Source organism: Serratia aquatilis, assembly GCF_044865145.1.
GTDB lineage: Bacteria > Pseudomonadota > Gammaproteobacteria > Enterobacterales > Enterobacteriaceae > Chania > Chania aquatilis.
Genome location: NZ_CP173186.1, coordinates 2300862 through 2358532, shown reverse-complemented (window position 1 = coordinate 2358532; position 57671 = coordinate 2300862). Strand labels below are relative to the sequence as shown.

The 57671-nt window shown below is 47.7% G+C and carries 48 protein-coding genes and 5 pseudogenes (2 of these 53 cut by a window edge); 25 read left to right on the top strand and 28 right to left on the bottom strand.

All coding sequences use genetic code 11. The features are described 5' to 3' along the window. The 4 genes in view from SAQUA_RS10555 to yceD are tightly spaced (at most 16 nt apart) and all read right to left on the bottom strand, a layout consistent with a single transcriptional unit that may run on beyond the window. Nucleotides 1-814 carry the 5' portion of a beta-ketoacyl-ACP synthase III gene (locus SAQUA_RS10555; protein WP_380673309.1) on the bottom strand. It extends 140 nt beyond the left edge of the window, so 814 of the gene's 954 nt are visible here — the first part of the coding sequence; it begins with the start codon at nucleotides 812-814; its stop codon lies off the left edge, out of view. A gap of 6 nt (nucleotides 815-820) precedes the next feature. After that, nucleotides 821-1855: a phosphate acyltransferase PlsX gene (gene plsX, locus SAQUA_RS10550; RefSeq protein ID WP_380673307.1), complete on the bottom strand. Its 1035-nt coding sequence runs from the start codon at nucleotides 1853-1855 to the stop codon at nucleotides 821-823. Between the two features lie 12 nt (nucleotides 1856-1867). Further along, on the bottom strand, nucleotides 1868-2035 hold the full coding sequence (rpmF, locus tag SAQUA_RS10545; RefSeq protein ID WP_004943042.1) for a 50S ribosomal protein L32: 168 nt from the start codon (nucleotides 2033-2035) through the stop codon (nucleotides 1868-1870). A gap of 16 nt (nucleotides 2036-2051) precedes the next feature. Then, on the bottom strand, nucleotides 2052-2573 hold the full coding sequence (yceD, locus tag SAQUA_RS10540) for a 23S rRNA accumulation protein YceD (RefSeq protein ID WP_380673300.1): 522 nt from the start codon (nucleotides 2571-2573) through the stop codon (nucleotides 2052-2054). Between the two features lie 141 nt (nucleotides 2574-2714). Here yceD and SAQUA_RS10535 point away from each other — a divergent pair, with 141 nt between their 5' ends. Further along, the gene (locus SAQUA_RS10535) at nucleotides 2715-3296 is read left to right on the top strand and encodes a Maf family protein (protein ID WP_380673298.1); all 582 of its coding nucleotides are present in this window, start codon (nucleotides 2715-2717) and stop codon (nucleotides 3294-3296) included. 2 nt (nucleotides 3297-3298) lie between these two features. Here the strand turns inward: SAQUA_RS10535 and rluC are convergent, their stop codons facing one another. Continuing rightward, the gene (gene rluC / locus SAQUA_RS10530) at nucleotides 3299-4258 is read right to left on the bottom strand and encodes a 23S rRNA pseudouridine(955/2504/2580) synthase RluC (RefSeq protein ID WP_380673296.1); all 960 of its coding nucleotides are present in this window, start codon (nucleotides 4256-4258) and stop codon (nucleotides 3299-3301) included. A gap of 681 nt (nucleotides 4259-4939) precedes the next feature. Here rluC and rne point away from each other — a divergent pair. The 5 genes from rne to solA all read left to right on the top strand — a co-directional run bounded on the left by rne (nucleotide 4940) and on the right by solA (nucleotide 11691). Further along, a complete protein-coding gene (gene rne, locus SAQUA_RS10525) occupies nucleotides 4940-8191 on the top strand; it encodes a ribonuclease E (RefSeq protein WP_380673294.1) in 3252 nt (1083 codons plus the stop codon). Between the two features lie 205 nt (nucleotides 8192-8396). Continuing rightward, on the top strand, nucleotides 8397-9446 hold the full coding sequence (pyrC, locus tag SAQUA_RS10520; protein ID WP_380673292.1) for a dihydroorotase: 1050 nt from the start codon (nucleotides 8397-8399) through the stop codon (nucleotides 9444-9446). Between the two features lie 75 nt (nucleotides 9447-9521). Next, complete coding sequence (gene dinI / locus SAQUA_RS10515) at nucleotides 9522-9761, top strand: DNA damage-inducible protein I (RefSeq protein WP_380673290.1); 240 nt, start codon at nucleotides 9522-9524, stop codon at nucleotides 9759-9761. Between the two features lie 346 nt (nucleotides 9762-10107). After that, a complete protein-coding gene (bssS, locus tag SAQUA_RS10510) occupies nucleotides 10108-10362 on the top strand; it encodes a biofilm formation regulator BssS (protein WP_380673288.1) in 255 nt (84 codons plus the stop codon). 216 nt (nucleotides 10363-10578) lie between these two features. Further along, nucleotides 10579-11691 carry an N-methyl-L-tryptophan oxidase gene (gene solA, locus SAQUA_RS10505; RefSeq protein WP_380673286.1) on the top strand — a complete coding sequence of 371 codons (1113 nt, stop codon included), beginning with the start codon at nucleotides 10579-10581 and terminating at the stop codon, nucleotides 11689-11691. 60 nt (nucleotides 11692-11751) lie between these two features. Here the strand turns inward: solA and SAQUA_RS10500 are convergent, their stop codons facing one another. Then, complete coding sequence (locus SAQUA_RS10500) at nucleotides 11752-12810, bottom strand: AI-2E family transporter (RefSeq protein ID WP_380673284.1); 1059 nt, start codon at nucleotides 12808-12810, stop codon at nucleotides 11752-11754. A 517-nt stretch (nucleotides 12811-13327) separates the two neighbouring features. Between SAQUA_RS10500 and SAQUA_RS10495 the strand changes: the two genes are divergently transcribed. Then, nucleotides 13328-13882 carry a cytochrome b gene (locus SAQUA_RS10495; protein WP_380673282.1) on the top strand — a complete coding sequence of 185 codons (555 nt, stop codon included), beginning with the start codon at nucleotides 13328-13330 and terminating at the stop codon, nucleotides 13880-13882. Nucleotides 13883-13909: 27 nt separating this feature from the next. Continuing rightward, nucleotides 13910-14488, top strand: coding sequence for a YceI family protein (locus tag SAQUA_RS10490; protein WP_380673635.1), 579 nt, complete (start codon nucleotides 13910-13912; stop codon nucleotides 14486-14488). Between the two features lie 49 nt (nucleotides 14489-14537). Here SAQUA_RS10490 and SAQUA_RS10485 read toward each other — a convergent pair whose 3' ends face one another. Continuing rightward, entirely contained in the window at nucleotides 14538-15599 is a 1062-nt protein-coding gene (locus SAQUA_RS10485; protein ID WP_380673280.1) for a rhodanese-related sulfurtransferase, read from the bottom strand. Nucleotides 15600-16293: 694 nt separating this feature from the next. Between SAQUA_RS10485 and SAQUA_RS10480 the strand changes: the two genes are divergently transcribed. The 3 genes from SAQUA_RS10480 (at nucleotide 16294) to SAQUA_RS10470 (ending at nucleotide 19664) form a co-directional block, all read left to right on the top strand. Beyond that, nucleotides 16294-17214 (top strand): Kdo(2)-lipid IV(A) acyltransferase, encoded by a 921-nt coding sequence (locus SAQUA_RS10480; protein WP_380673278.1) that lies wholly within the window; start codon nucleotides 16294-16296, stop codon nucleotides 17212-17214. A 76-nt stretch (nucleotides 17215-17290) separates the two neighbouring features. Continuing rightward, nucleotides 17291-17575: a YciI family protein gene (locus SAQUA_RS10475; protein ID WP_380673276.1), complete on the top strand. Its 285-nt coding sequence runs from the start codon at nucleotides 17291-17293 to the stop codon at nucleotides 17573-17575. Nucleotides 17576-18110: 535 nt separating this feature from the next. Next, nucleotides 18111-19664 carry a peptide MFS transporter gene (locus SAQUA_RS10470; protein WP_380673274.1) on the top strand — a complete coding sequence of 518 codons (1554 nt, stop codon included), beginning with the start codon at nucleotides 18111-18113 and terminating at the stop codon, nucleotides 19662-19664. Between the two features lie 190 nt (nucleotides 19665-19854). On the opposite strand, the gene SAQUA_RS10465 is transcribed toward SAQUA_RS10470, so the two are convergent. Beyond that, nucleotides 19855-20253: a VOC family protein gene (locus SAQUA_RS10465; protein ID WP_380673272.1), complete on the bottom strand. Its 399-nt coding sequence runs from the start codon at nucleotides 20251-20253 to the stop codon at nucleotides 19855-19857. Between the two features lie 328 nt (nucleotides 20254-20581). Between SAQUA_RS10465 and SAQUA_RS10460 the strand changes: the two genes are divergently transcribed. Beyond that, entirely contained in the window at nucleotides 20582-20956 is a 375-nt protein-coding gene (locus SAQUA_RS10460) for a MysB family protein (protein ID WP_380673270.1), read from the top strand. 57 nt (nucleotides 20957-21013) lie between these two features. Here SAQUA_RS10460 and mdoH read toward each other — a convergent pair whose 3' ends face one another. Both mdoH and SAQUA_RS10450 read right to left on the bottom strand, forming a co-directional pair. Further along, complete coding sequence (mdoH, locus tag SAQUA_RS10455) at nucleotides 21014-23575, bottom strand: glucans biosynthesis glucosyltransferase MdoH (protein WP_380673268.1); 2562 nt, start codon at nucleotides 23573-23575, stop codon at nucleotides 21014-21016. Next, nucleotides 23568-25115: a glucan biosynthesis protein G gene (locus SAQUA_RS10450; protein ID WP_380673634.1), complete on the bottom strand. Its 1548-nt coding sequence runs from the start codon at nucleotides 25113-25115 to the stop codon at nucleotides 23568-23570. The genes mdoH and SAQUA_RS10450 overlap by 8 nt, the downstream gene beginning before the upstream one ends. A 631-nt stretch (nucleotides 25116-25746) precedes the next feature. Between SAQUA_RS10450 and SAQUA_RS10445 the strand changes: the two genes are divergently transcribed. Next, the gene (locus SAQUA_RS10445; RefSeq protein WP_380673266.1) at nucleotides 25747-25971 is read left to right on the top strand and encodes a hypothetical protein; all 225 of its coding nucleotides are present in this window, start codon (nucleotides 25747-25749) and stop codon (nucleotides 25969-25971) included. Nucleotides 25972-26255: 284 nt separating this feature from the next. Continuing rightward, nucleotides 26256-27977, top strand: coding sequence for a potassium/proton antiporter (locus SAQUA_RS10440; protein ID WP_380673264.1), 1722 nt, complete (start codon nucleotides 26256-26258; stop codon nucleotides 27975-27977). Between the two features lie 663 nt (nucleotides 27978-28640). Here the strand turns inward: SAQUA_RS10440 and SAQUA_RS10435 are convergent. From SAQUA_RS10435 to SAQUA_RS10425, 3 genes are all read right to left on the bottom strand, one after another. Next, on the bottom strand, nucleotides 28641-28772 hold the full coding sequence (locus SAQUA_RS10435) for a hypothetical protein (protein WP_380673262.1): 132 nt from the start codon (nucleotides 28770-28772) through the stop codon (nucleotides 28641-28643). Between the two features lie 26 nt (nucleotides 28773-28798). Beyond that, complete coding sequence (locus SAQUA_RS10430) at nucleotides 28799-29302, bottom strand: YlaC family protein (protein WP_380673260.1); 504 nt, start codon at nucleotides 29300-29302, stop codon at nucleotides 28799-28801. Between the two features lie 123 nt (nucleotides 29303-29425). Then, the gene (locus tag SAQUA_RS10425) at nucleotides 29426-29725 is read right to left on the bottom strand and encodes a hypothetical protein (RefSeq protein WP_380673258.1); all 300 of its coding nucleotides are present in this window, start codon (nucleotides 29723-29725) and stop codon (nucleotides 29426-29428) included. Nucleotides 29726-30215: 490 nt separating this feature from the next. Here SAQUA_RS10425 and proP point away from each other — a divergent pair, with 490 nt between their 5' ends. Beyond that, a complete protein-coding gene (gene proP, locus SAQUA_RS10420) occupies nucleotides 30216-31718 on the top strand; it encodes a glycine betaine/L-proline transporter ProP (RefSeq protein WP_380673256.1) in 1503 nt (500 codons plus the stop codon). Nucleotides 31719-31774: 56 nt separating this feature from the next. Here proP and fdhF read toward each other — a convergent pair whose 3' ends face one another. Genes fdhF through aegA form a run of 3 tightly spaced genes read right to left on the bottom strand, consistent with a single transcriptional unit; the run spans nucleotide 31775 to nucleotide 36504 of the window. Further along, on the bottom strand, nucleotides 31775-33922 hold the full coding sequence (gene fdhF, locus SAQUA_RS10415) for a formate dehydrogenase subunit alpha (protein WP_380673254.1): 2148 nt from the start codon (nucleotides 33920-33922) through the stop codon (nucleotides 31775-31777). 25 nt (nucleotides 33923-33947) lie between these two features. Then, nucleotides 33948-34478 carry a 4Fe-4S dicluster domain-containing protein gene (locus SAQUA_RS10410; RefSeq protein ID WP_380673252.1) on the bottom strand — a complete coding sequence of 177 codons (531 nt, stop codon included), beginning with the start codon at nucleotides 34476-34478 and terminating at the stop codon, nucleotides 33948-33950. 22 nt (nucleotides 34479-34500) lie between these two features. Continuing rightward, complete coding sequence (gene aegA, locus SAQUA_RS10405; protein WP_380673250.1) at nucleotides 34501-36504, bottom strand: formate-dependent uric acid utilization protein AegA; 2004 nt, start codon at nucleotides 36502-36504, stop codon at nucleotides 34501-34503. A 670-nt stretch (nucleotides 36505-37174) separates the two neighbouring features. Between aegA and SAQUA_RS10400 the strand changes: the two genes are divergently transcribed. Next, entirely contained in the window at nucleotides 37175-40099 is a 2925-nt protein-coding gene (locus tag SAQUA_RS10400) for an HD domain-containing phosphohydrolase (RefSeq protein WP_380673248.1), read from the top strand. 63 nt (nucleotides 40100-40162) lie between these two features. Here SAQUA_RS10400 and SAQUA_RS10395 read toward each other — a convergent pair. Both SAQUA_RS10395 and SAQUA_RS10390 read right to left on the bottom strand, forming a co-directional pair. After that, nucleotides 40163-40309 (bottom strand): annotated as a pseudogene (locus SAQUA_RS10395) (hypothetical protein); the annotation flags it as partial. Then, a pseudogene (locus SAQUA_RS10390) lies at nucleotides 40309-40443 on the bottom strand (substrate-binding domain-containing protein); the annotation flags it as partial. The pseudogenes SAQUA_RS10390 and SAQUA_RS10395, both read right to left, overlap by 1 nt. A 259-nt stretch (nucleotides 40444-40702) precedes the next feature. Between SAQUA_RS10390 and SAQUA_RS10385 the strand changes: the two are divergent. Continuing rightward, nucleotides 40703-41545: a class I fructose-bisphosphate aldolase gene (locus tag SAQUA_RS10385; protein ID WP_380673246.1), complete on the top strand. Its 843-nt coding sequence runs from the start codon at nucleotides 40703-40705 to the stop codon at nucleotides 41543-41545. A gap of 152 nt (nucleotides 41546-41697) precedes the next feature. Here the strand turns inward: SAQUA_RS10385 and uraH are convergent, their stop codons facing one another. Beyond that, complete coding sequence (gene uraH / locus SAQUA_RS10380; RefSeq protein ID WP_380673244.1) at nucleotides 41698-42102, bottom strand: hydroxyisourate hydrolase; 405 nt, start codon at nucleotides 42100-42102, stop codon at nucleotides 41698-41700. 460 nt (nucleotides 42103-42562) lie between these two features. Next, nucleotides 42563-42955 carry a hypothetical protein gene (locus tag SAQUA_RS10375; protein ID WP_380673242.1) on the bottom strand — a complete coding sequence of 131 codons (393 nt, stop codon included), beginning with the start codon at nucleotides 42953-42955 and terminating at the stop codon, nucleotides 42563-42565. An 839-nt stretch (nucleotides 42956-43794) separates the two neighbouring features. Between SAQUA_RS10375 and SAQUA_RS10370 the strand changes: the two are divergent. Beyond that, nucleotides 43795-43935 (top strand): annotated as a pseudogene (locus SAQUA_RS10370) (IS3 family transposase); the annotation flags it as partial. Between the two features lie 173 nt (nucleotides 43936-44108). Here the strand turns inward: SAQUA_RS10370 and SAQUA_RS10365 are convergent. From SAQUA_RS10365 to SAQUA_RS10355, 3 genes and pseudogenes are all read right to left on the bottom strand, one after another. Next, nucleotides 44109-44690 carry a hypothetical protein gene (locus SAQUA_RS10365; RefSeq protein WP_380673240.1) on the bottom strand — a complete coding sequence of 194 codons (582 nt, stop codon included), beginning with the start codon at nucleotides 44688-44690 and terminating at the stop codon, nucleotides 44109-44111. Between the two features lie 477 nt (nucleotides 44691-45167). Then, nucleotides 45168-45416: pseudogene (locus tag SAQUA_RS10360) on the bottom strand (phage tail protein); the annotation flags it as partial. 227 nt (nucleotides 45417-45643) lie between these two features. Beyond that, nucleotides 45644-46096, bottom strand: a complete 453-nt coding sequence (locus SAQUA_RS10355) for a hypothetical protein (RefSeq protein ID WP_380673238.1) — start codon at nucleotides 46094-46096, stop codon at nucleotides 45644-45646. Between the two features lie 538 nt (nucleotides 46097-46634). Here SAQUA_RS10355 and SAQUA_RS10350 point away from each other — a divergent pair. The 6 genes and pseudogenes from SAQUA_RS10350 to SAQUA_RS10325 all read left to right on the top strand — a co-directional run bounded on the left by SAQUA_RS10350 (nucleotide 46635) and on the right by SAQUA_RS10325 (nucleotide 50871). Then, nucleotides 46635-47093, top strand: coding sequence for a hypothetical protein (locus SAQUA_RS10350; RefSeq protein ID WP_380673236.1), 459 nt, complete (start codon nucleotides 46635-46637; stop codon nucleotides 47091-47093). Nucleotides 47094-47095: 2 nt separating this feature from the next. Further along, entirely contained in the window at nucleotides 47096-47275 is a 180-nt protein-coding gene (locus tag SAQUA_RS10345; protein WP_380673234.1) for a hypothetical protein, read from the top strand. 137 nt (nucleotides 47276-47412) lie between these two features. After that, on the top strand, nucleotides 47413-47475 hold the full coding sequence (locus tag SAQUA_RS10340; RefSeq protein ID WP_380673633.1) for a hypothetical protein: 63 nt from the start codon (nucleotides 47413-47415) through the stop codon (nucleotides 47473-47475). Between the two features lie 122 nt (nucleotides 47476-47597). Then, nucleotides 47598-48670: pseudogene (locus SAQUA_RS10335) on the top strand (tyrosine-type recombinase/integrase). A gap of 648 nt (nucleotides 48671-49318) precedes the next feature. Then, the gene (locus SAQUA_RS10330) at nucleotides 49319-50107 is read left to right on the top strand and encodes a hypothetical protein (protein WP_380673232.1); all 789 of its coding nucleotides are present in this window, start codon (nucleotides 49319-49321) and stop codon (nucleotides 50105-50107) included. A 485-nt stretch (nucleotides 50108-50592) separates the two neighbouring features. After that, the gene (locus tag SAQUA_RS10325) at nucleotides 50593-50871 is read left to right on the top strand and encodes a hypothetical protein (protein WP_380673230.1); all 279 of its coding nucleotides are present in this window, start codon (nucleotides 50593-50595) and stop codon (nucleotides 50869-50871) included. A 267-nt stretch (nucleotides 50872-51138) separates the two neighbouring features. On the opposite strand, the gene SAQUA_RS10320 is transcribed toward SAQUA_RS10325, so the two are convergent. After that, nucleotides 51139-52251, bottom strand: a complete 1113-nt coding sequence (locus SAQUA_RS10320; RefSeq protein WP_380673228.1) for a prophage tail fiber N-terminal domain-containing protein — start codon at nucleotides 52249-52251, stop codon at nucleotides 51139-51141. Nucleotides 52252-52312: 61 nt separating this feature from the next. Continuing rightward, the gene (locus SAQUA_RS10315; RefSeq protein ID WP_380673226.1) at nucleotides 52313-55669 is read right to left on the bottom strand and encodes a DUF1983 domain-containing protein; all 3357 of its coding nucleotides are present in this window, start codon (nucleotides 55667-55669) and stop codon (nucleotides 52313-52315) included. A 259-nt stretch (nucleotides 55670-55928) separates the two neighbouring features. On the opposite strand from SAQUA_RS10315, the gene SAQUA_RS10310 reads away from it, so the two are divergent. Beyond that, nucleotides 55929-56318, top strand: a complete 390-nt coding sequence (locus tag SAQUA_RS10310; protein ID WP_380673224.1) for a hypothetical protein — start codon at nucleotides 55929-55931, stop codon at nucleotides 56316-56318. Here the strand turns inward: SAQUA_RS10310 and SAQUA_RS10305 are convergent, their stop codons facing one another. The 3 genes in view from SAQUA_RS10305 to SAQUA_RS10295 are tightly spaced (at most 1 nt apart) and all read right to left on the bottom strand, a layout consistent with a single transcriptional unit that may run on beyond the window. Then, complete coding sequence (locus SAQUA_RS10305) at nucleotides 56319-56939, bottom strand: tail assembly protein (RefSeq protein ID WP_380673222.1); 621 nt, start codon at nucleotides 56937-56939, stop codon at nucleotides 56319-56321. Continuing rightward, complete coding sequence (locus SAQUA_RS10300; RefSeq protein ID WP_380673220.1) at nucleotides 56936-57649, bottom strand: C40 family peptidase; 714 nt, start codon at nucleotides 57647-57649, stop codon at nucleotides 56936-56938. The genes SAQUA_RS10305 and SAQUA_RS10300 overlap by 4 nt, the downstream gene beginning before the upstream one ends. Nucleotide 57650: 1 nt before the next feature. Beyond that, a protein-coding gene (locus SAQUA_RS10295) for a phage minor tail protein L (RefSeq protein WP_380673218.1) crosses the window boundary here: on the bottom strand, nucleotides 57651-57671 show its 3' end. 735 nt of this gene lie beyond the right edge of the window; only the last 21 of its 756 coding nucleotides appear in the window; its start codon lies beyond the right edge, outside the window; its stop codon occupies nucleotides 57651-57653.

Here is a 57671-nt window from a genome sequence, read left to right as displayed (position 1 = left end):
GACGATCAAGGGTCACAACCACTTTATCCATGCCCATGCCCAGTTTTTTTGCTGTTGCGTTGATGATCCGCAGATTAGCCTGGTGCGGAACCAGCCAATCCAACTCACCACGGTCAAAATCATTGGCCTTCAGCGTTTCATCAACGATATGTGCCAGTTCAGTGACCGCCACTTTAAATACTTCGTTGCCCGCCATTGTGACATAAGCAGGTTGTTCGGGATGTAGACGATCGGCATTAGGTAAAGCCAGAAGGTTACCGTAGCGGCCATCCGCGTGCAGATGCGTAGAAATGATGCCCGGATCCTCAGATGCACCCAACACCACTGCACCCGCACCATCACCAAACAGGATGACCGTACCGCGATCCTTGGGATCAAGCGTACGAGACAGTATGTCTGCTCCGAGGACCAGTGCATATTTAACCGCACCGTTTTTCACATATTGATCTGCAACGCTCAAGGCATAAGTAAAGCCGGCACAGGCAGCAGCAATATCAAAAGCCGCACAATCCTGGATACCCAGCATCTGCTGCAACTGGCAGGCAGAGCTTGGGAATGCATGGCTCGAAGTGGTTGTCGCCACAACGATCAAACCGATATCCTCCTTGGCAATACCTGCCATTTCCAGTGCCAGAGAGGCAGCTTGGAAACCCATGGTAGCCACGGTTTCATCAGCAGCGGCGATACGGCGCTCGCGGATACCCGTACGAGTTACGATCCACTCATCGGAGGTATCAACCATTTTTTCCAAGTCAGCGTTGGTGCGCACTTGTACGGGTAAATAACTCCCCGTACCGAGAATCTTTGTATACATGTACGATCAGTCACTCTTGGGTAATACAGCTTCAAGGCGCGCGGCAATCCTATCAGGAACTTGCCGCTGCACCGCCTGCACAGCCTGTTCGATAGCGACTGCAAACGCATTTTGGTTCGCAGCGCCGTGGCTCTTGATTACGGTGCCACGCAATCCTAACAGACATGCACCATTATACTGGTCGGGGTTCAGGTGACCGAAGCGTTTTGCCACCTTCTTCTGCAACCATCGACCCAATAATTTTAACCACCATGCCTGCTTCCCCCCTTCAGGGGATGACTTGAGTAGTGACAAAAACATTCTTATCACACCTTCCATGGTTTTCAGGGTAACGTTACCCACAAAGCCATCGCAGACCATAACATCAGTTTTACCGGTGAGCAGGTCGTTTCCTTCCAGATATCCAATATAGTTGATTGCTGGTGTATTTTTTAGTACAAGTGCCGCTTCGCGGATATTATTCAGGCCTTTGGTTTCTTCTTCTCCAATATTAAGCAGCGCGACGCGTGGTTGCGCAATACCTAATACCTCCTCAGCCATTACTGCACCCATTACGGCAAACTGCACTAGCATAGTGCTGTCGCACTCCACATTGGCACCCAGATCCAACACCACAGTTTTACTGCGACGCTGGTTGGGGATTACCGTCATCAGCGCCGGACGCTCAATGCCATAGAGTGGCTTGATCAGGAGTTTGGCCAACCCCATCAGCGCCCCCGTGTTACCCGCACTGACACAGGCCTGGGCTTCACCACTTTTGATTAACTCCAGAGCAATACGCATAGAAGTGCCACGGCTGGCACGAATCGCTTGTGAAGGCTTGGCATCACCCGCAATAACCACTTTCGCAGGCACAACTTGTAGACGCGCCAGCAGTTGCGGAGCGGCTTTTACGAGTAAAGGAGAGATGACGTCGGGATCGCCGACCAACAGGAGGTGGAGCTGTAAATTAGAGGCCAGTGCCTGCAATGAAGCAGGCACTGTGACGCAGGGACCGAAATCCCCGCCCATTGCATCTAACGCCAGGGTTAGACGAGTCAAAGTATCGCTAACTTAGCCGATAACCTTGCGACCGCGGTAGAAACCGTCGGCAGTGATGTGGTGACGACGATGAGTTTCACCTGAAGTCGCATCTACAGACAAGGTGGTGGTGGTCAGCGCATCATGTGAACGACGCATGCCACGTTTGGAACGGGTTGGTTTATTTTGTTGTACGGCCATGGACCTTACTCCTCGATTACTTACGCTTTAAACTGGCTAATACGGCAAATGGATTAGGTTTCTCCGCCTCTGCAGGCAGTTTGCCAAATACCATGTCCGCTTCGGACACTTCACAGTGTTCAGATTCATGTACCGGAACGACAGGCAAAGAAAGAATAATTTCGTCTTCAATCATAGCCAACAGATCGACTTCGCCAAACTCGTCAACTTCGATCGGTTCGTACGCTTCCGGTAATGCCTCAGCCTGCTCATCATTGACGACCGGGCTAAAACAATATGTTGTGTGGACCTGATGTGCAAACGGAACACCACAGCGTTGACACATCAGCGTTACCGCGACGTCCGAATGCCCTGTTATCACCGCGAGGCGTTGGTTATCAATATCGAACGACAACTCAACCTCAACATCACTGTCCACACTGACTACGGATTCGGCAACACGTGTAACCTGCTCAGGCGCATAGATACCAATATAATCCAGGCGTTTCTGAGCGGTTCGTACCGCATCAATGGTCAAGGGTAATTTTACCTTTTGCATAGGGCGCGCATATTAACTTTGTAACGACTTAGAGTCAAAGAAAAAGGCCGTAAAACGGCACCTTTCACCAATATTCGCTTCCACAGCGGCGCACAGTTTAAGATGGCCTGGATATTTACGCTATGGTTTGTGGAAAAAATTATGCAGAGAATCTTACTAGCTTCAACATCGAACTACCGTCAACAGTTGTTGAAAAAATTAAACTTGCCTTTTATTTGCGCAGCGCCGCAGATCGATGAAACACCACTTTCTGGCGAAAGTGCGGAGGCACTGGTGCTACGCCTGGCAGTAGCCAAAGCCCGGGCATTATCTATCGCTTATCCAGACTATCTGATTATCGGCTCCGATCAGGTGTGTGTCATCGATAATGAAATCACTGGCAAACCCCATACCGAGGAGAATGCCTTCCAACAGTTGAAGAAGGCCAGCGGCCAAAAGGTCACATTCTATACCGGCCTGGCCCTATATAATTGCCACAGCTTGCATCTGCAGGCTGTGTGTGAACAGTTCCATGTCCATTTCCGACAATTAACCGATAGCGAAATCGACTCTTATATTCGCCAGGAACAGCCCTTGAACTGTGCGGGCAGTTTTATGAGCGAAGGGCTAGGAATTGCGCTATTTGAAAAACTGGAGGGGCGTGACCCAAACACATTGATTGGGCTACCATTGATCGCACTACTTGAAATGTTGCGGGTCGAAGGCATCAACCCGCTGATATGAGGTTATTTGGCAGCTTGTTTGCGCAATACCTGCAAACAATGACGCAGCTCATCATCCATGGGGGCTTCAACGCGCATTGTTTCGCCAGTGGCTGGGTGCTCAAAGCGCAGCGCAGCAGCATGTAGGAACAGGCGTTTTAACCCGCTCCCCGCCAACTGGCGATCAAATTCCTGGTCGCCATAACGGTCGTCAAAGGCAATCGGATGCCCGGCATGTAGGGCGTGCACACGGATTTGGTGAGTACGCCCGGTGATCGGGCTTGCCTTTACCAAGGTGGCGTGCTCAAAGCGTTCCTCTACCTTGAAGCGGGTTTCTGAAGGTTTACCTTCGCTGCTGACTCGCACAATACGCTCCCCACTCTGCAGAATATTCTTCAGCAACGGGGCCTGAATCGCTTTGCAGTGAGATTGCCACTGGCCCCGTACAAGGGCTAAATAGTCCTTCTGCATCCCCTTGAGCCGCAGTTGCTCATGCAGCGAGCGCAATGCTGAACGCTTCTTGGCAACCATCAGGACACCAGAGGTGTCTCGATCAAGACGATGAACCAATTCCAGGAAGCGAGCCTCCGGACGTAGCGCACGTAACCCCTCGATCACCCCGAAACTCAATCCACTCCCACCATGCACAGCCGTACCTGACGGTTTGTTCAGCAACAAGAGATGATCGTCCTCAAAAAGGATGCAATTGGCTAAAGCAGCAACTTTACCCAATTTAGCGGAAACCGGCGCTTCATCACGCTCGGCTACTCGCACCGGGGGGATACGTACTACGTCACCCGCTGCAAGTTTGTATTCTGCCTTGATACGGCCTTTATTTACCCGCACCTCGCCCTTACGCACGATGCGATAGATCATACTCTTGGGCACGCCTTTCAGACGGGCAAGCAAGAAATTATCGATTCTCTGACCTGCTTCATCGTCAGAGATTGTGACTGATTGTACTGAGGGATTGTTCGTTTTCATGGTGCGGGATTCTAAAGAGAGCGAGTAAATAGCGCCACCTCTTTTTATGTGCTTAACTATCTGTTTGGTGTTAACAGAAACTACAGCAAGTAATCAGGCAGTATGCCAGTTTTAGTGCGTGCGATTTCTTGTTGTAATCCTTCATATTTCAAGCTTTAGCCAGATAACAGGAGGTCAATTTCCCGCAACTTGCGTATATCTAGTGGCCGGTGGCGCACATCCAATTGGCAACGCTGCGGCTTGAGAAGCAACGGATAGACAGTGAGTTAAAGAAAAGTCACCTTGCTATAACGGTATCAGCAATGGAATAATGAAGTGGCTTTCCGCGCCGATCCCGTTAAAACAGGGATAATTGCGGAATTATACAGTTTGTCTGGTAGCACATAAACGCAGCAATGGCGTAAGACGTAATGTGAAATCAAACAATTAGCGGGCTGCGGGTTGCAGCTTGGCCGGCAAATGGAATCAGATCTGTCAACATAAATCACAGGCTATTCCCTAAGTCAAAAGCGCTGTTTTCACAAAGAAATACAGGCTTACCGAGATAATGCGCCCCTATGCAAGCGACAACCGTGAGGTTGACGACTTTGCGAGAAGACACGGGGTTTTCGGTTTTAACCCGGCCATGAGGTTATTTGCCCGCAGCTTTGTCGATAATGTAAAAATAACGAGTAAGTTAAGATGAAAAGAATGTTGATTAACGCAACTCAGCAAGAAGAGTTGCGTGTTGCCCTTGTAGATGGACAGCGGCTGTACGACCTGGATATTGAAAGCCCTGGCCATGAGCAGAAAAAAGCGAACATTTACAAAGGCAAAATCACCCGTATTGAACCAAGTCTTGAAGCAGCGTTTGTAGATTACGGCGCAGAACGGCATGGTTTCCTCCCTCTGAAAGAAATCGCTCGCGAATACTTCCCAAGCAATTACTCCTCCCATGGACGTCCAAACATCAAAGATGTCCTGCGTGAAGGTCAAGAAGTCATTGTCCAGGTTGATAAAGAAGAACGTGGTAATAAAGGCGCAGCCCTGACCACTTTCATCAGCTTGGCGGGCAGCTATCTGGTACTGATGCCAAACAATCCGCGTGCCGGTGGTATTTCACGCCGTATCGAAGGTGATGATCGTACCGAACTTAAAGAAGCGCTCTCTTCTCTGCAATTGCCGGATGGCATGGGCCTGATTGTCCGCACTGCTGGCGTGGGTAAATCCGCTGACGCTTTGCAATGGGACCTTTCCTTCCGCCTCAAACACTGGGAAGCCATTAAAAAAGCCGCTGAAGGCCGCTCGGCTCCTTTCCTGATCCATCAGGAAAGTAACGTCATCGTGCGCGCTTTTCGCGACTACCTGCGCCCAGATATCGGTGAGATCCTGATAGACAACCCTAAAGTTCTCGAACTGGCTAAAGAGCACATCGCTGCACTGGGCCGTCCGGATTTCACCAGTAAAATCAAACCATATAGTGGCGAAATCCCGCTGTTCAGCCACTACCAGATTGAATCTCAGATAGAATCTGCATTCCAACGTGAAGTTCGGCTGCCTTCTGGTGGTTCCATCGTTATTGATACCACCGAAGCCTTAACCGCCATTGACATCAACTCCGCGCGTGCAACTCGCGGTGGCGATATTGAAGAAACAGCGTTCAATACCAACCTGGAAGCCGCTGATGAGATTGCGCGACAATTGCGTCTGCGTGACCTTGGCGGACTGATCGTTATCGATTTCATTGATATGACCCCCGTGCGTCATCAGCGTGAAGTGGAAAACCGTCTGCGCGATGCCGTCCGTCAAGATCGTGCCCGTATTCAGATTGGCCGTATCTCTCGTTTTGGCCTGTTGGAAATGTCTCGCCAACGTCTCAGCCCTTCACTCGGCGAGTCTAGCCATCACGTCTGCCCACGCTGTAGCGGTACGGGTACCATCCGTGATAATGAGTCGCTGGCGCTGTCTATTCTTCGTTTGATTGAAGAAGAGGCGCTGAAAGAAAACACCAAAGAAGTCCATGCTATCGTACCAGTGCAGGTCGCCTCTTATCTGCTTAACGAGAAGCGTGAATCTGTCAGTGCAATCGAAAAGCGTCAGGGTGGCGTGAAAGCGATCATCGTGCCAAACGATCAGATGCAAACACCACACTATTCAGTATTGCGCGTGCGTAAGGGTGAAGAAACCCCAACTTTGAGCTATTTGCTACCAAAGCTGCATGAAGAAGAAATGGCGCAACCGTTGGAAGATGCGCCAATGGAGCGCAAGCGTCCAGAACAACCGGCCTTGGCCCCCTTCTCCCTTGGTGCAGACGCCCCACCGCCTGACGAAGAACCTGTCATCACCCAATCTGTTGCTGTGGCAAAACCGGTCGAAACTGTTGCCGTTGAAACTAAGCCAGGTCTGCTTAGCCGCCTGTTTGGAGGTATTAAGTCCCTCTTCGCGAGTGATGAAGCCCCTGCAGTTGAAGCTGAACCGATCCAAACGGTAAAAACAGAAGACAACGACAATCGCCGCCAGGATCGTCGCGGGCAGCGTCGCCAAGGAACTAGCCGCAAAGGTGAGCGCAGCGAACGTAAAGACCGCAGTGAATCAAGCGACAACCGCGAACCACGTGAAAACCGTGACGCTCGTGAGCCGCGCGAAAATCGCGATGATCAACGTCGCAACAACCGTCGTAATGCGCAGCAGAATACGGCTGTAGCCGCAACCGATGTTGTTCAGACTGATGAAGCAGCCAAGGCGCAGCGCGATGAGCAGCAACAGCGTCGTGAGCAGCGTGCCGAGCGTCAGCGCCGTCGCCAGGAAGAAAAACGTCAGGCAGCACCGCAGGAAGTCAAAGCGCTGGATAACGTTGGTAGCGCGACTGCAAGTGAAGAAGATCAGGAAGAGCGCCATCAGCAGCCAGCACAACGCCGCCAGCGTCGTCCTCTGTCGCAGAAAGTTCGTGTGTTGTCAGCGGAAGAAGAACTGCATCGCGCTGCCGAAGAACTGTTAGCACCAAAAGTAGCGCCTGTTGCCCAAGTGGCAATAAGCCAGGCTCCAGTGCTGGAAGAGAGTGTGAAACTGCTACCGCAAGCTGTAGTTGCTGTTCAGTCCGCTGAAGAGGCCCATACTGATAGCCGTAATAACGGTGAAAACGGTATGCCGCGTCGCTCTCGTCGTTCTCCTCGTCATCTGCGCGTCAGCGGTCAACGCCGCCGTCGTTATCGTGATGAGCGTTATCCTAACCATTCGCCAATGCCGCTGGCTGGTGCTTTCGCATCTCCAGAGATGGCTTCCGGCAAGGTTTGGGTACGTTACCCTGTAACGCATATATCGCATGAAGTTCAACAGGCTGAACTTCCAGCACACGTTGCAGAAATCTCGACGGGAGACCTGGTCGTGGCAACCGCCGCTATAACGCAGTCAGTTGAAACTGTGCCAGTGCAACAACCAGTAGCAGAACTCAGTAACGTTCAAGATACATTCGTGCAGATTACTGAAGTTGCACAGGTTGCTCTGGAGGAAATCTCTACAGAAACTACCGAAGCGGTTCAGGTAGAGGAAGTAACAGCGGAAGTCTTCGTTACCACTGAACCGGCTGACGGGATTGTTGAAGTTACTTCTTGCGAACCTGTTATTGAGACATTTGAAGCTGAACCTTCAGTGCAGGTATCAGATACCGTCGCAGTGGCTGAAGAGGCTCCAGTGCAACAAGCTGTTCTTGCCCATGTGCAGGAAACACCTGTTGTTTCCTCTCCGATTCAAAGCGTCCCACAAGTATTGTATAAGCATATTGCAACCGCCCCGATGACTAAGGCACCTGCGCCGGATTATGAGCCAGAAGCAGCGAAAGCCAGCGATTGGCAGCGTCCTTCCTTCAACTTTGATGGGAAAGGTGCGGCAGGTGCACATGCGGCAGCTAATCAGGCTACGGCACCAGCAACAAAGCCCCAGCAGGTTAGCGAATAATCTATCCCGTTAATGTAAAAACCCGCCGCCAGGCGGGTTTTTTATTGCGTTCCCCACACTAATTACCCCATCTGCAACTGATTTCACCTTGCCACTAACAAACAGATGCAACGCAAACGCTTTCCGCTTATTCTTACACCCCGGCGTGAATAACCTACAATTATTCGCTTTTATTCAAATGTTTTGACCGCCGGAGCCCTACCCCATGACTGCTCAAACCAAAGTTCTGAAAATCCGCCGCCCTGACGACTGGCATATCCACCTACGTGATGACGATATGTTGAAAACGGTTTTGCCCTTTACCAGCAAGGTATTTGGCCGGGCGATTGTGATGCCGAATCTGGCTCCGCCGATCGCCACTGTTGCCGCCGCGCGCAGTTATCGTGACCGCATTCTGGCCGCTATTCCTGCAGATCATCGCTTCACTCCGCTAATGACCTGTTATTTGACCGACTCCCTGGCAACAGCAGAGCTTGTTGAAGGTTTTGCACAAGGGGTATTTACCGCAGCCAAGTTGTATCCAGCCAATGCGACAACCAACTCAAGCCATGGCGTCAGTGACATTGCGGGAATTTACCCTTTATTTGAACAGATGCAGAAAATCGGCATGCCACTGCTTATCCATGGTGAGGTTACCGAAGCTGCCGTAGATATTTTTGACCGAGAAGCACGTTTTATTGATCAGGTTATGGAGCCTATACGCCGTCAGTTTCCTGAATTAAAAATCGTTTTTGAACATATCACCACAAAAGAAGCGGCTCAGTATGTTCAGGAAGGCGACCGCTTTCTTGGCGCGACCATCACACCACAACATCTGATGTTCAACCGTAACCATATGCTGGTTGGCGGGATCAGGCCACACCTGTTCTGCCTACCTATTTTAAAGCGTAACACCCACCAGGAAGCCCTGCGTAAAGCAGTGATCAGCGGTTCTGATAAATTTTTCCTGGGTACCGATTCAGCTCCGCACGCCAAACATCGTAAAGAGACAAGCTGCGGTTGTGCTGGGGTATTTAACGCGCCAAACGCAATGCCTGCTTACGCGACTGTATTTGAACAATTAGGCGCTCTGGAACATTTGGAAGCGTTCAGTTCCCTCAATGGACCACGTTTCTACGGTTTGCCCGTCAACGAAGATTACATCACGCTTGAGCGCATAGCCGTTTCTCAACCAGAGGAGATTGCGTTAGGTTCTGAAGCGGTTGTGCCATTCTTGGCGGGTGAGGACATAGGCTGGTCCGTTACCAGTTGCTGATTTTTTTCATTTTGCTCTTGCCTCCACTCCTGGTTAACTGTATAAATAAACAGTTAAATGATTTCGGGGGCAATTATGCGTGTTGAAGTTACGATAGATAAGACCAAACCGCTGCCGCCGGGGGCCATAGAGGCCCTGACGGGCGAATTCAGTAAACGGGTAAATTGTAAGTTTCCTGACACCACTGTGCAAATTCGTTATGCCAGTGCTAATGGCCTTTCTGTTATGGGCGGAGCTAAAACGGATAAAGATCTGATCGAAGAAATACTCCAGGAAACCTGGGAAAGTGCTGACGATTGGTTCACGACAGAATAATACTGCAATGCTGTTGTTGCCGGGGGTCGCTCTCCGGCTTTTTTCTACACTTCATAGGCTTTATTTAACCCAAGAACAGCTAATAGTCATCGTTAGCGTCCAACTTGACACTCAGCAACCTTTCGTATTGGTATTTGTGGTCCCGCACCAACAATAAATGTCATTCTTGCTTTCTAGCTCATCAAGCCTATTAATTGTGCAAGTAAATATTTATTTTCCTAAATTGCATTAAAAAAACCCACATTACAGATCATCGGTGCGTATACTGTAATAGCTCATTACGATGATGAGCCACATCGATCCTCGTTAGTAACTCACGCTAGTCACTACTTGATAAGGGGTCTTTATGGACAGAAATGATGAAGTAATACAGACACATCCGTTAGTTGGCTGGGATATCAGTACCGTAGATGTTTATGATGCCATGATGATTCGCCTTCATTACCTGTCTTCACTAGACCAAACAGCCGAAGAAGCGCAAGTTGATCGGACTCTTTGGCTAACCACCGATGTTGCCCGCCAATTGATCAATATTTTAGAGGCTGGCATAGCTAAGATAGAATCAACGGATTACCAAGACCTTGACCGAAGAAAGCACTAATATTTTCAGTAGCACAAACTAAAGCGCCAGCAATTAACTGGCGCTTTTTCTTTGCTATAGAACCAACACTGCAGGTACATTACGGCAATCAAACTCCGATACTCCCAAAATTGGAGTTGAAACTGGCTGTGAGAAATTAAATCGCCTTGGGCTTGCTCAGTTTAGCGGCACGGCCTGAAACGCCATTAACATTAATTTATAGAGAGGATAAGGCGCGTGGAATATGACTTGATCATCGTTGGCAGTGGTTCAGTTGGCGCTGCGGCAGGCTATTACGCGACAACTGCAGGCCTGAAAGTGTTAATGATTGACAGTGCCATCCCCCCGCATAGAAATGGCAGCCACCACGGCAATACACGCATTATCCGCCATGCCTATGGCGAAGGTGAAAAGTACATTCCGCTTATCCTTCGAGCCCAGGCATTGTGGAATGGATTGGAGCAAAAAATCGCGGAAACACTGTTTCATCCCTGTGGGGTGATCACCATGGGGCCCAAGAGCTCAGAGTTCGTCAGTAATGCACAACGCAATGCAAAGAATTTTAACCTGAACACGCAGTTGCTCAATGCAGAGCAAATCAAACAGCGTTGGAACGAATTTACTGTGCCGGAGGACTATATCGGCGTGTTTGAGCCCGATGCCGGGCTCCTGCATTCTGAACTGGCTGTCGCGAGCTACATCAGGCTGGCGAGAGAAGCAGGTAGTTCTCAGTTGTTCAATTGTCCTGTCAGCGCCATAAAGCAGATCCCAGGTGGCATCGAGGTGACGACTCCTGAAGGTCCATTCACCGGGCGCAAAGCCGTCGTCACTGCCGGTACCTGGGTGAAAGACTTGCTGCCACAGTTACCTATATCCCCACTGCGGAAGGTTTTTTCCTGGTATCAGGCGGACGGCCGCTATAGTGTGAACAACAAATTCCCTGCGTTTACTGTCGAAGCGCAAGATGGGTGCCACTACTACGGGTTCCCTGCAGATAATGACGGCTTAAAAGTGGGCAAGCATGATGGTGGGCAGCCAATTGAAACACCGCAACAACGCAAGCCTTACGGAACAATAGCCGCCGATGGCTCTGAAGTATTCAGTTTTCTACGCCAGTTTTTACCTGGTGTCGGCGTTTGTCTCCATGGTGAGGCCTGTAGTTACGATATGAGCCCGGATGAAGACTTTATCATTGATACTTTGCCAGATTGCTCACAACTGATGGTGATCACCGGTTTGAGCGGTCACGGGTTTAAATTCGCCAGCGCATTGGGAGAGGCTGCGGCCCTATTCGCACAAGATAAAAAAACACCAACAGACATAACCCCCTTCAGCCTGCAGCGTTTTTAAACTGGCAGGTTCACCCTGCCTGGCGGTATTTACGCCTATAGGCAGGGTAAGCGCGATTATTTACTCCGGCGTGCTTCCGTTAGCGGGTTTCCCATCACCGAGGATCACTGCCAGTTTATGCCCCCCCTCCATCGTTTCTAGAGTGATGCGGGCAATTATGGTCAATGGTACCGAAAGTAGCATCCCCACAGGGCCCATCAGCCAGCCCCAGAATATCAGTGAAAGGAAAACGACTAACGTTGATAGACCAAGTCCGCGCCCCATAATTCGTGGTTCAAGTATATTGCCTATTATCAGGTTAATCAGGATATACCCTCCCGCAACTACCATGGCATCGGCAAAACCATTAAACAACAGTGCTTGAATAAGTGGCGGTATCGCAGCAATCGCAGAACCAATGTTAGGTACGTAATTAAACATAAAGGCCATCATGCCCCAGATAAAGGCAAATCGAACGCCGACCCAAGTCAGGAACCCCCAGACGATAAGCCCGGTGGCAAGGCTTATCGCTGTCTTAATCACCAAATAATGCGTTACCCCTCTTAACGCTAGGCGGATAGCCGCCATTCCTTCGCTTGGATTATTCAGCGCCTGCCGCAACTTGAAGGGCAATACCTTCACTTCAAACAACATGAACACCACCGTCATGAGTAACAGGAAAATACTGGTCATCGCTCCAGATAACTGCCCTAACAGACGAGTCACAAAATTCATCGTGGCACTTGGATCAACCAACTTGACCAATGCATCTGAGGAGAAAGTAATATCGATATTGAAACGGTGCGCATAATCTTGCAACTCGCTGATTTTCTGCAGCATTAAACCGCGATATTGTGGTAGTGAACGGGCAAACTCATTGAGGGAAGAGCCCAGCATACCGATAAACATAATCAGTAATACAACAACGGTAATAACCAGTAGCATTACACTTAATCCCCTTGGCACCCGGCAGCGTTCCATCAAGACAACCAAGGGATTGAGCACAATGGCAAGAAATACGGCAAGCAGGAAGGGTACCACGATATCCGCTGCAGCTTTGATACCGGCCAGAATCACTACCATCATCGCCAGCATCATTATCAAACGAAGCTTGCGATCATAAAATTCTAAACTACCCATGTGATATCCTTGCTTGTTCAATGACTGCCAAAGGCGCACGCGTGGAATTAAGGGACACGCTCTAAAGTATACACTACGCGAGACGCTACCCGGTGCTCACCTGCCGTTATAAAATCTCCCTGATAACACCCACTGAGTTTGTTGGCGATCTAAAGTACTTCAACAGCACCAACAAGCTAAAAATAAATAATATAATAACCATTCAATCAGTAAGGACATGTAATCACCAAAAAAAGTAGACAGCTGGTTAATTTCCAGTCACTTTATTGATATTTACTCAAAATGACGAAAACTGACAATAATGAATAGAATATATATATTATTCAATAAGTAAGAACATTTGCATGATTATGATAAAATACGAATCTACAACTATTCATTTGACCAATTCAGCAAGATCTCGCACAAATATACTGACCAATATTATTATTTAATAACATAGTGAAATTTGTTATTGATTTTATGTTTTTTAAAGCTTAATTATTGCTGCCGGGAATTTATAACGTAAGGAAGCCAAATGCTGTGGAAAAATACCGCTGACCGTTTTGGTCACATTTCTATCCTGATCCACTGGCTAGTCGCGCTCACAGTCTATGGTATGTTCGCTCTCGGTCTATGGATGGTAACGCTTGGTTATTACGATGTTTGGTACCACCAGGCACCAGAGATCCATAAAAGTATCGGCATTTTGCTTTTTATCATTATGGTAATCCGGGTGTTATGGCGTTTTATTTCACCGCCGCCAAAACCGCTGACCAGCTACAGCCGTTTCACTCGTATCAGTGCCACTCTTGCGCATATCGCACTGTATACTGTGCTTTTTGCCATTTTGATCAGTGGGTACCTGATTTCAACCGCCGATAATCAGGCAATAAGCGTTTTCGGTTGGTTTGACGTGCCTGCTTCCGTTACTGGTCTGCCAGAACAGGCAGACACTGCGGGAACAATTCATCTTTATCTGGCTTGGGCGGTTGTTGTGCTTTCAGTTTTGCACGCCCTGGCAGCGCTTAAACATCACTTTATTGATGGTGATGTAACTTTGAAACGGATGCTGGGTCGCAGCACCGATTAACCTCTTGGATGTATGGAGATTGTTATGTTGTTGAAAAAAACCGTATTAGGTCTCACGGCCGGTGCTTTGCTGCTGAGTGCTGGTTCCGCACTGGCCGCAAACTACAAAATCGACAAGCAGGGTCAGCATGCTTTTATTGAATTCCGTATCAAGCACCTGGGCTATAGCTGGCTTTACGGTAGCTTCAAAGACTTTGATGGTGGATTCACTTTTGATGAGAAGGATCCTTCAAAAGATAAAGTAAACGTCACAATCAACACCGCTAGCGTAGACACTAACCATGCAGAACGTGATAAACATTTGCGTAGTGCAGAGTTTTTGAACGTAGAAAAACACAAGCAAGCGACGTTCGAATCTACTGAAGTGAAGAAAAATGGTGAAGGTTATGCCGTAGTCGGTAACCTAACACTGAACGGTGTTACCAAACCTGTAACTCTGGATGCCAAACTGGTTGGACAAGGTAACGACCCTTGGGGTAACTATCGCGCTGGCTTCGAAGCCAATGGGACAATCAAGCTGAAAGACTTCGCTATCACCACGGATCTCGGCCCTGCTTCTCAGGAAGTTGAGTTGATAATCTCGGTTGAAGGCGTTCGCGAGAAGTAAGGTAAAAAGAGGCGCTGATAATACTGCGCCTCTTGTTTGAGCGTTGAATCTACCGGTTCTTATTGTTTGGGGCCGGTATATGAAGCGTTCCTTGTAGCAATCCTTTCGACTTATTAAAGATCTTTACGCCATTTTCACGGCCAGCACGGCGTGCTCTTTGCTCATCACGTGGCAATTTCAACTCTTCGCGGCAGTTATCGCTGCAACACCCCTCGAATTTTGCCGCACAGGACGGGCACTGGATAAACAGCAGGTGGCAACCATCATTAAGGCAATTGGTATGAGTATCGCAAGGTGCGCCACATTGGTGGCAATTGGCTATTACATCTTCTGAAATGCGCTCCCCCATCCGCTCGTCAAACACAAAGTTTTTACCGACGAACTTCAGTGGCAATCCCTGTGCTTTCGCTTTGCGCACGTACTCGATAATCCCTCCTTCGATGTGATACACGTTTTTAAAGCCATTATGCAGCATATAAGCGCTGGCTTTTTCGCAACGGATCCCGCCAGTACAGTACATGACTATGTTCTTGTCTTTCTGTTCTTGTAGCAGTTCTACCGCCATCGGTAACTGTTCACGAAAGGTATCAGAAGGAACTTCAATCGCATTCTCGAAATGCCCGACTTCGTACTCATAGTGATTACGCATGTCAACAAACACAGTGTTCGGATCGTCAATCATCTGATTCACGCTGGCAGCCTGCAGATACTGCCCTACATTAGCCGGATCAAATGTTGCGTCTTCAATGCCGTCAGCCACAATGCGTTCACGCACTTTCAATCGCAGTACCCAGAAGGATTTTCCATCATCTTCAAGAGCGATATTCAGACGCACCTGGTCCAATGCAGGATGGGAGGCAAACAGAACCGTTTTAAAGGCGTCAAAATGACTCTGCGGCACGCTGATTTGCGCGTTGATCCCTTCCTTGGCCACATAGATACGGCCAAAAACCTTCAATCTATCGAATTGAATATATAGGCTATCGCGAAAAGCCTTGGGATCATCAATGCTAAAGTATTTGTAAAAAGAAACTGTGGTGCGCGGCTCGGTTTCCGCCAGCATACGCGCCTTCAGTTCCTCATTAGAAATCCGGTTATGTAACACTGGCATGGTGTACTTTCCTGTCTTTCGGGAGGTGACTGATTTAATGCGCTCTGGCCATTGGGCCGCGCGCGGCGCACATCATAACTGAAAACCGTCTGCAACACAGCCAAACAATGAAGGTGATAAGCGCAAAGAAACTCACGACAATCAGACTGCTGACAAACCTCGTTATTAGGGAGAGCGTGCCGATGTGGTCGTAACGGCGTAAGCCGTCGGAGCGCTAGGCCCGGGTATCTCGGGTCAGAAGTCGACTTTGTCATTAACCTCAATTAACCACTTTATAATTAACTATTCGTCACCTTGTTAGCTGCCATATTGGGCGTTCGGAACCATTCCGGATGCACCATGGTTGTCTATTGGATCTGCAAGACAATGCTCATGCTGAAAAAAGCGACACTCTCGCCTTTTTTATGACAAAAATGGCGTTTTAATGCGGTGGGTTTTCCTGTTGCGCAAGAAAAATGTCACAATGCATCACTATAAACGGCGGAAAACTATCGCATAACCTCATCACCTGAGTTACCCATGCAACTCATAGAATCATAGAGTTGCAACCTGACGGCCATTCCCGGTAGCCAACCGAGTCAGATGGCAGGGTCTGTCGACAATCGGTAGCAACATCAGTTACTCGAATGACCCAGGATGTATGCGATATGTCTCTGTTATTATCATTACATGACTGCTTCTAAGCTGAGAACCCATGACACAAGTTCCTTCTTTCAATCGTTCTTTACTGCATCCTCGCTACTGGCTTACCTGGTTTGGCATCGGTCTACTCTACCTGTTAGTTCTGCTTCCCTATCCCATACTTTATCGATTGGGTACAGGGTTAGGCAGGATTTCCATGCATTTTCTCAAGCGCCGGGTGACGATCACTCAACGTAACCTAGAACTCTGCTTCCCCGAAATGCCAAGAGCCGAGCGTGATGCACTGGTCGCAAAGAACTTTGAGTCAGTGGGAATGGGATTATTCGAAACCGGTATGGCTTGGTTCTGGCCAAACTGGCGCATAGAGCGCTGGTCAACAGTCAGTGGCTTGGAGCATATTAAAAATGCACAGGCCAACCATCAAGGTGTGCTGCTTATCGGGTTGCATTTTCTAACTTTGGAATTAGGTGCACGTATTTTTGGCATTCATACCCCTGGAATAGGCGTTTACCGCCCGCACGATAATAAACTGATTGACTGGTTACAGACTTGGGGGCGTATGCGTTCCAATAAGTCGATGTTGGACCGTAAAGACGTCAAGGGGATGGTCCGCGCACTAAAGCAGGGTGAGCTCATGTGGTATGCTCCGGATCATGACTACGGCCCGCGCAGTAGCGTATTTGCCCCTTTCTTTGCTGTGGAAAAAGCAGCAACCACCACGGGCAGCTATATGCTGGTACGCATGGGTAAATCGGCGATTATTCCCTTTACTCCGCGTCGGTTGCCGGAAGGCAAAGGATATGAGCTGCTCATTCAGCCCGCGATAGAAAATTTCCCACTGGACAATGAATTTAAGGCGGCAGCCTGTATGAACAAAGTGATCGAGAAAGAGATCCTGTTGGCACCAGACCAGTATATGTGGCTTCATCGTCGCTTCAAGACACGCCCAGAAGGTGAAGCCTCTCTTTATTAACGATACTCAGCTGCCAACGGGCGGCTTTCAATAACCTATCAGCGGTACACATATCCCGTTGATAATAGGAGCCACTATGTACATCGTCAGCCTGACTTACCACCGCCCAATTGAAGAGGTCGAAAAGCACTTGGAAGCTCATATTACCTGGCTGAAACGCTACTTTCACGATGGGTGTTTTATCGCATCTGGCCGTAAGAAACCACGTACAGGCGGTGTGATTCTGGTAAAAGACATGGAAAGAACACAATTAGAAGCTATCCTGGCAGAAGATCCTTTCAATGCCATTGCCCACTATGAAGTGACAGATGTTGCTCTAACTACTACCTCCGCTGGCTTCGAAGCATTGGCCAATATTTGAGGTTCATTCTTCATTTGGCCTTGGTGCCAGTAACAGCACCAAGGCCAAATGCACCGCGCAATACTGTCGACCTTGAATATCAATATTTCCCCCCCCTGCTCCTGTGAACTCTGCCTAAGCCCCATTCTTTTAATTTTCTTGGGTTAATCTTAATAGGAATGTCCTGATAAACATCCGAGGCGGGAAAGTTAACTTATTACTTTTTATAAAATTACTTACCAATTAGAGTAATAAATACGCTGTCAATATCAAAAATATTGCGACCCACTTAAAAACCAGTAAAGTAGACATCTGTCGACTTTTCGTCTAAAAGATGGGTTATAAGTACCAAGCAGAACTATCATTAAATAACCAAGCGGTTAATTAAAACAACTTCAGGTTAAAGAATGAACGACATGCGTTTCAAGTTTCATAGGCGCTCTAGTAAAGGTTTTCTTGGTTAACCCCACAGGTTGACTCACGTTGCTTCATTATTCAAACACACACATCGCAGTATCTGCTGCAGCAGTGCAACACATCGTATTGGGAAGATTTTATGCAATCCTCTGTTAACCAAAAAGAAACTAGAACCTTCTTTGGTCATCCATATCCACTCGGTTCACTGTTTTTCACCGAAATGTGGGAACGGTTCTCATTTTATGGCATCCGCCCGCTACTGATCCTGTTTATGGCCGCGACGGTTTATGAAGGCGGTATGGGGTTGGCACGTGAAAATGCTTCGGCAATCGTTGGTATTTTCGCAGGCAGCATGTATCTGGCAGCATTGCCGGGGGGCTGGCTGGCCGACAACTGGCTTGGCCAGCAGAAAGCCGTCTGGTACGGTTCGATCCTGATCGCTCTGGGTCACTTGTCCATTGCTTTGTCGGCAATCATGGGTAACGATCTGTTCTTTATCGGCCTGATGTTTATTGTGCTAGGTTCAGGCCTGTTTAAAACCTGTATTTCGGTCATGGTTGGCACGTTGTACAAGCAGGGCGATATGCGCCGTGATGGCGGTTTCTCGCTGTTTTACATGGGCATTAATATGGGTTCCTTTATCGCCCCGTTGATCTCAGGCTGGCTGATCCGTTCCCATGGCTGGCACTGGGGTTTTGGCATTGGTGGTATCGGCATGTTGGTCGCCTTGATTATCTTCCGCATCTTCGCCGTGCCATCCATGACACGCTATGACAGTGAAGTGGGCCTCGACTCAACCTGGAACAGCCCAGTAATCAAGCGAAAAGGCGTTGGAGCATGGATTTTGGTTCTCGCCGTCGGTGTCGCGGCAATAGTGACCATGATCTCGCAAGGTCTGATCGTCATCAATCCTGTCGCCGTAGCCAGTATGCTGGTTTATGTGATTGCGGCTTCGGTTACCCTGTACTTTATCTATCTGTTCTTTTTTGCCGGTCTGAGCCGCAAAGAGCGTGCTCGGCTACTGGTCTGTTTTATCCTGCTGATTTCAGCTGCATTTTTCTGGTCCGCATTCGAACAGAAACCCACCTCGTTCAACCTGTTCGCCAATGATTACACCCATCGCATGATAGGAGACTTCGAAATCCCGGCGGTGTGGTTCCAATCGATCAATGCGTTGTTTATTATTTTACTGGCTCCGGTGTTCAGTTGGGCGTGGCCAGCTCTAGCACGCAATAAAATTCGTTTGAGCAGTATCACCAAATTCGTTATTGGTATTCTTTTTGCTGCTGCAGGTTTTGGCGTAATGATGCTGGCTGCAGAGCAGGTTTTAAGTAATGGCGGTACAGGTGTGTCACCGTTGTGGCTGGTAGGCAGCATCCTGTTATTGACCCTGGGAGAACTCTGCCTCAGCCCTATCGGTTTAGCCACCATGACACTGCTGGCTCCTGAAAGAATGCGTGGTCAAATGATGGGCTTGTGGTTCTGTGCCAGTGCGCTGGGTAACCTTGCTGCGGGGCTGATCGGTGGCCACGTAAAAGCGGACCAGCTGGATATGCTGCCAAACCTGTTTGCTCGCTGCTCAATTGCATTGGTAATTTGTGCCGCAGTGTTGATTCTGCTGATCGTGCCAATTCGCCGCATGTTGGAAAATACCCAAGGCAAAAACGACCAACAACCGGCAAAACACGCCTGATAGGTCTTCTTAAGCCAGCGTATTGCGCTGGCTTAAGACTGCTGACAAACCCCGTTATTAGGGAGAGCGTGCCGATGGGGTCGTAACGGCGTAAGCCGTCGGAGCGCCCCTCGGTGCGCTAGGCCCGGGTATCTCGGGTCAGAAGGCGACTTTGTCATCAACCTCAAGCCAGCGTATTGCGCTGGCTTTTCTATATCTTCCAATCGCCAGCCTGCAACACAACCCGATAACCATCCAAGTCTTCAAATGTCTGGCCATTGAAATCCCAATAAGGATTGTAGGACTCAACCCGCAGAAAGCCACTTCCAATCATTTGAAGACACATTTCTCGCCAGCGCTCGATTTCTGGCAAGTAAAATACCAACAGATTATCCTGCGTCGGCGCTCGCCCTACCATCACACCACGATGATGAGTGAACTCCAGATGATAAGCATGTTGCCGATGGCCAAGCATAACACCATCAAATCCCTGATGGTTCTCAAACGAGGCGAGCTTTTCAAAGCCTAATCCCTTGCAATACATTTCAGCAATCTCAGATAAATGGTCTGTTGGCCGAGCTATGCGCAATACCGCATTATTCAATTTCATGTTCTCGTCTTATAAAATAGTTAGGATAAGAACAATAGCGCCCAACTCGTTTAAACAACTTGCAAGAAATGCGCATTCCTATGCGCCGGATGCTTCAGCCCGCTTTCACTCTGGGTTCTACGACACAGCCTAGTGCTTTTTAAACTCCATTGCCTTTCAACTAACTCACCCTTTTTTCTGCCCCAAAGCACGTTTCTCAGCTTCGATTTACAACTATTGTCGTAAAACAGACTATAAGAAATAGTGATGCTGCAACGGTGTGATAACCCTTACCTCTGATGTTCAACGTACCCCTGAATTTCCAAAATGAATTGTGAAGGAGATGAACATGAGCCTGTATCCAACCCTGGAAGAAGCGATTGAAGCCGCTCGCGAAGAATTTATCGAATCAGTTGAAGGCAGTTACGATGACGAACCACCGGTCCCGCAACAGTTCAATCTGCAAAAATACATTATGCAGGATAGCACCACGATGTGGCAGGCGGAGTTCTTCGAAGACGATGGTGCATCCGTAGAATGTCTGACATTCCGAAGCGGTGCAGCAGCGCAAGCTATTTTTGACGGTGATTACGACGAGATCGAAATCTTTACCGAATGGATTGACGAAAACACGTTATACGAATGGGAAGACGGTGATTTCCAGCTTGATCCGCCATTGGACACTGAAGAAGGTAAAGCGGCAGCCGACGAATGGGATCATTGAGCAAGTAAGAGCGGGAACTGCCATTCCCGCTCTTTCCGTTGGTGATAAAAATACCGCTTAGCGATGGCTGGCGGGTTTTACTTTTGCAATCTGCGGCAACTGTTGATAATACTCACGCCAAGCCTTACCCTGCGATAAAAGCCAGATACGTTGGTGCAAGCGTGAAAGCGCCACTGGATCGTTCAACAACTCCAGGCGCTTAGACTTGCTGAGCTTATCCGGTCCGAGTTCTAACGCCTCATTGACCCTTTTCTCGCGCGCATGCTCAATAATGGCACGCACATAGTGCCGGGACGTTGCCAGCGCAGTAGCCAAAGCATTATAAGACGGGTTCACCACTGCATGCATGAAACCATGGCTCAAGGCTCGTTGGCGATTAAGCTTAACATAGCTCTCTGTGGCAACCAGTTCGCGTGGGGGAGCGTACTCTTCCGGGATCAGGAACAGTTTGGCATGCTTGCTCTTGATACCGAACGTAGCGCGACTGGACAGCACTGAAACAAAAGGCGAAAGGATCAGTGAGAATACAATCGGTGAAAGCCACCACAGAAAACGCAGATCAAGCCACGCCATGCCACCTGCCCATACCAGTCCCAGTAGCATCTGTGAGCCGTGGCGCTTCACTGCCTCTCCCCAAGTCGTGTCATTATCATCCCGTTGCGGAGAGTTCCATACCACCTCCCAGCCAAGAAAAGCACTGAGCACAAATACGGTATGGAAAAGCATTCGTACCGGCGCCAACAGCACCGAGAACAGCATTTCCAGTACCATGGAGCAAAACAGCCTGATTAGGCCGCCATACTGTTTCGCCCCCTTTGCCCAAATCAGTATGATGCTCAACAGCTTTGGCAGGAATAACAACACCAATGTTGTAGAGAACAACGCAATAGCCAACTCAGGGCGCCAATGCGGCCAAACCGGATATAGTTGGCGTGGCTGAAGGAAATACTGTGGTTCCATCAGGGTATGTACTACCTGTAATGCGGTAGAGAGCGCCAGAAACATAAACCATAGCGGTGCAGAAAGGTAAGACATCACACCGGTCAGAAACACCGCGCGGTGTACCGGATGCATCCCCTTGACTAGAAACAGACGGAAGTTCATCAGGTTGCCTTGGCACCAGCGACGGTCGCGTTTTAACTCATCCAACAGGTTTGGTGGTAACTCCTCATAGCTACCCGGTAGATCATAGGCAATCCACACTCCCCACCCTGCACGGCGCATCAATGCCGCCTCGACGAAATCATGTGAGAGAATTGAACCGGCAAAAGCCCCTTCACCAGGCAACGGCGCCAGGGCGCAATGTTCGATAAACGGTTTAACGCGGATAATCGCATTGTGCCCCCAGTAGTGGGATTCACCCAACTGCCAGAAATGCAGACCGGCGGTAAACAGCGGGCCATAAACTCGCGTCGCAAATTGCTGCACACGCGCATAGAGGGTATCCATACCTGATGCTTTAGGCGCGGACTGAATGATACCAGCGCCTGGATTGGCTTCCATCAAGCGCACCAACCCGGTTAGGCACTCACCGCTCATTACGCTATCTGCATCCAGGATCACCATGTAGCTATACGCCCCACCCCAGCGGCGGCAAAAGTCGTCAATGTTACCACTTTTGCGCTTAACTCGACGCCGACGGCGACGGTAGAAAATACGTCCGTGGCCTTTAACATCACGGCATAACTCCATCCAGGCCTTCTGTTCTGCCACACAGATATCAGGATCGTAGCTGTCACTAAGTACATAAATATCAAAATGCTCAAGCTGGCCGGTAGCCGCAACTGATTCATAGGTAGCTCGCAGTCCCGCGAATACACGCTCCACATCTTCGTTGCATATTGGCATGACCAGCGCGGTACGATGCGCCGGGTCGATCGGTTCATCCCCTTTGATAGTCGAAGAGATGCTGTACTTATCCCTACCAATCAGTAATTGCAGAAACCCCATCAACGCGGTCCAGAAGCCAGCGGAAACCCAGCAGAACAAAATAGCAAACAGGATCAATATCCCGCTCTGCAATAAATAGGGTAACAACTGCTGCACAGAAAGTAACAGCCCCTGACGCCAGATAGCGATAGGTTCGATTAGCACCCATCCCTGATAAGGCAGAATGGTTTTCATATACCAGGTAGCAATACCGGTTTGTACCAGCATCAGTACCAGCAACGCGTAGCGACGTATCGAACCCGCAGTGCGCCAGCGATTTTCTGCTTCGGTCTCCTCTTGGGTTGAATGCCGATGATGCGTCTTACGCCCTAGTAGAGAATCCCAGAAGCGTCCCACGGGATTGGTACGCCATGCCTCCGGGAACATTGAAGTGCGTCTTATCGGCGGCGTAGCTTTTAGGGTACAGCGCCCTTCTGAGTCACAATCAAAATCATCACCACTCACAGCGTCAGGCCAGGTTTGGATAATGCGAGCCTTAACCGAAGCCAGAGCCACATCATCAGCAGACAATATCACCACATTGGCATCACTGGCCCCCAGCTTACGATGTAAGTCCTCCAGCTCGGTTGTGTGGTCAGTAATCAATTGTTGACTGAGTTCCCTTGATCGATCATCACTAAGGGGCATTGCCGCAAGATAATCCTGCGTAGTTTGAGTAGACTTATTCATTGGCAGGTAGCTGATAACTCCAGGTTTCTGACAGGGTCTTTTCACCGCTAATCAGCGCCGCACGCACTTCTACCGGCTTTTTGTCATCTTTTACCTTAAAGCGCACAGTCAAGCGCCAGCCTTTGGTCACAGGATTATAGCGGACGTTATTTTCCACCATTTCGCCGTTATCACCGATGCTGATCTGTGAGGCAACCGGGGCATTTGCATTGAGTTTTTTCAGTACCGGACCAACAAAATCAACCAGAAAAGCCACGCTGCCATCAGGTTCGCGGATCAAATTTGACTGTTTCACATCGCCGATAGAACGCAAGGTTGCGGCAACGTAGGCAATATCCTGCGAATGCAGTTTGTCTTCGTCACGGGTAAAGCGCAGGCGATAATTCAGCACCAGGGGTGTTTTCGCATCTGGCAAAACATCTGGGGTCCAGAATGCCACGACATTATCGTTGGTTTCATCAGCAGTGGGGATTTCGATCAGTTCAACCTTGCCTTTACCCCAGTCGCCACGGGGCTCTACCCAGCCACTAGGTCGCAGATCGTAGCGGTCATCCAGATCTTCATAGTCACGGAAATCACGCCCGCGTTGCAATAAACCGAACCCCTTCGGATCTTCGACGATAAACGTACTGATTGCGAGATGCTTCGGATTGTTCAGGGGACGCCAGATCCACTCACCGTTACCCGCATGAATCGACAACCCATTGGAGTCATGTAGTGCGGGGCGGAAGTTCAACGTAGGTGAGGGTTGGTTTGGCCCGAACAAGAACATGCTGGTAAGGGGCGCTACACCCAACTTACCCACTTTATCGCGCAAAAACACTTTGGATTCTACGTCTACAACAGTATCGCGGCCTGGAGTGACGATAAAGCGATAGGCCCCAGTTGCACGTGGCGAATCCAGCAATGCATAGATAACTAAATGTTTATCCCCTTGCTTTGGCCGTTCAACCCAGAATTCACGAAAGCGTGGAAACTCTTCACCAGAAGGCAAAGCGGTATCGATGGCAAGGCCACGAGCAGATAGCCCATAAACCTGTCCCTTACCGATAACCCGAAAATAGCTTGCACCCAGCATGCTCACGATCTCATCGTTCTTATCCGCACTGTTTACTGGATAGAGCACTTTAATTCCGGCAAATCCTAGGTTTTTCACAGTCTCCGGTTCGTGTTTGACTGGACCGAAGTTAAAATAGTCAGGGTTGTACTTGATCTCTTTGACACTAGACGCGGTAATTTCATTAACTCTTATCGGCGTATCGAAATACATCCCTTGATGATAAAACTCCAGTTTGAAAGGAGTTTTCAGCTTGTTCCATAGAGCTTTATCGTGATTGAATTGTATCTGCTGATAATCCGCAAATTTCATTTCACGGAACTGGGAAGGAAGATTGCTCTTCGGGGCTTCAAAGCTTTTTCCTGCCAAATCCTGTGCCTGCTTGGCTACGTCATTGATAGAAAAAGCCCATGCTCGCGAAATAAACAACGTGAACAAAATAGTAGTACTTAACCAACAAATGCTTACAGCACGTGGTTTCATAGAAATAAATTTAACTGGCACATCTCCCCCTATTCGAGTACTCAAATCACGCAAATCAATACGAATGAATTATTCAACTCTCCGACAGCATGATAAATAAATGGTTCATGTTTATTGTACGGCATTTAAAAAGGCTGAAGTGGTTCCCCTAGCCTAGATACAATAAAGGTTACTTTTAAATAGTTAATTTTCCATTTTTTATTTTTATTAACACTATTATTGTTGACTTGTTAGTTTTTTCATCCTTTAAAAATATCAACTCATTCGAAAGCCGCTTAAAAGAACAAGAATAAAATGACACATTCAAGAAGCATCTTACTGCTTTTTTAAATTTATGCATTTATCAACAGCATTGTCTATCGACTAATTTTAATCACATTCACGTTCTTTAGGGTGAATTCGGTTATATGCCGGTTGCAACTTGAATGATTTAATGTACTACAGCAGAAAAAACACCTCAGATGCAGTTCGTCATGCAGGATAAAAAAGTTATTCTGGAGCATAATGGCTTCAGTTGTTATAACTATAGTGCATAAAATTTCCATTCCTTCGTCACAGTGGCGATTGAGCGCATCGTCCAGCAAAGGGTATCAGCAATATTTCACATCCGTTACAACGAAGAGGTTTTTCAATGACTGACAAGAAAACGATTGAAACAAAAGACTCAGCAGAAAACGCAACGCTACTGAAAATACTAGGCAGACTTCTGTCAGTACTGGACGCTTCAATCAGTGGTAAAGATCGCAGTGTATTGGTAGCCGAACTGTCAAATATCAATCTTGATGGAGTCCCCGAAGCAGAGAAGAACCTCGCTTCCGAGCTAGTCAAACGGGCACTGCTATCGTTAGACCACTAAATGATCACTCTGCATGCCATTAAGCCTCCTTGGGGGCTTGCTGGTTGTTGACGGGGCTTAACGCATACCTTTTTGCAATAAAACATAACATATTGATATTTATGATTAAAATATCAATTCCATTGAATTTTGCCACTTTCTGGCGTAAATCACGCTATGAGTGATAATAATACCTCAATTCTTTTGGTAATCAGCCTTGGCGTTTTATAGGAAAAACAGGCTATCATATCCTGCGTCTTTACTCTGCCCCCCTCTTTCAGTACAACTCGCAGGAGAACATTATTTTGGATGCCAGCACGATCAATAGCTTGTTCATCATCGGTGCCGTGTTGGTGGGAGCAAGCATTCTCCTCAGTTCTTTTTCTTCGCGATTGGGTATACCCATTCTCGTTATCTTTCTGGCTATAGGTATGCTCGCCGGGGTAGACGGTCCAGGTGGTATCGCCTTTGACAACTATCCTGCCGCCTATCTGGTCAGTAATCTGGCATTGGCAGTGATCCTGCTTGATGGCGGCATGCGTACCCGCGTCAGTTCATTCCGTGTAGCGCTGTGGCCTGCCCTGTCGTTAGCAACGTTCGGTGTGTTGATTACCGCAGGGTTGACGGGTTTAGCTGCCGCCTGGTTGTTTGATCTCGATCTGATCCAAGGGTTGTTGATCGGCGCCATCATTGGCTCTACTGATGCCGCAGCCGTCTTTTCATTACTCGGTGGCAAGGGGCTGAACGAACGTGTCAGCGCTACGCTGGAAATTGAATCCGGCAGTAACGATCCTATGGCTGTGTTTTTGACCGTCACACTGATTGCCATGATTTCCGCCGGGGAAACATCACTAAGCTGGATGTTCCTGGTGCATTTAGTACAACAGTTCGGTATGGGGATCGTCTTGGGGTTAGGCGGCGGCTGGTTGCTGCTGACGCTGATCAATCATATCAAGCTTGCGGAAGGATTGTACCCACTGCTTGCCGTAAGCGGCGGCATACTGATTTTTGCGCTGACCACCGCACTGAACGGTAGCGGTATTCTGGCAGTGTATCTGTGCGGGCTGCTGCTGGGTAACCGCCCTATTCGTAACCGCCACGGTATCGTACAAACCTTTGACGGTCTGGCCTGGCTCAGCCAAATTGGGATGTTCCTGGTTCTTGGGTTACTGCTTAATCCACACGACCTGCTGCCGATCGCCATCCCTGCCCTGCTGCTTTCGCTGTGGATGATTCTGTTTGCCCGCCCGATCTCAGTATTTGTTGGCTTACTGCCTTTCCGTAACTTTACCCTGCGGGAGCGCGTATTTATCTCCTGGGTTGGGTTACGTGGTGCAGTACCAGTAATATTGGCCGTTTTCCCTATGATGGCCGGATTGCCTCACGCCAATCTGTTCTTCAACGTCGCCTTTTTTGTGGTGTTAGTTTCACTCTTATTGCAAGGTACAACGCTTTCCTTAGCCGCAAAAAAAGCAAAAGTTGTCGTGCCACCCGCCCTTGCACCGATTTCGCGCGTGGGCCTCGACGTTCATCACGAAAATCAATGGGAACAGTTTATCTACCAGTTGACCCCCGATAACTGGTGCATAGGCGCTGCCTTGAGAGAACTTAAAATGCCTCCAGGGACGCGTATCGCCGCGCTATTCCGTGGTAAAGAGTTGTTGCACCCCAGTGGCAGTACCAGATTGCTTGAAGATGACATTCTCTGTGTTATCGGCCATGAACACGATTTGCCAGCACTAGGTAAGCTCTTCAGTAAAGCCCCCGCAGTTACTCTTGACGAGCGTTTCTTTGGTGACTTTATTCTGCAATCTGATGCCCTCTTGAGTGAGATATCTCAACTCTACGGCCTTAATCTGCAAGAAGGTGTCGATAAACATCAGACTCTTGGTCAATTTGTTACCAAGTTAATCGGTGGTGAAGCCGTGGTCGGCGACCAGGTAGAGTGGGATGGGCTAAAATGGACCATAGCCGAAATGGAAGCGGATCAGATCAGTAAAATTGGTGTGAAAATAGTCACTGACTAGGCTGTGAACATTTTCCCAGAAGAATCCTAGTGACATGCGTGATTAAAGTCTGGCATTTTGTTCACTACTCAAAATGTGGCACTTAAACTGCGTACCAATTGAAGTTAGAAGCATCAATAAGCTATCAAGCCGCGTTTTATGTCATGAATAATTCGAGAGCGGTACCTTGATTCACTAAAAAGTATTTGGATGATGTAACTGTGCAAGAACAAGAGAACGACTTACTGGGAAGGGTCCTGCTTACCGTTTCAGCCTTGTGCTTAGTCACTGTTGCCGGGTTGTTAGTGTGGGGATTTTTGCTGGACTAAAGCGCCGGGATTTTAGTACAAAATACAATTTTGTTACAATGTATCTACACACCACCTCTTTGTTGAGAGTATGCTGAATGACAATCATAACAAAATGAACTCGCCCTCATACTCAAGTGTTCAGCCCGTCTAACCACGGGCTTTTTTTTGGTCGCTTCGTACAGTAATAACAGAAAAACCGCCGTAGCGGTTTGAGGTTGATGACAAAGTCGCCTTCTGTCCCGAGATACCCGGGCCTAGCGCACCGAGGGGCGCTCCGACGGCTTACGCCGTTACGACCCCATCGGCACGCTCTCCCTAATAACGGGGTTTGTCAGCAGTCTGAAACCGCCGTAGCGGTTTATGCTAAGCACAATCAGATTTTACAACCCTCGCAGTCCTCTTCATCTTCAAGGACCTCAGGAACGTCCAACGCCTTCTGTGCTGCATTCTTTTCAGCTTTAGCCAATTCAGCATCGATATCAAAGTCAAAAACATCATCACTCATATCTACTTCCTAAAATTAATCCCGCTTCAGTTCATAACGGCAAGCGGTGCTTGCTGGCTATACAACTTTTTTGAGTAGGCAAGATCGTAAACATCATAGAAATCGATCTCCCCCTTGTTGGCAATGATCTCCAGCATACGGGCTTTTAATGCAGGGCCGATGGCTGGTTCATCCAACAGTGTCTGAATGGCTTGCTGAGACAACGCCCGGGTAAAATACCATTCTCCGTTGTAACAAACACGCAAATCCAACACACCGATGTCCTCAAAACGATAAACTGGCTTAATCTCAATCAACAGCATGGCGAACATGAAAAGCACGAAGGCGGTAAACCCCAAGAAAGAATACAGCCCCATATAGGGAACTGGGTACATTACAGCTATCACAGCAAAATAGCCCGCAAACATGGCAAAACAAAGCCAGCGATGATCCCTTGCAAATTCAATGTTGAAGCGCGGCTTACCATCACGCCCTTCCTGGCTGTTAATCTGCTCAATCTCTTTAACCAAGATGTTTTTAATCGTATCCATCGCAACAACCTTATGCATATGCACATTGCCACTACCAGTTATCCGGGCTCAAACTATCACAAGTACAGTTTCTTGAGGTAGATCAGTTTCAGCATTATTCACCGTTAACTGTTATATCTCCAGTCAACGTGATTGCAATGTCTTCCCCTGCGCAACCATAAACATCCGCTGGGCAATATCATCTGCCTGCTTGATTTTACGTTTCTGAGGCTCGTCACAGCGATGGGCCGCGCGCACATAGGCGATTTCGTGGGCTTGGTCGATCATGGTGATCACCTTGTCGCGTGTTGATTTATCCAGGTTACCAAGAATGGTGGTGATAATAGCCTGATAGGCGTTTGATGCAGCGGTCAGCGATTGTTCCCTGGCTTCTAATGCCGCAATGCGCTGCAATAACACCTGGAGTAGCTCGGAATCGGACATATCGACCTCCTCATGCTCAGCAGTCTCTCTGCCTATTAATAGTTTAGCAAAGGATCCTAAGCGACGAATTCCCTCTTTAATTAATAAAATTCAATATGTTAAAAATTCTCTCGGTAGTCACTGCCTACGCAATTTGCCACTGCGCAAACTTTCCCCTTTTCCTTGACAGAGGGCCACGCGAGCGATTGAAATCATAAGATATATTGCTTAATTTGATCTAGAGCTCATATGGCGGTAAGCTGTTAAACAATTAGAACTAATCTAATTGATTATTTATTCTTTTCAACTAAGCGTTATTTTTGATAATCATCACAATGAAGACGATAGGAGTAACTTTTACAGAAAAAAATAACATTAAATTTATTGATATCTTAAACCAGGATGTCTCTTAAATAACTGTGAGCCTTGCCGATCGTAAATCTAACGATTCCACCTAAAAGCAAGCGAGGACGGCAAACTCACGTACGATTAATTTTGCATGGGATGACTCATGAAGTTAAGAAAGAAAAAACATAAACCACTACACATTGATGACATCACTATCATTGACGACAGCAAGTTAAAAAAAGCCATTACCGCTGCCTCATTAGGCAATGCAATGGAGTGGTTTGATTTTGGTGTCTACGGCTTTGTCGCCTATGCACTTGGTCAGGTGTTCTTCCCTGGTGTCTCTCCTGGATTACAGATGATCGCCGCTTTGGCTACTTTCTCGGTACCCTTCCTGGTTCGTCCTCTCGGCGGTCTGTTCTTTGGTGCCATGGGGGATAAATTCGGTCGCCAGAAAGTGTTGTCCGTCACCATTATTATCATGGCAATCAGCACATTCTGTATCGGCTTAATCCCTTCATACGCCGCTATCGGTATTTGGGCACCAATCTTGCTGTTAGTGGCCAAGCTGGCACAAGGGTTCTCGGTTGGCGGCGAATATTCCGGCGCAGCCATTTTCGTTGCCGAGTATTCTCCTGACCGTAAACGTGGCTTTATGGGAAGCTGGCTCGATTTCGGCTCAATTGCCGGTTTCGTTTTAGGCGCAGGCGTGGTGGTATTAATTTCCAGCATCGTAGGCGAAACAAACTTTCTCGACTGGGGTTGGCGCATTCCATTCTTCATTGCGGCACCGTTAGGGTTGATTGGCCTGTATTTGCGCCATGCGCTGGAAGAGACCCCCGCCTTCCAACAGCACTTGGACAACATGGAGAAAGACGATCGCGCAGCTATCGAAGCGCCACCGAGAATATCTTTCAAAGAGATCGCCACCAAACACTGGAGAAACTTACTGGTTTGCGTCGGCCTGGTCATCGCCACCAACGTGACCTACTACATGCTGCTGACGTACATGCCGAGCTATCTATCACACAACCTGAATTATTCCGAAGATCACGGGGTGCTGATAATCATTGCTATCATGATCGGTATGTTATTCGTACAACCGCTAATCGGTCTTACCAGTGACCGCATTGGCCGCAAACCTTTCGTTATCGGCGGCAGTCTCGGTTTGTTTGCCCTGGCAATCCCCTGTTTTATTTTGATCAACAGCAATGTTATCGGTCTGATCTTTGTCGGTCTTTTGACCTTGGCGGTACTACTTAACTCTTTCACCGGTGTTATGGCTTCGATATTACCGGCGCTGTTCCCCACACACATACGCTACAGCGCATTAGCTATTTCTTTTAATATTTCCGTGATGGTTGCGGGCTTAACGCCAACATTAGCTGCTTGGCTGGTTGAGGCGACGGGTAACCTGTACATGCCCGCCTACTACCTGATGGTGGTGGCTGTAATCGGCTTGGTTACCGGTGTATATATGAAAGAAACGGCCAATAAACCGTTACGTGGTGCTACTCCTGCGGCATCTGACCGCTCGGAGGCTAAAGAGTTGTTGCAGGAAACCTACGACAATATCGAGCAGAAAGTTGAAGATATCAACGAACAGATTGCCGAGCTTGAGAAGAAAAAACAGACACTGGTTGACCAACATCCAAGACTGGATTAAATCCGCACACCATCAAAAGGCCAGAGCTCTAACATAGTGAGCTCTGGCATATCACATTAAGCTTCGGGCTGCGCCGCCAGCAGCCTTTTTTTCAGCGCGCTGTAGCGCTGTTTTACCATCTCCTCCGCCCAGCCTTGATCGGTTATCGCTTCAACCCTTACCGCACAATGCTTAAATTCGGGCGTTTTCGAGACCGGATCAACATGATCCAACGTCAGTTCATTGCAGGCACCGATCCACCATTGATAAGTCATGTACACGGCCCCAGCATTAATCCGCTCGCTCACAGCCGCCCGGGCTGGAACCTTACCGCGACGCGAAGCAACCCACACCAGTTCTTCATCCTTGATCCCCAGCGGATTAGCGTCATCCGGGTGGATCTGAACGTAGCCCGGCTCATCTGCCAGCGTTTGCAAGGCCGAACAGTTACCGGTCATCGAACGGCAGCTATAGTGCCCCACTTCCCGCACCGTACAGAGCGCCAGCGGGTATTGCAGATCCGTTCTCTCACGAGGCGGGATCCACTCTGCTGCACACAAAAAACCCTTGCCACTTGGGGTGCTGAATTTATTCCCCTCATAGAGGTAAGGCGTACCAGGGTGATCTTCTGTCGGGCAAGGCCAGGCGACATAACCCAATCCTGCCATTTTATCGTAAGTAGCCCCGTAGAAATTCGGGCACAAATGGCGCAGTTCGTCCCAGATTTCCCGCGTGTTCTGATACGACATTGGGTAACCCATGGCACTGGCCAGTAGGCTGATGATTTCCCAGTCTGGTTTCACATCCCCCGTCGATTCAATGGCTTTGCTGAAACGCTGGAAACCACGGTCGGCACAGGTATAGACGCCCTCATGCTCTCCCCATGACGTAGCAGGTAAGATCACGTCGGCCATATAGGCCGTTTGAGTCATAAAGATATCCTGCACCACCACCAGTTCCAACTGTTCGAAAGCCGCTCGCATGGCGGTCAGATCCGGCTCGGTCTGGATCGGGTCCTCCCCGAAGATGTAATAGGCTTTCAGTTTCCCCTCGGCCACTTTATGCGGCACATCGGTAATCGCATAGCCTATCTCTTGCGGTAAACGCTCTACACCCCAGGCTTTGGCAAATTTGGCGCTGGCCACTGGATCGCTGACTTTCTCATAGCCAGGAAAAGTATTGGGCAGCACGCCCATATCGCAGGCCCCCTGCACGTTGTTCTGACCACGAACCGGACCAACCCCGACGTTCGGCCGCCCCAGATTTCCGGTCAGCAACGCGATTGAAGACAACCCTTTGACCACATCCACCGCTTGCCCCCACTGGGTGACGCCCATGCCCCAAAGAATAGTGGCCGTTGGCGCAGCAGCATAGGTCCGAATCGCGGTACGGATCTGTTGAGCCGTTAAGCCGACAATATCAGCAACATATTCCGGTGTGTACTTCGCCACAGTTTTACGTAACTGCTCAAAGCCCTCGGTATATGATTCGACATACGCCTTGTTGTACAGCCCCTCCTCAATCAATACATTGATGAAAGCGTTTACCAGTGCCATATTGCTGCCATTCCTTAAAGGCAGCCATTGATCCGCGATACGCGCCGTTTCAATATAACGCGGGTCGCAGACGATCACTTTGGCTCCTTTAGCCTTTGCTTTCAGGATCCGTCTGGCCACAATAGGGTGCGAATCTGCGGCATTGTAGCCAAAGACCAACAGACACTGCGTATCCTCCAATTCATTAATTGAATTGCTCATCGCCCCATTACCAAGCGTCTGCTGCAAGCCAGCTACCGACGGGCCATGGCACAGGCGAGCACAACAATCGACATTATTCGTCCCGACTACCGCTCGAGCAAATTTCTGCATGACATAGTTGGCTTCATTGCCTGGACCACGCGAGGAACCAGTCATCATGATGGCATCGGCACCATGCTGTTGCTTAATGGCAGTCAGCTTTTCACTGATATAGCCAATTGCCTCCTCCCAACTGACTTTTTCAAACTCACCACCCCGTTGCCGACGGATCAGCGGAGCGGTCAGGCGCGGCGTCAGCAGTTTGGTATCCTGCAGAAAATCCCAACCGTAGTAACCTTTCAGACAAAGTTCACCCTGATTGGTGACACCATTGGCGGGTTGGGCTCGGGTAATTTTGCCATTTTCCACCCACAGATTTATTTTGCAGCCAGAGCCGCAATAAGGGCAAACAGTCGTAATTTTTTCCATAGTGATTATCCCTGTATGGCTCTGATTATTGCAGCAAGTTTGGCGTAGAACCGCGAGCCGCGCGAAGTTGCTTTTCACGCTGCATAGCCTGCAGATCTGCAGGACGGATCAGTGTTAACGCCGCCGTTGGGCAAACTTCTATACACGCTGGCCCTTCGCTACGCCCTTGGCACAGATCACATTTGTTGGCCTGAGCCCGCTGATGGATTGCATCGTCACTGCCATTCTTCTGATTGACCACCACTTCCATTGCGCCATATGGGCAAGCCACCATGCAGGTTTTACATCCTATGCAGCGGGATTGCAGCACCTGTACGCTACCGTTCTGGTTATAGATTGCATCGTTCGGGCAAGCGTTCAGACAAGGCGCATTTTCGCACTGGCGGCAAAGCATCGGTGCGCTGATACTAAAAGTTTTCATCACTTTTAAACGGGGAGTAAAGTTTTCTGGTGTTATTGGCAACGGGTTGTCTCCACGGTGCGCGACTACGCAGGCAATCTCGCAGGTACGGCAGCCAATACACTGTTTCATGTCGGCAATGATAAATTGATTCATGACCATTCTCCTTGGGCCGCGCTTATAACACGTTGAGGTAATAACCAATGCTTTCTGCAGCTTTACGCCCTTCAGCAATCGCAGTAACAATCAGGTCGGCACCGCGTACAATGTCGCCACCAGCAAAAATCTTGCGGTTGCTGGTCTGGTAGGGGTAGCCCGCAATGGTCGGCGCAACGACTCGCCCTTGCTTGTCCAATACGACATCATGCTCGGCCAGCCATCCCATCCTATGCGGGCTAAAGCCAAAGGCCATAATCACGGCGTCTGCCGGTACGATATGTTCAGAGCCTTCAACTGGAACCGCCTGACGTCTGCCCTGACTATCGGCAGCCCCCATCTCGGTGCGACGCATTTCAATACCGCTGACATTGCCGTCCTCATCGACCACTATGCCCAGTGGCTGCAGGTTGAACATAAATTCTGCGCCTTCCTCTCGTGCGTTTTTCACTTCCCGTTTCGAACCTGGCATGCTCTTTTCGTCACGCCGATAGGCGCAAGTCACCTGTGTCGCCCCGTGACGCAATGAAGTACGTACGCAGTCCATGGCCGTGTCACCGCCGCCCAATACAATCACACGTTTACCCGCCATACTGACATACGGGCTCTTGGGGTTATCGGCATACCCCATCAAATGCTGGGTATTAGCGATCAGGAATGGCAACGCATCATATACCCCAGGCGCATCTTCATTGACCAAGCCAGAGCGCATAGATTTATAAGTTCCAACGCCAAGAAATAAGGCGTCGTAGTCATTCAGCAGGGCTTCCATCGAGATATCTTTGCCTATCTCAGTATTCAAGCGGAATTCCACACCCATATCAGTGAAGATTTCACGCCTTCTGGCCATCACCTCTTTTTTCAGTTTGAACGCGGGAATACCGAAGGTAAGCAAACCGCCTATTTCTGGGTAACGATCAAATACCACAGGCTTGATGCCATGACGGACCAGAATATCGGCACAGCCCAAGCCTGCGGGGCCTGCACCAATGATGGCAACACGTTTGCCACTATCTTTAACGGCCGACATATCTGGCCGCCATCCCATAGCAAAAGCGGTTTCTGTAATGTATCGCTCGATATTACCGATAGTGACGGCGCCACCATGTTCATTCAGCGTACAGGATTGCTCGCATAGCCGATCCTGCGGGCAAACCCGGCCGCAGACCTCAGGCAGGCTACTGGTCTGATGCGACAACTCCGCGGCTTCCCAGATCCGCCCCTGACTGGCCAATTTTATCCATTGTGGGATCTGATTATGTAGAGGACAGGTCCAGGAACAGATACTTTGCTTACCACAGCTCAAACAGCGATCGGCCTGCTGCTGGATCTGCTGCTCATTGAATGGCTGATAGATTTCTGCAAACGTTGTTTTACGCAATGAAAGCGGGATTTTGCTCGCTTCCAGCCTCGGAGCCCGCGGCTGTTGCAGCAAGTTACGGTTCGGCTTTTGTCTCGCTTTATCCACCATCTTTTGATTGGCGGCGCTGCCAAACAGTTGGCTGTGATGATCGCGGGCAGCAGCACGTAAACGTTTCTCGCGCTGTTGCTCAACCAGCATTTGGCTATCAACGAGGCTTAACGCCTGCGTCGGGCAAGCACGAACGCAGGCTGGCTCCTGGTTAATTTCACTGCAAAGGTCGCACTTCTGCGCTTCTACCTTCTGATAGCTTTCAGCCAGACGGTGGTTAGTCGGTTGCACCGTTTCTACAACCACTGTCATCATGCCGAAAGGACACGCAACCGCGCAGGCTTTGCAGCCGATGCATTTTTCCTGGCTGACCTGAATACTGGCATCAGTTTGTATGATTGCTCCGGTAGAGCAAACGTTGGCACAGGGGGCATCCTCACAGTGGTGGCAGAACACCGCCGTATTGCCCTTGGGGCTCTGAATAACTTTCACTCTTGGGGTAAAATATTCGCGCTGGCTGGGGTAGGCCCCCTGATGATGTGCTGTTACGCAAGCCACCTCGCAGCTTCGACAGCCAATGCAGGCTTCAGATTCTGCAACGATAAATTGGTTCATAGATTTCCTTTCCAAAAAATCTGACTAGGCCGTGTTTCTCAATTGCACGTGAGGCACGCGGCCCAATGAAAAAAATCATTTGCCGGCGTTATCACCCTTATCATGGCTGGCGTAGGCAGATATCAGTAAGGTTATAACCATGTAAATATAGTGGTTAAAATTGATAAAATTCCATGACATTTCGCATGAAAATGGCGCTCGGTATGATTTTCATTCACTGAGCTGAAGATATCGGGGCTTTAAGGCATGTCTCTGGCTCACTATCGTTAGCCTGGCGGCACTTTTGTCCAACCGATCACCGAACAAACTCAACAAGCCAACGGCCTAGGCTGTGTCCCTTAATTGCACGTGAGCGCCGCTGGTGGTCATTTTCGCGCAGGGCAAGGCGTGAGCCGCGAGGTTTGGTGGACCAAATAAGCGGCGAACAACGCCGCAATGCGCGTAAATGGCCCCAGCCCGAAGGGTCGCGCCCCAAAAGCCCGTTCTCTGTGTTGTCGGGCTTGAACAGAGGGCCACTCTGCCCTTCACCCTCCGCCTTGATAACGGGCTTTTGGGTCTGCGACGGCACCACGGGCAATTAAGGGACACGGCCTAAAGTATGAAAGGCATAACCTTTCTTCATTTCGTCTATGATTAGATAAGGTGAATTTTTGGATCCGAGGCAACGAGTATGCAAAACAAAAAGATGCGGTTCAAAAGCCGCTATCCCTTACATATCCAGATTGCCGCACTTTTTACATTACTGATCGTCTCAATTGGTAGTGCGATTGTTATTTTCGGTCATAGCCAGCTATCAAAACTTACCGAGGACAGCACTAACAGGCAGTATCAAAAAACCGGTGAGGCTATTGCCGCGGAGCTAAATGCCATTACTCGTAACATGGTGATGTCGGTAAATCTTCTCGCAGACTCGCAAATGATGCAGGCGACTTCGCTTGAGAGCAGAATGAAGTTTGTCAATCAATTCTTTGAAGTGCTGAAACAGAATGATTACACCACTGCAATTTATAGTGCTTACCCCAATGGCGACTTTTTCGTGCTTTGGCGTTTGTATAAAGGTAACCGTGAATTGTTCCAGGCCCCGGATAACGCGAAATGGGTAGTGCAAAGCAATAAATTTTTAGACAGCTCACCAGAAAAACGCATATTCTTTTTTGATAGTAATCAGAAAGTTATCTCTGAAAAAACAATGGAGAACGATAGCTTTGATCCGCGTAAGCGTAGTTGGTATATGCTTGCCGCAAAAAGTCAGAATCTCATTACCTCCCCACTCTATACCTTCAAATTTACTGGAGAGACCGGTTTCACCTTCAGCATTCAAGCTAAAAATAATAATCAGGCCGTTATCGGACTTGATGTATCTCTAGGTTCACTGTCACAGTTTCTTCAACGTAATATTCCGCCAGGAAGCCAGGCGGCAATTGTCAATTTCGCTAATGAAACCATCGCCAGCGTTCCCCAAATAAAGCAGAACGAGGCAGGTAAAAATAATAAAATCGAGCAATTCCCTGTACTAGAAAAACTGTTGGAAGCCCACCAAGCAGGTAATGCAAGCAGCTCTCTGTTTTCTGCCGAAGGCCAGGGCTGGTATGGTTCCGTAGTACGGCTCAATGATAATGGCAATAAGTATCAATTGGTGATTGCTACGCCATCAGATTATCTGACCGCTGATGCTAATTCCATTCGAAATCGTTCAACGCTGATCGCCTTTACTTTGTTATTAGTCAGCTTGCCATTGGTTTGGTATTTTTCATTACGCATCTCTCGTCCGCTGATTCGCTTACGCCACGATGCCGACGCAATCAGCAATCTGTATTTTGATGAGCGGGAAGACGAAAGCTCTGTGATTGAAGAAGTTGATGACTTGCATAAAGCTATGTCAAAAATGAAACTGACGCTAAAGCAGTTTATCTCTATGGGTAGCCTGTTGTCCGCTAAAGACAATTTCCCAGAACAAATGCAAGGGTTACTCAATGAAACGACCAAGATAGCCACCCTGAAAGGGGGGGTTATTTTCATCACCGACAAAGAGCTAGGGAACTTCTCGCCCATTGCCTGCAATTGGACCGGTAGAAATGTTCGCGCTTCAGATATTTCATCGCTACAGTTCGATAAAGATAATGCCAATCCACTCTGGCAAATCTTGGAAGGCGAAACCCTTACCGGCATATTTGAAAACGAAAATATCCCCAAACCGCTAGTTTCTTTCGTCGGTTCTCATTTACCACTGCCCTATATTGCCGTTCCTATGCAAACCCATGATCAACAGCTAATGGGTTTTTTACTGCTGTTTCCTCCTCAGGAATTAAATGCTGAACGTGGTTACGCCAAAATGCAGTTGATTCACGCATTGGCAGGGAGTTTGTCAGTAGCCATAGAAACGCAGCACCTTCTGCAAGAACAAAAAAATCTTTTGAGCGCATTTATCGAGCTGATCGCTGGAGCGATTGACGCCAAGAGCGCCTACACTGGCGGCCACTGTCAACGCGTGCCTGTCATCACGCAAATGTTGGCTAAAGCAGCCGTTGAAGCAGAAGTGGGCCCTTTTGCCTCCTTTACGCTTTCGGACAATGAATGGGAAGAATTGCATACCGCCTGTTGGCTGCATGACTGTGGGAAAATAACTACGCCGGAGGCCATTGTCGATAAATCGACCAAGCTGGAGCTGATTTACGATCGCATCCATGAAATACGTATGCGCTTTGAAGTTCTGAAACGTGAAAAAGAAATTGCCTATCTGCGCAAACACTCCTCAGTACCAGCCAGTATTGAGGAGGAACAGTCGTTGAATGATGAACTGCGCCAGTTAGACGATGATTTCTACTTTATCGCCCAATGTAATATTGGCGGAGAGTTTATCTCCGACAGCGCGCTAGCCCGGATCCAGCAAATTGCACAATATCAATGGACACGAACATTGGATGATACTGCGGGAGTGTCCCGCGAAGAGTTAGAACGCAAACAGCGTCTCCCTGCAGCCTCCCTCCCCATCCAGGAGTCCATGTTGGCAGATAAGGAAGAACATATCATCTATAGGGATAGCAAGAGTAGGCTGCCTGAAGAGTATCAATTCAAAATCAAAGAACCAGCACTGCTTTACAACCATGGAGAGATTTACAACCTGAGTATAAGAAAAGGGACCCTGACTGAGGAAGAGAGATTTAAAATCAACGAACACATCATGCAAACAATTATTATGCTGGATAAACTGCCCTTCCCACGGGCGATGGCAAACGTACCGGTGATTGCTGGTGGTCACCACGAACGCATGGATGGTAAAGGCTATCCTTACCAGTTGAACTATACACAGATGAGTATTCCTGTGCGAATGATGGCAATTGCCGACGTATTTGAGGCTCTGACCGCGGACGACCGGCCTTATAAGAAAGGGAAACTGTTGTCCGAGTCTCTGAATATCATGGTTCATATGGTGAATGAAAATCACTTGGACCGAGAGTTGTTCATTCTGTTTCTACAGTCGGGAGTTTATCTCGATTATGCACGGTCATACCTGCAAGCAGATAAGATAGATACCGTCGATATTCCTGCGATGGTGAGTAGACTGGGCCCACAAAATATTCAGTTGGCAGAATAAACAACTACTGGCCAAAGAAGATTAGGCTGTGTCCCTTAACTGCACGCGAGCGCCGCTGGCGGTCATTTGCGTCAACTCACGCCCTACCATCATGGTAATTAGCGATTCTTTAGTCAGGTTTTCGGTTTTATCACTGGCAATTGAGGTACCGTCACGAAATATGCTGACCTCATCGGTTATGGCAAAAATCTCGTCCATCTTGTGGTTGATTTGGCGTTTTGCGCCAGCTTGATCATCGGTTTAACCCCCTGTGTATCAACTGGATTGAGGATAATGGCATCCACACCCTGACTGACAAAGTTCTCCACTTGCTGGATCTGTTGGGCGATATCACCTTTAGCATCTGATTAAATTATAAATTATAACTATTGAAATTTTTAAACCCCAACAAGCGAAACATGCTCTTTGGAATGAGTAATTAACAAAAATATGGCATAGATATAACAATTGACCGCAACGTCATCGCATCGGTCGACGTTTCTTGTACCCTGAGTCACCCTGCAGTAATTCCTCTTGTTAAGGGACGTAATTTGCACATAGGGTTTGTTAGGTTCGCTATCGTTCGGCAATAATGAAGTAAACCCGTGCGTTGGAGGAAGTGGCATGCTATTGAGCAACAAAGTACGAATGAACCGCCTGTTTAATAACGGCAAATGTCTTGATGTTGCCATCGATCACGGCATCGCTAATGAACCTGATTTCTTGATTGGCCTGGAAGATATCGAACAGGTGATGCAAAACCTGATAGCAGCAAAGCCGGATGCTATCCAGGTTAACTATGGTCAGGCAGATTTGTTGCAGAATCTGCAGCAACGCAACAAACCTGCATTAGTAATGCGTACCGATGTAGGTAACGCCTATAACGCTAGTCGCCACCGTGAAATGTGGGCGGTGCTGCATAATCCCGAGGCTCCGATATTGGCCGCATTGCAGATGGATGCTGCGGCAGTAGTGGTAAACCTTTACATGATCCCTAATGAACCAGATATTTTCCGCCAATGCGTGGAAAACATTGGACGCCTGCGCCATGCTTGCGAGCGCTACGCAATGCCACTTATGGTCGAGCCGCTGGTGATGGCTCCTGCTGGACAAGGAACTGCTTACGGTTCGTTGGGCGATGTAGAAAAAATGGTCCCTTTGGTCAGGCTGGCAAGAGAGCTTGGGGCAGATATCGTTAAAACCGATCCCACTGAGCGGGTCGAGGATTTTCACCGTATCGTTGAGGCGGCGCGCTGCCCAACATTGGTACGCGGAGGCGGTAAAGGTGAACTGGCAGAGGTGCTAGAAAAATCTGCGGCACTGATGGCTCAAGGTGCCAGCGGCATGGTCTATGGACGTAATGTGTATCAGCATCGCAATCCATCACAGGTGGTTAAGTCCCTGATGGCTATTATCCACCACGGTGCCAGTGGCAAACAGGCAATGGAAATATACCAGCAAAATTAGCCGTAATCGTGTAATGCAAGGAGCTAGATGATTAGATAAGTGGCAAATCTAGCTGGGCAAAGCCACTGAAGAGATAGACGAACAAGACAAGGCTAAAGTGCCGGGAAATCTCCCGGCCTCATTAATATCCGTTGAAACTAACGATCTACCGCTCAACTGCCTCTATAGGTTGAATAACCATATTGACTGAGTAGCAGAGGGATGTGCAACTTTTGATTTACGGTTGTCACTTTAAAGATGACAGGAATTTCCGGGAAAAAAGTTTCCTGCTTGTTACCGGAGAAGTATTCCCCAGTTTTAAACGTCACTTTGTAGACGCCAACGCTCATATCCTTGCCTGAAGGGTATAATGCGCCTATGCGGCCACCGTCATCAGTCACTGCGTCAGCAAGATGTTTCCACTCACTCCCTTCTTGTTTTTCCAACTCAACAACAACCCCTTTTGATGGGAGCCCCGTTTGTTGGTTAAGAATATGGACACTAAGCGGATTAGCTGATTCAGCAGCTACCACAGAAAAACTCAAGGATGCTAACAAAATTGGAACGATGACTTTCACAGGTTTCTCCTTTTTGTGTGTAGGCAGAAAGGATAGCACTCAAAGTCATTGAAAAATTTGTATAACAAAAAGTTTAACTATTAGCGAAATAGGAAATAGGCCGCACAAACGTAGTCAGCACCAAGCTAGCAATGGCGGCTTTACTCCAGCAGTGGGGATAGAAGACTTTATAGCTGATAATGGGACTAATGAACGTGAAGTTTTGCAGTATTACTAAAAACCCCCACTAGCGAAGCGCTCATGGAGGTTAAGCATATATATCAGCCCCGGAACATGCGAGGCCTCTATTTAATACAGGATTTCTCAACTGCAAACTAGCTTATACTCAAAATAATTCGGGTTGCTTGTAGGTGGCAAGCTTGCGAAGCCCCAGGAGCATAGATAACTATGTGACTGGGGTGAGTAAGCGCAGCCAACACCCAAGCAACTTGAAGTATGAAGGGTATAGGTTTTAATTGAGTTATCTACTCCAAGATGACACAACACCATTCTTGTCAAAGTGTACCGCTAAAGAATCACGACCTTTTTTGTCTTCTGTCGCATTTTTTGTGACTGATGCTGCCTGAGACGCACCAGATACAGGAACTAACGATCCCGCTGCGCTCAGTAAATCAAACCCACTTTTACCGTAATAATACCAAGTCTCAGTACCATCTGAAGATAATGCTACATTATCGGGATCTGGCTGACCAAAATTACGTATCACATCGTTCTTGGTGGTTTTGCCAACAATAAGATTTTTCGTAACATGCTCCCTCGTAAACTTGTCTTGGTTTCCACCAACAGTGTACGAAGAACAGCCTAGCAGAGAGAAGGATATAACGCCCAACAAAAGAAGAGAACGCTTATTCATGCTTTAAGTTCCATTTAAAATGCGATTTCAAGTAAACAATAGCGTTGTTAACATCTTTTGTAAACGGGTGCATTGATAAATTGTGCTGCCACCTGCAAATCCGATGAGCCGAACATTTTTCAGCCACAATCAACAAATTGATAAATAAATATATTTTAAATTTTCACCTGTTCACACATGAGTAAAGTGGAAATTTGCAAGGCTAGCAAACGATGCTTTAAACACAATTTTCCTTTATTATCAATAAGTAAACTACAATACCACTTCGGTTTGGACTATCAACGGATTTAATACTGTGAAAGATTTGCAAAAGAAGGAGCTGACCCCCCTTCGTTTTGAACACGTTTAGCGAAGCAAAGAAAGGTGTCCTTCTGGTTCGCATATGAAACATCTCGAAGGCGGTATTTAAACTTATTGACGATTTTTCCCCAGAACTCCGTTCAGGATTATCTTCCTGATCGATACATGGCTTAGTTCCATACTCTACCCAATAAGCAAATTCTGAATACTGTTTAAATATCAGGCAGCATGTTGATTAAATTTAGAACTGCGATGTGATTTCAGATTTCAGCGAAATACAAGGAAGGGAACACCGCATGAAAAAATGATTATTGTTTTTATAGATAGTCCAAGGTTTACCGCCAGTAGCGGGAACGGGAGAAACTTTCGGTTCCAATTTTTCAAAGCCTTCAATCAATTAAACTCCTTTGTTGCTAATATTCATTGGATCCCCCTTGTTTTCCTGTCTGCGATGTATTTAATAAATTTGCCAAAATACTTGATCCCAAGAAATCCAATAATGACGCTGGCAAGGTAGGCCAATCGGAATTCAGCCCCATCATTCGGTGAAGGTGGAATGTATCCATGGCGAGCACTTTGCCCACTGGGAAATAATGCGAACGGCCGTGTTTGATTATATCGCGTGTGATTACAATCACTGGCGTCGCCACAGTGCTTGTGGTGGCCTCAGTCCAGAATAGTTTTAAAACCAGAACCTCGCTTTGCCGTGTGTCCATTGTTTGTGGGTAAGATCACGATGTCATTTGCATATGGGACATATATTCTAAAAATTGAAACGCCATTATGAGTAACAGCCTAATATCGGTTACTCACAAAAATCATATGCTTACTTATTAAATAACCAAGGTTAATATTATGGCGTAAAGCATTTGTCTTCCATGAACTCAAGAAGTTCATCCTTATTCTCCAATATACGCTTAGGAGCGTTTCGTAGAATTTTTTCTTTACTGTCACTTCTTATAAAGAACAGGGTAGAGCCTGAAAAGTAGGATGGCGTGATAAGGTAAATATAAACGTCTTCGTTGTACAACTCTATATATTTAGTACCGAAAATTGTTTTTCCCTCAGTTATGACCGCATATTTTTTTACCAATGCAAATCTGCCCACGCTGAAACCGTCTTCGTTAAATTTCAGTTGCAATGCAACCAAATCTTTATTTTCATCAAATAGTACAGAAACTTTCTCGAGATCTTCAGGGACTATATCCTTACGCACCTCTTCGCTTAAGTTAGGCATTTCTTGGTAAATGTTACCTTTCAGCGCTTTATTAAAACCTACCTTTACTGATGTAGGATGCGTTTTTTTGAACGTATCTTCCGTTGTTTCTCCAAACTTCACCGTAATTGTGCCCGTCTTGGCCGCACCTGCATCATGACAAGATAGAAAACTTAACAATGAGAACAAAAATAGGCTTAGTATGAATTTGGCACCCACAGTCGCATCCTATGAAGACTTAGATTAATCTTGAAATTATTGAATATAAAACAATCATAACGCAATGCTTTTGGGGAAATTTTTAATGCCTGTATTGCCAACATAGAAAATTAGATTTCCACAGTAGCATAACTGCACTTTTTCATCAGGTAGGGGCATGTGGGACGATGGGTGAAGGAGAATTCTCAGTCTGAGGGCTATGGGCATGATCAATTAGGAAAGAAAGTTTCTTGCTGCGCCCCTCTCCCGATGTTCTCCAAACCTAAACGTACATCACGAAACCGGTACGGGGCAGCGCTTACTATGTAGTGGCAGTTTTCAGGATTTCAACTGGCGGCATCCGCACTACCTGAAGCGGCTAATGAACACCTAATAAATTCCAACTTTGCTGTTTGCCGCCTGAGCTCTAAGATGCATAACACGTTGTAAGCGTCTCCCTTATTGATTTCTTCCGCTAAAAGCATGAATAGCTGAGATTAACCCCGTCTCGCCATATGGCGGCGTCCAGATGAATGATTTCGTGGTATGACGACGGATGAACGCCATTATCGGAAGCATTTCAGCTCTCTAGCCGGAGAACAACAGCGGCCAGCTCTGAGTTTCAATATTGAGCCCATTACCTGAAACCTGCTTGCAGCCGTCGCCGAACTGCGCGGAACGCACGCACTGTTCATAGCTACCCTCAGGCTGCCCCTGAGTACGCCGAGTGAAAGTTTCTATTGCCATGTTTTCAAAAACCCGCTCAATGGCGGGTTTGGTTTCATAAAATCTGTAATTCAGGCTAATAGCATTGATATTTTTGCCGCGAAATCGTCCTTGTGTTCCACTATCCATCCGTTACGCCGAGCCAGTGCCACAAAAGTCTCCCAATTCGCCACAATCATAGCCTTGATAATCGGGGCCACAACGCCAATTAAAAAGTCCACCTAAGTGGTCTACATGGCTTCATTTACTTACTTTATTTTACTCTTTAGATCTTCAATATCAGATGCGGGGTAAGAAAGCTTGGTCCCATTCAGCATATCAATGGTGACTGGGACGCCAGACCATACTAAACCATGTATGTAATCTTTCCCTTCTTTAGTTTCAGGAATTATTATTCCATCACCGCTCACACAATAGCCAAGCATTTTAACCTTTTTATCGTTGATCACATAAAAACCAATTGGGTGCACTCCCCTAGCCTCACCATCGTTGTAACAGATTGTCTCAGGAATTCCAGGCCCTCGCTTGTCGATAATAGCAACAACTTCTCTATTTTCATTCCCAAGCATTATCTCAACGGGGGTATTAGGGTCTGAATTTCGCAGCACAGGAATGCTGTTGTCGATCATTGTCCATTTTTCTAAATTTGATGCAGTGACAGTTAACGGCGCGATTAATAGTGCTATTAGGACGTACTTCATCACTTAACTCCTTGTGTAGTTGAATCATCTGATTCTATATTTTCGTATAACCACTTGTCCACACGAATAAAAGCGGCTAAAGGCCACTTGAATTGGCAGTTTTCCTACTCTAAAACCTATTTACTCACTTGCTTTAAGTAAACTCTAATGAAGTCATCACGCACCCCGCTTGGGAGCGGTATTTTTACATTTTCGATATCGTCGCTATATCTAGTTATGATATCTCTCGGATGCACCCCATAGTTGATTTTTTTAAGTTTTTCCATTATTGCGACTATAATCTCATGATTAATTTCAAAGCCTCTACGGTCGATAGTTTTTCCGTCAGCAACTGCGTCATGTATGACCGTTCAGATTTTCGCTCTTCTCCCTGCTAATCCCCGTTATCGATGTAAACATTGACTTGCGGCATTTGGCTGTCACGGCTTTGCGCCCCAGACTGAGTAATGGCAACCGCCGTGAAACCAACCCGCCGTTTGCGTAACCCAGGACCGTGGCACGTTCACTGGCCTCGGTATCACCGCGCATCAGGGCATATATGATTGATGAACTCGAACTACGTAACGAAAAAGAAATCAATCCCGAAACAACCGCTACACGGGTAAGTGTCAGCCAGTTGGCAGACACGCCACCAGCACCCCCTCACCAAAGCAGCACGCCTTCTGTAGATAGTGGTGGAATTGCGGCTGAAATCCAGGCAACCATTGAACAGGCCAAAGATACCGAGAAGACCAAGGCGATCCGGGAGCAAGTTGAAGACTTGAAACAGAAATTAGGTATTACCGATTATACTGAACTTAAAAATAATGTGGTGAAACGTCACCGGCAGATCCTTGCGGCTTCCACTATCAGCACTCAGTTAGATGATTGCCGTTCTTATGAAGACTTTACTGATATCGAAGCCCTGGTTCGTCGCTCTGAGCGTGATTTAAGCGCTGACGATCTCGAACGTTTCCAGATCATACTCGATGATATGCGCCCTGAGTTTAAGGAGTGAATATGCTGATCGGCTTCATTTTGCTAGTAAGCGCTTGTGGTTACGACCATTGCGAAGCGCTTCCGGTTTCAGAACGGATTTACCCAACAAAAGCTGAATGCGAAAAGATGATTGACGCAATCCAGCGTCTACGTCCCAAAGCCGTATTGTTTTGTGGCGACGTTTACAGACCTGAAAACTGATTTTTGAATATCAAAACGCAACTTAGGCTATGGTTAAGATCTTGGCCGGTTGTGTGTAGGAGCATGACTAATGGCTAAATTTCTGTCGTTAGAAGAATGGGGGCAATGAAGCGTATTCGGTAGAAACACGACCTTCGATTAAGACACTCCAGCGGTGGGCCAGGAACGGCAACATCTACCCTGCCCCTGAGACACGGTAGGCGATAACGCGTTAAACCCGATGTGATCTATATCAATCCTAACGATCTAGCTCTCGGCAAGAAAATCAAAGATGCACAGAGCGCGGAGCCAGCACGAGCCGCGTTCATGGAAAAGGTAATCAATGACACAGCGAAGGGAAGGGTATGACACGAAGTTACCCAAAAACCTGACCTATCGCCGCAAAGGTAAATCCTTCTATTGGCGCAATCCTGTCACGAAGAAGGAAATTTCACTGGGGCCAATCTCACGAAGGGATGCGATTGCACAGGCTATCGAGGCCAATCATTACATCGAACAGAATTATTCCCCGGTGTTGTTGCTGGAAAAAATCAAGGGCACCCACGAATACACCTTAAATGCGTGGCTTGAGCGATACGATGTCATTTTTAAACGCCGTAAGCTGGCTGAGAATACCTACAAAGTTCGCAAAGGACAGATCGCCATTATCAGCGAGAAGATGGGGGATATGGTGTTATCAAAGATTACAACCCGGCAGATTGCCGAATTCCTCGAATTCTGGGTAGTGCAGGATAAACAGCAACCATGCGTTCCGTACTCTCTGACGTGTTTCGCGAGGCTATTGTAGAAGGTCATATCGAGAGCAACCCCGTTACCCCAACGCGTTCTGCCAAGCTGGTTGTTAAACGCGAACGGCTGGAACTAGAACAGTACATTGCCATTCGTGAAGCAACCAATACTTTACCCTCATGGTTTGGTCTTTCGATGGATCTGGCGCTGGTAACTAGCCAAAGGCGCGAGGACATCGCGCTTATCCGTTTCGACCACGTTGTTAATGGTCGTCTACAGATCAATCAGGGAAAAACGGGGGCAATGATCTCCGTACCTCTCGATCTGGAATTGCGAGTATTGGGACTGAAATTAGGATCCGTGATTGATCGGTGCCGCACGGCTAGTACCACAAATTTCATGATCAGTGCCGGCATCAGAAAAAATAGCCCTGATGGTTCGCTTAACCCCGATAGTTTAACCAAGAAATTTGTAGCAGCCAGGAAAAAGGCAGGGATTACTTTTGAGGATTCTCCGCCGACATTCCATGAGATCCGAAGCCTTGCGGGACGACTGTATGAGAAGGAAAGAGGTAAGGAGTTTGCGATGAAACTGTTGGGGCACAAATCGGTGAAAATGACCGATAAGTATCTCGATACGAGGGGGAAAGAATACGTGATGTTGTAAAAGACCGAATATCAAAATTCGAGTAAAATTCGAGTAAATTCGAGTTTTTAGAAATTTTACCTTTAAAATCAACAACATAAAAAAAGACCGAATACGAATCCTTTATGCGTTTTTAAGACAAAAAATCATTTACATTCAATTGGTTAAGCTTAAAACCCATCAAAAAACACCTCTCAACACCTTCTATTTAAATCCATAAAATTCATATAGTTATAAGAGTTTTCGTTTTTATTCGGGAAAATTTCGGTCGTGTACGCGCAAAAATCAGCATGTTTTCCATGCCCGTTCATCATTACTTTCACTTGCATCCCAACATTTGGCCCTTCGATTTTGACAGTAAAGTGCGTGAAGCTGACATAACAGACATTAAGGCCGAATTGTCTTAATAAGCAAACTTAAGTCCACAGTCAGCGAAATAGAAGGAGTGAGTGTTCGGCGCAGACGGGCAGGCTGCTGCAGAAAGGTGGAAAGCTCTAGTCCAGAGGGACCGGACAGTAACAGTTGCCTGACGTAGTGCGAAGCATGAGAGTCTGCCCGAATTCCCAATGAATAAAGTTGCAGGGCACACTGATATCCTTATCGAAAATCTGGTATTTTTTTGCAGATGTGGACTGAAAGCTTTATCAACAGCAACCTAGGGAGATTCCCATGAGCGACAAGGATTATTCACTTTTTTATTTTGCAACCATTGATCGACCTTACTTCCTCGACAAGCACAATTTCTATGTTGCTGAGGCTAGAAAACGTCTCTTTGCCCAGTTTAGCGATTCTGACCTTGAAGTTGAAGCCCAGCAGAAAGAACAAGATTACTATATGGAAGCAGGTAAGCGCTTTAACCCCGATTATGACGATGAAGGTGCTATCAGGGAACAGGCTCATGATGAAGGCATTTCACACTGGCTTGCTCTCAGCGACATGAAAAATACGGTTTCACTTGCTCTGACAGCAGGAATGTTTCATCAGTTCGATAAGGAACTCCGCGAGAAGTGTATCCGTGAATTCAGCCACTGGCTCGACCATGAATCTGTAAAATCAATGTTCTGGGACATCGGTTTCCCAAGGCTAATTGAAATTCTTGAATGGATTGGGATGAACATAGCCGGCAAGGCTTATTACGAAAAAATCGATATCTGTCGCCAGGTTGTCAATGTTTATAAGCATGGTGATGGTCATGCTCATCGGGAGCTTTCTGCCGCACATCCTGAGTATTATCACAATATCAACATTCCAGGAGGCTACAGGTTTCGCTTGTGTCATGAGCAACTTGAGGTCACAGAGACGCAGTTCATAGAGTTTGCGGATGCGATTACAGCTTTCTGGAATGATATCCCAATACACTGTATGCGATCAGCTATTAGGGAAGAACCAGAATGGATAAATGGCGAATATCTCAAGCATGAGAAGAAAGCTAAAAAGCTTCAGGATCAGAATCTCTGACAATAGCACTGCAGACGCGGCATCCGACATTCAGGCATTTGCCTACAACGTCTTTTAGCTACCTAACCGGAACTGAAATGGTTTCATTTAACTTTAAGTGCCCTATTGGTGACTACTCTATAAACAAAGTTAAGCAGGGCCGGCCCCTGCTTGCTTCAATTAATTCGAAAATACATAAGCATCCTGCAAAAGGCTTTGTATGACAAATCTTCAATCAACTACCTTTGTTAGCCCACACCTCGTTAATAATACATCGCGATGTTAGTAACTCCTTCACTAGTTGCGAGAACAATTGCCAACTTCCGCTTCTCGCCCTGCGGACCGTTTGCTTGCGGCTTTCAAGAATGCTACGGTAAAGTGAGGGATTGGGACAGTTGTATGCCATTGAAAAAAGTTGTTGGCTTGAAAATGTACCAAAATCATCCCTTCACTAGGGTAAGATGGCAATCTTTAATACAAAAGGTATGGTTAAAATGAGACCTACAATGGCTATCGTATATTTCGCTGATGATTACAACCACACACAAAAGGAAGTTGTAGTTTTTGAGGAATCACATATGCAGCCAGCACCAAAAGGCAAGGAAGGTATTTGGGAATATTTCGATGTGCATGAGCCCTTGAATGATGTTCATCGCTATGGTGTTGATGAACATGGACTTCTTTATTCATTCGGAAATTCAGGCATATATCGATGTTCTAATATAGCATGCAAGATAGACGGCGACTGGTATAATCGAGAAACACGTTATAAAAATAAGCCATAAATATCGTTAGAAATGAAATTTTCATGGTAAAACTCTACACTATTTTTATACCGTATAAATGTGTGGGATGGCAGGCGGAAGACGAATTTTCTCGGTGAATGATATGGATATGATCGATAAGGAAAGAAAGTTTCTTGCTGCTGCCCCTCCCGATGTTCCCCAACCCTAAACGAACATCACGAAGCCGGTACGGGGCAGCGCTTACTATGTAGTGGCGGTTTTCAGGATTCAACTGGCTGGGATTTCTCCCGACCATTCAACATTAGCCTAAGCCTTTTTCAACAAGCCAGCCTCCCGCATTACCGCCAGAATTTTGTTAAGGGTTTCGACCTGCGTCGCGGCCGTAGCGTCAGGAATGCTCTGCAAGTTTTTGACCCGCACCGACGCCAGCTCACGCCAATCCAAGTCAGATGGCAGATCTGCGGTTCCTGGGTTTTTCTTATCCACGTTTGTAAATGCCCTGCCGTCTTTATCAACAGCAATGACAACACCACCAAATACGCCTTGCATAGGTCTGGCTGAAGGGTTTTTAAGACTTATGACAATACCCTCGTTATTCGTGGGCGTTGTTTTAGGGTTTGGCTTGTTTTTCGTACCGTCGGGTGCTTCGTAGTACCATATTGTACTGACCCCGGTAGCAGGTTTGTGTACGTTGAGGCCAGCCTGATTGAAGTTTTTTTGCTGTACTCCTACAGCGTCGAAGGTATTCAAATCTAAAGGCCTACTCCACCGATTCCAGCCACCGTTGCTACGGACACGCACCCAAGGACCAGGCTCCGCCTCATTGAGAGATGCCAGAAGCGATTGTGTGACAGCCCCCCTTGAATCAACTGATACGCTTAACTGAATTTCAGAACCAGCACCAACACCATAAGGGTAGTTCATATTGTACGAACCTTGCGTAGTTACACCACCAGGAACAATATAAATCCCAGCCGTCATTACGGTATTCAAATCTGTGGTGGCTGGCAGTCGTTTAATACCCCCCTCCCCCATTTTTTTAATCGCCTCGGCGACCTTTTTTTCACTGCCCTTAGCTGCTGCCGCCGATTGGGCGGCTTCCGTACGATAAGTATTTACCGTATTAACTATCTCAGGTGTTAATTCATCTTCCGTCGGTACAATAAGGAAATCATTCAATGTGCCATTAGCTGAGTCTGGTAATACTTTGATATCACCTACATCACCTAAAGTGGATACATTTACCGTATACTCCCCGGGAGACACTGTCATCGAGTACTTACCATTAGCGTCTGTCGCTGTAGATGAGCTGTTAGACACTAATACTTTGGCACTTGTTGCTTTCGCTCGCATTGTAATAACCACATTGGGTTGAATATCACCAAATGGGCCGCGCATCACGTCGCTGATCACTGCCATATTTTTACTCTCCAATAAAAAACCCGCTCATCTGGCGGGTAGGATTGCTGACCAAGTAAAATTAACGAATATTGTTATTTGCTTTAAAGAGATACATTTCTGTTAGATAAGTTATGAACATGCCCGTGGTCCCTGTCCAATTGTCAAATGTAAATGTTACCGGCAAGTCCCGATTGTCTGCCGGCAGGGTGAAGGTTCTATGCCCAATATTGATATCGCTATTTCTATTGGTTTCATTTACATCCCACTGCGCAAGAATATAATCGCCCCACCGGAGGGTTACACGGTTTACGTACTCAGAATACAATATAAGATGGTTGGGTATCATCAATGTTTTTGCAAAGTTCCCGCCTCTTATCCAGCAAAACTCATATCGTACACCTGGAGCAAAATTGACGTACTCCATACCCCATTTTTTTATTGGGCTAATGGATATTACGTCCCCTTCCAAGTTTTCGGCGTAAACCGTCCCTCTGAAATAACCATCCCCCCCCTCGATCCTTCCACTAAAAGTACCGCTCGTAGCTTCCACATGCCCACGAACAGTGACATTATTAAATACTGCCCCTCCATTTTTGTTTATCGCCCACCCAGTTTTAGCATTCCAATCGTAGTTTTCGGATTGAATATAATTTCCAATTTTTGCATTGGTAATCGACCCGTTTTTTATGAATGCTGAATTCATGAAAACCTGGCCGCCATCGACAGCAAACGGAACGGATACCCCTGAAGCTGAACCGTCTATAGAATTTAAAATCGCGAATCGATTTGCGTTTACCAGCACCTGGCTTTGCATTCCTTGCGGCGTGTTCTCAACCCCGACACCTATACCGGCGAGATATTGCTTACCGTCTACGGTTTTACCCACTTTGACAGACCACATATCCTGAAGCTTGCTGGCGTCTTCAACCGGTCCCAACAAATCCTTGCCGAGCTGCGTTTGCGTGATTTCACCCTTCAAGTAATCCAGTATTTCACTCGCATCACTGCTTGAGGCTCCCTGTATCCACGCTGTCCACGGCCCCGCATTACCTAATCGATCTACCAAACGTGCCTGGAACCAGAAATTGGCACCAGCCGCTAGCCCTGTCATGGTATGGGTGCGTTGTGGGTATGCATAATCACCCAAATGCATTTTCCCGCTGCCATCCGAATTGCGGCTATACCAGATTTCAGTCCGCTGCGTATCCTCAGCACCAGGGGGAAACGCCCAACTCAGAACAATGCCAAACACCTGGCCAGTTGTTGTAAAACTTGCCAATGCTGGCGGGTTACCGGCCTTGCCGGATAACTCAGTTTCCGGTGCATTAGCCCAAATGCTTGAAACTTCAGCGGCATTTATAGCGCGTACTCGCGCCTGATAGCGGCCGGCATAAATCCCCTGCACTTCAAACCCAAGTGCCGAAGTACGGGGGGCAGATATCCAATTGCCGTTATCACGCCGCCATTCCGCTTCATATGCGATAGCGTTCTCCGTGTTGTCCCAAGACACGCGAAGCGTAGCAACAGAAAGTCCCTGAATGATGGCTGAACTCCCGCTGATCCTGACGTTCTTCGGCGGTGCCTGAACGCCTGGCGGGATCACAGAGATTGGGCGCTCATCCAATCGAGCGCCAGTATCGATCGCATCGTATTTATCTGGGTTATGCCAGATGGCGGTTATCGTAAATGTGCCATCATCATTATCAGTGACGCTAGACACGCGATATTGCTGCACGGCAACGTCACTGGCATCAACAGACCAGATCGCCTCAGCTTGCGGCTGCATACTGTAATTTGTATTGAGCGTGACATATTGCCCATTAGCCACCGTAACCGTACGAGCTTGGGAGCTGCCGTTTGGCAGACTGACGATCAGCCGGTCACCGGGTGATATATCAGCAATACGATCCAGTTTTAATGTTCTACCGTTAACTTCAGAGATCCTTCCACCAAGCGCACGCCCAGATAACATTTGATCGGCAACACTGATTATGTGGCCAGGCTTCGGAATGTGACCGTCTAGACCAGCCGAAAACGCCACTGTACGGTCATTGGCATTTGTCAAAAGCACCCAACGCCCGCGCCGGTTAGCTTCTGTCTGCCGCGTGCAGCCAATTGCCGAAATTTCAGTCTGGTTGATCCCATAACGCTGCACCAGCTCATCTTCCATGACTGATTCAACGTTGTCTTGATAGTGATTGTCAGGGTTTGACCAGCTCACCATGGCCGTCGAGTAACGATCCCTCTGGCTTCCCCCTTGATAGTGAAATTTCCCATCAATGACGTTGCCTCGGGTATATGGGTAAACAATATCCCGCGGCATATCAGCAATGACGTAAACCTGATTATTCGCCCAATATGTCATTCCTCTGAATATGGAAGCCAGATCACGTAGAACGGTGAATGCCTCATTCTGTGATTGAATGTAAACGTCACAAAGGAAACGGGGTTCTGTTCCTGTCCCTCCACGGCCATCTGGCACCAACTGATCGCAATACTGCGCGATTCGATACAGTTCAACCTCATCAACCTGCGAGGCATCCAGCCGGTCGCCAAGACCAAATCGCTTATTCAGCAAAATGTCATAAAATACCCAGGCCGGATTGTTGGAATAGGCCCACTTAAAACTGCCATCCCATGTACCGTTGTAAGCGCGGGTAACGGGATCATAGGTCGTTGGCACGCGGATAACCCGGCCTTTGGGTTTGCAACTGATCCGGGGTATGCCCTGGAATTGTTTAGCATCGAACGAGACGTAAAGCAGTGCCGTATTGGGATACCGCAGTTTCGCGTCTATCACTTCTGTAATGGCTTCAATATTCATCACATCCGCAACGTTAGATGTTGTTGAATCTGGCGTGATCCTGCGCAAGCGGACCTGCCAGCCAGTAGTAGCTTTTGGAAGATTTATCCTGTGGGTGCGTTCATAGTGAGACGTAGTTTTTCCATCGACGGCGCTATTCAGTATGGTTTGGTAGGCTCCGCCGTCTGTAGAAATATCGATAGCGTACTCAACTCGCGTACCAACGCGATCACCGTTATCCAATAGCTTCACCAGCGTTTGCCAACCGATGCGGAGTCTGACGGCCGATAGCTGTGTATTGTTTACCGCTCTTACCCATGGCTGATTAACTTTCACCGGGATCCCGATAGAAATTTCATTTTCAGCCCCCGGAATACCCGGAATATAGTTTTGCATCTGAGTACCGGGCCGAAATTCCCATTCAACACCGGGAAAATTAAGCGTGCCATCAGGAGACATAACGGGTGTGTCATTGAGGAAAATATTTTGCCCATCGAGACCACCTGCAAACTCCCCCTCACCCAGCGCCAATAGAATTTTTGCTCTGGCAATTGATTGGATACTGTCTGGTGACTCCGTAGGAGTATGCCCACTATCACCACCGCCCTTGCGGCCTTGAATAACATCTCTCATGATTTCACCAATAAAATAGGCACGCCGAAGCGAACCAGAAAGATTACTGTTTAAATTTCAGGATTTACTGATGGGTGGAATTGAACGTATTTTCGATACCATGAATTTCTTTAGCGGAAAAACCTGAAGTAACCTGAGATTTTCAGTGTTAGATACACGGAAAAAATGGGGAGAGAAAAACACCCCCAATAAAAAATGCATTCTTTTATAACTTCGCAATGAGAAACAAAAAAACTTATCATACTCATAAGGGCCTCACATGGATGTAAGCTTGGTAATTTCTTCCCTATCTCTGGTTGTTTCAGTAACGGCAATAGTCGCTACTTACTTTATCAACCGAAAGGTTGACTCTGATAATACAAAAAGAAAGGAGTTCAATGAGTTAGCCGAGCCAATCATTGAATATCTGGAACAGATGGAGGTCTACTGGCGTAGTGATGGTAATTACGTTTTCTCAGCCATGTACTGGGAGCCCAGGGTTGCAAAAATAAAGCGACGCCTTACGACCAGACAGGCAAAGAAACTTGATGGCCTGATCAGGCAGTTTAACGAAGCATTCAATACGGCAAGCACCCATCAGGATGCAATGACTTGCGCTGTATTGGTTAAATGCTCAGAAAGGCTGCGTAATTACCTGAAAGTGAGGTGATCATTGTTGATCTTCAGTATAAATACCCGCAGAGATAACTGCCCCACCGATCTCGCGTGTTCCGTACAACACACCAACAGGATTCCCCTGAGCAATAGAATTAATTGGGCCACCGAAAGCGTATGAAGGTTTATTTTCGGCGTTCTGACTGATCGACAGGCCGCCTGGTTGCGGGGATAGCATCTGAACAACGCCCCCCAACACCATCGAGCCGCCAATCAGTGCCGCCGTTCCCCATCCACCAGCGGCAGCAAAACCAGCCCCAAGTCCTATTGCCGCGCCACCGGTAGCAATAGTGGCCGCAGCAATGAGCGCCACCCCCAATATCGTTTGAAAAAGGCCACCGCGCTTGCTGCCAATGACGACAGGCACAATGTGAATATCTTCGGTCCCTTTTGTCATGTCGATCTCTTCTTCAGCGACGTTCTTTTTCCCGACGAACACGGCAAAAGTGAGCCCTTTTTGGTTGGCCTCATTCATAAAACGCTCAAAGCCTGGAAACTGCCCTTTCAATGCTCTTATCGCATGGGGAACGTCTCGAGCACGGTATGTGAATTCTTTGGCAAATTTTTTACCGAGGATGCCGCTAAGTCTTATTTTCCTGATGGGTGCAGTGTTCATTCAAAAAACTCCTTATAGCGCAGGATTTTCACCGTTCGCTCCTGATAATAACCACCGTAGGGGATCCGCTGGCTTAACTGCCCGTATAGATGATGCAGAAGCATGTTGCCCTCCAGCAGTATCCCGGCATGGTTCGGTACCGGAGCCGATATCTGCATGATTACCACGTCGCCCGGCTCCGGTGGTCCGTAAAACTCGCGGAATCCGCATTCATGCCAGTTGTCCATATACAGATTTTCGCCATCCTCCCACCAGTGCCGGTCAACGCTGTAGTTCGGCAAGATGATGCCGTGCTGCTGGCGGTAGTAATCCATGATGAGTGACCAGCAATCAGCATGACCAAGCACGAACTGTCGCCCCTCAAGCGGTCGGTCGCCACGCGGGTAAATCGTCCTGATATCACCTTCCGGCCAGGATGCGATAACCCACGGCAGTTCTGTTACGTCACACTGCAGTAAATCCAACTCACTCGGCTGTGTTGTGGCCCCATCGCCAGTATGACTGTGCACCACGGCCACGATTTTTCCCCAATCCTCAGCCGCTGCATAATCGGCAGGATCCAGTTCAAAATGCTCGGTCGGCTCCGTCGATTGATTACCACAGGGAAAATAGCGCTCGGCACGTCCTTTTTGAACGACGACTCCGCAACATTCTTCCGGAAATGACTTCTCGGCATGCGCCAAAATTGTCTTGATGGTTTTTTGCCGCATATTACCTCCGGATCAAAGCCGA

Bases quoted from the DNA above. Each gene is read 5' to 3' on its own strand.
- rpmF (WP_004943042.1), bottom strand. From the start codon at position 2,035: ATGGCCGTACAACAAAATAAACCAACCCGTTCCAAACGTGGCATGCGT.
- yceD (WP_380673300.1), bottom strand. From the start codon at position 2,573: ATGCAAAAGGTAAAATTACCCTTGACCATTGATGCGGTACGAACCGCT.
- SAQUA_RS10535 (WP_380673298.1), top strand. From the start codon at position 2,715: ATGCAGAGAATCTTACTAGCTTCAACATCGAACTACCGTCAACAGTTG.
- rluC (WP_380673296.1), bottom strand. From the start codon at position 4,258: ATGAAAACGAACAATCCCTCAGTACAATCAGTCACAATCTCTGACGAT.
- rne (WP_380673294.1), top strand. From the start codon at position 4,940: ATGAAAAGAATGTTGATTAACGCAACTCAGCAAGAAGAGTTGCGTGTT.
- pyrC (WP_380673292.1), top strand. From the start codon at position 8,397: ATGACTGCTCAAACCAAAGTTCTGAAAATCCGCCGCCCTGACGACTGG.
- dinI (WP_380673290.1), top strand. From the start codon at position 9,522: ATGCGTGTTGAAGTTACGATAGATAAGACCAAACCGCTGCCGCCGGGG.
- bssS (WP_380673288.1), top strand. From the start codon at position 10,108: ATGGACAGAAATGATGAAGTAATACAGACACATCCGTTAGTTGGCTGG.
- SAQUA_RS10500 (WP_380673284.1), bottom strand. From the start codon at position 12,810: ATGGGTAGTTTAGAATTTTATGATCGCAAGCTTCGTTTGATAATGATG.
- SAQUA_RS10495 (WP_380673282.1), top strand. From the start codon at position 13,328: ATGCTGTGGAAAAATACCGCTGACCGTTTTGGTCACATTTCTATCCTG.
- SAQUA_RS10485 (WP_380673280.1), bottom strand. From the start codon at position 15,599: ATGCCAGTGTTACATAACCGGATTTCTAATGAGGAACTGAAGGCGCGT.
- SAQUA_RS10480 (WP_380673278.1), top strand. From the start codon at position 16,294: ATGACACAAGTTCCTTCTTTCAATCGTTCTTTACTGCATCCTCGCTAC.
- SAQUA_RS10475 (WP_380673276.1), top strand. From the start codon at position 17,291: ATGTACATCGTCAGCCTGACTTACCACCGCCCAATTGAAGAGGTCGAA.
- SAQUA_RS10470 (WP_380673274.1), top strand. From the start codon at position 18,111: ATGCAATCCTCTGTTAACCAAAAAGAAACTAGAACCTTCTTTGGTCAT.
- SAQUA_RS10465 (WP_380673272.1), bottom strand. From the start codon at position 20,253: ATGAAATTGAATAATGCGGTATTGCGCATAGCTCGGCCAACAGACCAT.
- SAQUA_RS10460 (WP_380673270.1), top strand. From the start codon at position 20,582: ATGAGCCTGTATCCAACCCTGGAAGAAGCGATTGAAGCCGCTCGCGAA.
- mdoH (WP_380673268.1), bottom strand. From the start codon at position 23,575: ATGAATAAGTCTACTCAAACTACGCAGGATTATCTTGCGGCAATGCCC.
- SAQUA_RS10450 (WP_380673634.1), bottom strand. From the start codon at position 25,115: ATGAAACCACGTGCTGTAAGCATTTGTTGGTTAAGTACTACTATTTTG.
- SAQUA_RS10445 (WP_380673266.1), top strand. From the start codon at position 25,747: ATGACTGACAAGAAAACGATTGAAACAAAAGACTCAGCAGAAAACGCA.
- SAQUA_RS10435 (WP_380673262.1), bottom strand. From the start codon at position 28,772: ATGAGTGATGATGTTTTTGACTTTGATATCGATGCTGAATTGGCTAAA.
- SAQUA_RS10430 (WP_380673260.1), bottom strand. From the start codon at position 29,302: ATGGATACGATTAAAAACATCTTGGTTAAAGAGATTGAGCAGATTAAC.
- SAQUA_RS10425 (WP_380673258.1), bottom strand. From the start codon at position 29,725: ATGTCCGATTCCGAGCTACTCCAGGTGTTATTGCAGCGCATTGCGGCA.
- proP (WP_380673256.1), top strand. From the start codon at position 30,216: ATGAAGTTAAGAAAGAAAAAACATAAACCACTACACATTGATGACATC.
- fdhF (WP_380673254.1), bottom strand. From the start codon at position 33,922: ATGGAAAAAATTACGACTGTTTGCCCTTATTGCGGCTCTGGCTGCAAA.
- SAQUA_RS10410 (WP_380673252.1), bottom strand. From the start codon at position 34,478: ATGAATCAATTTATCATTGCCGACATGAAACAGTGTATTGGCTGCCGT.
- aegA (WP_380673250.1), bottom strand. From the start codon at position 36,504: ATGAACCAATTTATCGTTGCAGAATCTGAAGCCTGCATTGGCTGTCGA.
- SAQUA_RS10400 (WP_380673248.1), top strand. From the start codon at position 37,175: ATGCAAAACAAAAAGATGCGGTTCAAAAGCCGCTATCCCTTACATATC.
- SAQUA_RS10385 (WP_380673246.1), top strand. From the start codon at position 40,703: ATGCTATTGAGCAACAAAGTACGAATGAACCGCCTGTTTAATAACGGC.
- SAQUA_RS10375 (WP_380673242.1), bottom strand. From the start codon at position 42,955: ATGAATAAGCGTTCTCTTCTTTTGTTGGGCGTTATATCCTTCTCTCTG.
- SAQUA_RS10355 (WP_380673238.1), bottom strand. From the start codon at position 46,096: ATGAAGTACGTCCTAATAGCACTATTAATCGCGCCGTTAACTGTCACT.
- SAQUA_RS10350 (WP_380673236.1), top strand. From the start codon at position 46,635: ATGATTGATGAACTCGAACTACGTAACGAAAAAGAAATCAATCCCGAA.
- SAQUA_RS10345 (WP_380673234.1), top strand. From the start codon at position 47,096: ATGCTGATCGGCTTCATTTTGCTAGTAAGCGCTTGTGGTTACGACCAT.
- SAQUA_RS10330 (WP_380673232.1), top strand. From the start codon at position 49,319: ATGAGCGACAAGGATTATTCACTTTTTTATTTTGCAACCATTGATCGA.
- SAQUA_RS10325 (WP_380673230.1), top strand. From the start codon at position 50,593: ATGGCTATCGTATATTTCGCTGATGATTACAACCACACACAAAAGGAA.
- SAQUA_RS10320 (WP_380673228.1), bottom strand. From the start codon at position 52,251: ATGGCAGTGATCAGCGACGTGATGCGCGGCCCATTTGGTGATATTCAA.
- SAQUA_RS10315 (WP_380673226.1), bottom strand. From the start codon at position 55,669: ATGAGAGATGTTATTCAAGGCCGCAAGGGCGGTGGTGATAGTGGGCAT.
- SAQUA_RS10310 (WP_380673224.1), top strand. From the start codon at position 55,929: ATGGATGTAAGCTTGGTAATTTCTTCCCTATCTCTGGTTGTTTCAGTA.
- SAQUA_RS10305 (WP_380673222.1), bottom strand. From the start codon at position 56,939: ATGAACACTGCACCCATCAGGAAAATAAGACTTAGCGGCATCCTCGGT.
- SAQUA_RS10300 (WP_380673220.1), bottom strand. From the start codon at position 57,649: ATGCGGCAAAAAACCATCAAGACAATTTTGGCGCATGCCGAGAAGTCA.